This is a genomic window from Type-D symbiont of Plautia stali (assembly GCF_001485335.1).
GTDB classification, from domain to species: Bacteria; Pseudomonadota; Gammaproteobacteria; order Enterobacterales; family Enterobacteriaceae; genus Pantoea; species Pantoea vagans_C.
This window is the reverse complement of the sequence record NZ_BBOC01000008.1, coordinates 57,672-98,237: the sequence shown is the minus strand read 5'-3', so window position 1 is coordinate 98,237 and position 40,566 is coordinate 57,672. Positions and strand designations below refer to the sequence as shown.

39 protein-coding genes and 1 pseudogene (1 of these 40 cut by a window edge) are annotated in these 40,566 nt (G+C 53.1%); 28 read left to right on the top strand and 12 right to left on the bottom strand.

From position 1 onward, the window contains the following. On the bottom strand, positions 1–1,754 hold a 1,754-nt coding region (gene plsB, locus PSSD_RS04570), incomplete at its 3' end, for a glycerol-3-phosphate 1-O-acyltransferase PlsB (protein WP_058969696.1). A 127-nt stretch (positions 1,755–1,881) separates the two neighbouring features. On the opposite strand from plsB, the gene PSSD_RS04565 reads away from it, so the two are divergent. The 4 genes from PSSD_RS04565 to PSSD_RS04550 all read left to right on the top strand — a co-directional run bounded on the left by PSSD_RS04565 (position 1,882) and on the right by PSSD_RS04550 (position 4,793). Next, a complete protein-coding gene (locus tag PSSD_RS04565) occupies positions 1,882–2,250 on the top strand; it encodes a diacylglycerol kinase (RefSeq protein WP_058969695.1) in 369 nt (122 codons plus the stop codon). A 105-nt stretch (positions 2,251–2,355) separates the two neighbouring features. Further along, complete coding sequence (gene lexA, locus PSSD_RS04560; protein ID WP_039331664.1) at positions 2,356–2,970, top strand: transcriptional repressor LexA; 615 nt, start codon at positions 2,356–2,358, stop codon at positions 2,968–2,970. 124 nt (positions 2,971–3,094) lie between these two features. Beyond that, positions 3,095–4,420, top strand: coding sequence for an MATE family efflux transporter DinF (dinF, locus tag PSSD_RS04555; protein ID WP_058969693.1), 1,326 nt, complete (start codon positions 3,095–3,097; stop codon positions 4,418–4,420). A gap of 160 nt (positions 4,421–4,580) precedes the next feature. Next, positions 4,581–4,793 (top strand): CsbD family protein, encoded by a 213-nt coding sequence (locus tag PSSD_RS04550; RefSeq protein WP_058969692.1) that lies wholly within the window; start codon positions 4,581–4,583, stop codon positions 4,791–4,793. Positions 4,794–4,861: 68 nt separating this feature from the next. On the opposite strand, the gene zur is transcribed toward PSSD_RS04550, so the two are convergent. Next, positions 4,862–5,383: a zinc uptake transcriptional repressor Zur gene (gene zur, locus PSSD_RS04545; RefSeq protein ID WP_058969690.1), complete on the bottom strand. Its 522-nt coding sequence runs from the start codon at positions 5,381–5,383 to the stop codon at positions 4,862–4,864. A gap of 453 nt (positions 5,384–5,836) precedes the next feature. On the opposite strand from zur, the gene PSSD_RS04540 reads away from it, so the two are divergent. Further along, positions 5,837–7,087 (top strand): conjugal transfer protein TraF, encoded by a 1,251-nt coding sequence (locus tag PSSD_RS04540; RefSeq protein WP_058969688.1) that lies wholly within the window; start codon positions 5,837–5,839, stop codon positions 7,085–7,087. Positions 7,088–7,207: 120 nt separating this feature from the next. On the opposite strand, the gene PSSD_RS04535 is transcribed toward PSSD_RS04540, so the two are convergent. Beyond that, the gene (locus PSSD_RS04535) at positions 7,208–8,101 is read right to left on the bottom strand and encodes a LysR substrate-binding domain-containing protein (protein WP_058969686.1); all 894 of its coding nucleotides are present in this window, start codon (positions 8,099–8,101) and stop codon (positions 7,208–7,210) included. Positions 8,102–8,283: 182 nt separating this feature from the next. Between PSSD_RS04535 and PSSD_RS04530 the strand changes: the two genes are divergently transcribed. The 6 genes from PSSD_RS04530 (at position 8,284) to pspG (ending at position 13,981) form a co-directional block, all read left to right on the top strand. Continuing rightward, complete coding sequence (locus PSSD_RS04530; RefSeq protein WP_058969685.1) at positions 8,284–9,144, top strand: transketolase; 861 nt, start codon at positions 8,284–8,286, stop codon at positions 9,142–9,144. Then, positions 9,141–10,145: a transketolase family protein gene (locus PSSD_RS04525; RefSeq protein ID WP_058969683.1), complete on the top strand. Its 1,005-nt coding sequence runs from the start codon at positions 9,141–9,143 to the stop codon at positions 10,143–10,145. Before PSSD_RS04530 ends, PSSD_RS04525 begins: the two co-directional genes overlap by 4 nt. Before the next feature lie 20 nt (positions 10,146–10,165). Beyond that, complete coding sequence (locus PSSD_RS04520) at positions 10,166–11,023, top strand: NAD(P)-dependent oxidoreductase (RefSeq protein ID WP_058969681.1); 858 nt, start codon at positions 10,166–10,168, stop codon at positions 11,021–11,023. A 48-nt stretch (positions 11,024–11,071) separates the two neighbouring features. Next, the gene (locus tag PSSD_RS04515; RefSeq protein WP_058969679.1) at positions 11,072–12,397 is read left to right on the top strand and encodes an MFS transporter; all 1,326 of its coding nucleotides are present in this window, start codon (positions 11,072–11,074) and stop codon (positions 12,395–12,397) included. Positions 12,398–12,489: 92 nt separating this feature from the next. Then, positions 12,490–13,485, top strand: coding sequence for a tRNA dihydrouridine(20/20a) synthase DusA (gene dusA / locus PSSD_RS04510; protein ID WP_058969678.1), 996 nt, complete (start codon positions 12,490–12,492; stop codon positions 13,483–13,485). A 229-nt stretch (positions 13,486–13,714) separates the two neighbouring features. After that, positions 13,715–13,981 (top strand): envelope stress response protein PspG, encoded by a 267-nt coding sequence (gene pspG, locus PSSD_RS04505; protein ID WP_072214943.1) that lies wholly within the window; start codon positions 13,715–13,717, stop codon positions 13,979–13,981. 184 nt (positions 13,982–14,165) lie between these two features. On the opposite strand, the gene PSSD_RS04500 is transcribed toward pspG, so the two are convergent. Further along, on the bottom strand, positions 14,166–15,149 hold the full coding sequence (locus tag PSSD_RS04500; RefSeq protein ID WP_039331653.1) for a quinone oxidoreductase: 984 nt from the start codon (positions 15,147–15,149) through the stop codon (positions 14,166–14,168). A gap of 73 nt (positions 15,150–15,222) precedes the next feature. Between PSSD_RS04500 and dnaB the strand changes: the two are divergent. The 5 genes and pseudogenes from dnaB (at position 15,223) to PSSD_RS04475 (ending at position 19,877) form a co-directional block, all read left to right on the top strand. Beyond that, positions 15,223–16,628, top strand: a pseudogene (dnaB, locus tag PSSD_RS04495) (replicative DNA helicase). Positions 16,629–16,756: 128 nt separating this feature from the next. Continuing rightward, the gene (locus PSSD_RS04490; RefSeq protein WP_058969676.1) at positions 16,757–17,248 is read left to right on the top strand and encodes an Lrp/AsnC family transcriptional regulator; all 492 of its coding nucleotides are present in this window, start codon (positions 16,757–16,759) and stop codon (positions 17,246–17,248) included. A gap of 229 nt (positions 17,249–17,477) precedes the next feature. Continuing rightward, the gene (locus PSSD_RS04485; RefSeq protein WP_058969675.1) at positions 17,478–18,092 is read left to right on the top strand and encodes a YitT family protein; all 615 of its coding nucleotides are present in this window, start codon (positions 17,478–17,480) and stop codon (positions 18,090–18,092) included. A gap of 48 nt (positions 18,093–18,140) precedes the next feature. After that, positions 18,141–19,334 carry an amino acid aminotransferase gene (locus PSSD_RS04480; RefSeq protein WP_153011407.1) on the top strand — a complete coding sequence of 398 codons (1,194 nt, stop codon included), beginning with the start codon at positions 18,141–18,143 and terminating at the stop codon, positions 19,332–19,334. Positions 19,335–19,520: 186 nt separating this feature from the next. Continuing rightward, on the top strand, positions 19,521–19,877 hold the full coding sequence (locus PSSD_RS04475; protein ID WP_058969701.1) for an MmcQ/YjbR family DNA-binding protein: 357 nt from the start codon (positions 19,521–19,523) through the stop codon (positions 19,875–19,877). On the opposite strand, the gene PSSD_RS04470 is transcribed toward PSSD_RS04475, so the two are convergent. Together PSSD_RS04470 and uvrA are read right to left on the bottom strand one after the other, a co-directional pair. Continuing rightward, positions 19,878–20,942, bottom strand: a complete 1,065-nt coding sequence (locus tag PSSD_RS04470) for an NAD(P)-dependent alcohol dehydrogenase (protein ID WP_039331647.1) — start codon at positions 20,940–20,942, stop codon at positions 19,878–19,880. Positions 20,943–21,223: 281 nt separating this feature from the next. Beyond that, positions 21,224–24,052, bottom strand: a complete 2,829-nt coding sequence (uvrA, locus tag PSSD_RS04465; RefSeq protein WP_058969671.1) for an excinuclease ABC subunit UvrA — start codon at positions 24,050–24,052, stop codon at positions 21,224–21,226. A 222-nt stretch (positions 24,053–24,274) separates the two neighbouring features. Here uvrA and ssb1 point away from each other — a divergent pair, with 222 nt between their 5' ends. After that, positions 24,275–24,826, top strand: a complete 552-nt coding sequence (gene ssb1, locus PSSD_RS04460) for a single-stranded DNA-binding protein SSB1 (protein WP_039331643.1) — start codon at positions 24,275–24,277, stop codon at positions 24,824–24,826. Between the two features lie 102 nt (positions 24,827–24,928). Here ssb1 and PSSD_RS04455 read toward each other — a convergent pair whose 3' ends face one another. Further along, positions 24,929–25,456: an isochorismatase family protein gene (locus PSSD_RS04455; protein ID WP_058969669.1), complete on the bottom strand. Its 528-nt coding sequence runs from the start codon at positions 25,454–25,456 to the stop codon at positions 24,929–24,931. 126 nt (positions 25,457–25,582) lie between these two features. Here PSSD_RS04455 and PSSD_RS04450 point away from each other — a divergent pair, with 126 nt between their 5' ends. Then, positions 25,583–26,413, top strand: a complete 831-nt coding sequence (locus PSSD_RS04450; RefSeq protein ID WP_058969668.1) for an AraC family transcriptional regulator — start codon at positions 25,583–25,585, stop codon at positions 26,411–26,413. A gap of 72 nt (positions 26,414–26,485) precedes the next feature. After that, on the top strand, positions 26,486–27,439 hold the full coding sequence (locus PSSD_RS04445; RefSeq protein WP_058969666.1) for a DMT family transporter: 954 nt from the start codon (positions 26,486–26,488) through the stop codon (positions 27,437–27,439). Positions 27,440–28,342: 903 nt separating this feature from the next. On the opposite strand, the gene PSSD_RS04440 is transcribed toward PSSD_RS04445, so the two are convergent. Further along, the gene (locus PSSD_RS04440) at positions 28,343–28,738 is read right to left on the bottom strand and encodes a transposase (RefSeq protein ID WP_039331635.1); all 396 of its coding nucleotides are present in this window, start codon (positions 28,736–28,738) and stop codon (positions 28,343–28,345) included. Between the two features lie 527 nt (positions 28,739–29,265). Between PSSD_RS04440 and PSSD_RS04435 the strand changes: the two genes are divergently transcribed. Together PSSD_RS04435 and PSSD_RS04430 are read left to right on the top strand one after the other, a co-directional pair. Continuing rightward, complete coding sequence (locus tag PSSD_RS04435; protein ID WP_058969663.1) at positions 29,266–30,522, top strand: MATE family efflux transporter; 1,257 nt, start codon at positions 29,266–29,268, stop codon at positions 30,520–30,522. A gap of 8 nt (positions 30,523–30,530) precedes the next feature. Continuing rightward, positions 30,531–31,481, top strand: coding sequence for an ATP-grasp fold amidoligase family protein (locus PSSD_RS04430; protein WP_058969662.1), 951 nt, complete (start codon positions 30,531–30,533; stop codon positions 31,479–31,481). Positions 31,482–31,536: 55 nt separating this feature from the next. Here PSSD_RS04430 and PSSD_RS04425 read toward each other — a convergent pair whose 3' ends face one another. Both PSSD_RS04425 and soxS read right to left on the bottom strand, forming a co-directional pair. Further along, entirely contained in the window at positions 31,537–31,818 is a 282-nt protein-coding gene (locus PSSD_RS04425) for a YjcB family protein (protein ID WP_039331620.1), read from the bottom strand. 258 nt (positions 31,819–32,076) lie between these two features. Then, on the bottom strand, positions 32,077–32,505 hold the full coding sequence (soxS, locus tag PSSD_RS04420) for a superoxide response transcriptional regulator SoxS (protein WP_039331615.1): 429 nt from the start codon (positions 32,503–32,505) through the stop codon (positions 32,077–32,079). 100 nt (positions 32,506–32,605) lie between these two features. On the opposite strand from soxS, the gene soxR reads away from it, so the two are divergent. From soxR to PSSD_RS04400, 4 genes are all read left to right on the top strand, one after another. Then, positions 32,606–33,082 carry a redox-sensitive transcriptional activator SoxR gene (soxR, locus tag PSSD_RS04415; RefSeq protein ID WP_039331614.1) on the top strand — a complete coding sequence of 159 codons (477 nt, stop codon included), beginning with the start codon at positions 32,606–32,608 and terminating at the stop codon, positions 33,080–33,082. A gap of 44 nt (positions 33,083–33,126) precedes the next feature. Then, positions 33,127–33,789 carry a glutathione S-transferase family protein gene (locus tag PSSD_RS04410; protein ID WP_058969659.1) on the top strand — a complete coding sequence of 221 codons (663 nt, stop codon included), beginning with the start codon at positions 33,127–33,129 and terminating at the stop codon, positions 33,787–33,789. A 347-nt stretch (positions 33,790–34,136) separates the two neighbouring features. Beyond that, the gene (locus PSSD_RS04405; RefSeq protein ID WP_058969658.1) at positions 34,137–35,486 is read left to right on the top strand and encodes an NCS2 family permease; all 1,350 of its coding nucleotides are present in this window, start codon (positions 34,137–34,139) and stop codon (positions 35,484–35,486) included. A 139-nt stretch (positions 35,487–35,625) separates the two neighbouring features. Beyond that, entirely contained in the window at positions 35,626–37,275 is a 1,650-nt protein-coding gene (locus PSSD_RS04400) for a Na+/H+ antiporter (protein WP_039331609.1), read from the top strand. A 171-nt stretch (positions 37,276–37,446) separates the two neighbouring features. Here PSSD_RS04400 and PSSD_RS04395 read toward each other — a convergent pair whose 3' ends face one another. After that, entirely contained in the window at positions 37,447–38,349 is a 903-nt protein-coding gene (locus tag PSSD_RS04395; RefSeq protein WP_058969656.1) for a LysR family transcriptional regulator, read from the bottom strand. 105 nt (positions 38,350–38,454) lie between these two features. Here PSSD_RS04395 and PSSD_RS04390 point away from each other — a divergent pair, with 105 nt between their 5' ends. The 3 genes from PSSD_RS04390 to PSSD_RS04380 all read left to right on the top strand — a co-directional run bounded on the left by PSSD_RS04390 (position 38,455) and on the right by PSSD_RS04380 (position 40,234). After that, positions 38,455–38,880, top strand: coding sequence for a CidA/LrgA family protein (locus PSSD_RS04390; protein WP_058969654.1), 426 nt, complete (start codon positions 38,455–38,457; stop codon positions 38,878–38,880). Beyond that, on the top strand, positions 38,873–39,568 hold the full coding sequence (locus PSSD_RS04385) for an LrgB family protein (RefSeq protein ID WP_039331603.1): 696 nt from the start codon (positions 38,873–38,875) through the stop codon (positions 39,566–39,568). The genes PSSD_RS04390 and PSSD_RS04385 overlap by 8 nt, the downstream gene beginning before the upstream one ends. 120 nt (positions 39,569–39,688) lie before the next feature. Then, positions 39,689–40,234 (top strand): YfaZ family outer membrane protein, encoded by a 546-nt coding sequence (locus PSSD_RS04380; protein WP_039331602.1) that lies wholly within the window; start codon positions 39,689–39,691, stop codon positions 40,232–40,234. Positions 40,235–40,369: 135 nt separating this feature from the next. Here PSSD_RS04380 and actP read toward each other — a convergent pair whose 3' ends face one another. Beyond that, a protein-coding gene (gene actP, locus PSSD_RS04375) for a cation/acetate symporter ActP (protein ID WP_058969652.1) crosses the window boundary here: on the bottom strand, positions 40,370–40,566 show its 3' portion. The gene runs 1,456 nt beyond the window's last position; only the last 197 of its 1,653 coding nucleotides appear in the window; its start codon lies beyond the right edge, outside the window; it ends in the stop codon at positions 40,370–40,372.

Here is a 40,566-nt window from a genome sequence, read left to right as displayed (position 1 = left end):
TTGTTCATGCCCATGGCATGGTCAAGCAGCGCTTCAGCGCTCATATCCGGGACCGTTGCTTCCGGCGAATACGGCACGTTACGCAGCAGCTGGGTATAGCACTCGAGCTGTTCGATCAACTGTTCGCGGGTGAGCGAGCGCTGACGCGATGCCAGCAGTGCCGTGACACACAGGTTCATGGCATTGGCGGCACCGGCTTCATTGATGCGCACCATTAAACGCGCCGCGATATCATTCACGGTAGGTGTCATCCAGGCTGGACGCAGTGGCTCAATCGGATCGATCGCATCACGCCATTCCGGCACGTTTTTGTTCAGGTAGTTCATCAGCGGCAAAGGTTCGCCGAAGTTGACATAGCCCTGACCAAGATTGCGCAATTTACGCAAACCGCGCACCATCTGCAGGAAGCTCTCTTTTTCCTTAGCCGCACCGCGCAGCTCTTTCGCGTAAGTGCCCACCTCCATCACGTGTTCATAACCGATATAGATCGGCACGAAGGTGATAGGGCGGCTTCCACCGCGCAGCATGGCCTGCAAGGTCATCGACAGCGTGCCGGTTTTAGGATCGAGCAAGCGACCGGTGCGTGAACGTCCACCTTCTACGAAATATTCAACCGAATATCCGCGGCTGAACAGTTCGCCCAGATATTCGCGGAACACCGTGGAGTAGAGCTTGTTGCCTTTGAAGGTACGGCGAATGAAGAAAGCACCGAGACGACGGAAAATCGGACCCGCAGGCCAGAAGTTCAGGTTAATACCGGCAGCAATGTGCGGTGGCACCAGGCCCTGGTGATACAGCACATAAGAGAGCAGCAGGTAGTCCATGTGGCTACGGTGGCAGGGCACATAGACAATCTCATGGCCGTCTTGCGCCAGCTGACGCACACGTTCGCCACCATTGACATTGATGCCCTGATAGAGACGACTCCACAGCCAGCCCATCACACGATCGGTGACGCGAATGGCTTCATAGGAGAAGTCCGCAGCCACTTCTTCCATCATCTCGATGGCGTTCTGCTGAGCTTTTTCATGGGAGATCTTTTTGCTGCGCGCTTCGTCCTCCACTGCTTTTTCAATCGCTTTGGATTGCAGCAGTTTGTTGAACAGATCCTGACGTGCGGGCAGGCGTGGGCCCACCGCTGCCAGACGCTGGCGTGCAAAGTGAATGCGGGCCACGCGCGCCAGTTTCTGTGCAATCGACTTATCGGTACCGTGTTCCGTCGCCATCTGGCGCAGGGAAACGGTCGGCGAGAAGCGCACAAAACTGTCACGGCCGTGCCACAGAATGGCGAAGAACTTCTCTATACCATTCATCATGCGCAGATGTGGCGTGGCTTCACCCTGGATTTCGCGTCCTGGTGCGCGACCAAACATCACCGAAACCGGCAACATTTGAACGTCGAGATCAGGGTTACTGCGGTGCAAATCGAGGTAATCGTGAAACAGCTTCACGGATTCTGGATTGGCCACGAAATAGGGGATAACGCGCGGACCATCGTGAATAAACACGTGGCGCGGCAGTAGAGTACCATCGATCTCTAAGGGGGCCAGGGGATCCGGCAGATCATGTTTCAGACATTGCGCCCGCAGTGTCAGTAAGTCTGCCTTTGAATCATAAGGCAAAACGTACATCACCGGACGTGTCGGATCGATCCCATGTTCGGAGACAGGATCGGTCGGAATGACCTTACCTTTTACCAAAATAGAGAGTGGTAAATTCAATAATTTGTAATAAAGTTTACGCCAACCTGACATAGACAACTTAAAGCCTCTTGTTAGCAAAGCGCGGCAAGCATACCAGAAAGTGCAGCGAAGATCTGTGGTGACACCACCTCAGGCTGCCGAGACATTGACGTCAAAACCAATCAAGGGTTCCACCAGCATGGCAAATAATGTCACCGGTTTTCAAAGAATAGTGAATGCAGCCGGTTATTCCTGGCAGGGGCTACGCGCCGCCTGGCAGAATGAAGCGGCATTCCGTCAGGAAACGATCGCCGCAGTGATCGCCGTTATCGTGGCCTGCTGGCTGGATATCGATGCCATTTCGCGTGTGCTGATGATTGGCTCAGTGGTGCTGGTGATCATTATTGAAATTATGAACAGCGCCATCGAAGCGGTGGTGGATCGCATCGGCGAAGAGCGGCACCCGCTGGCAGGACGCGCAAAAGATATGGGTTCAGCGGCGGTTTTACTGGCTATCTTGCTGGCCCTGTTTGTCTGGATCACACTGCTCTGGTCCCATTTGCGATAGCCATTCCAGAATCACCGCGCTGCGCTAATTCGCCGCTGTTTTGGTTTTCATTTCGCCAATACCTGTATATACTCACAGCGACTGTATAAACAACCAGGGGGCGGGATGAAAGCGTTAACAGCAAGGCAGCAACAGGTCTATGATCTGATTCGCGACCATATTAACCAGACGGGCATGCCGCCAACGCGTGCGGAAATTGCTTCGCAACTGGGATTCCGCTCGCCCAATGCTGCTGAAGAGCATCTGAAAGCGCTGGCGCGTAAAGGCGTAATCGAAATTGTTTCGGGTGCTTCACGCGGTATTCGTCTGCTGATGGAAGAAGAGGTCAGCGAAGGTTTACCGCTGATTGGCCGCGTAGCCGCCGGTGAGCCGCTGCTCGCGCAGGAACACATCGAAGCGCACTATCAGGTTGATGCAAACCTGTTCAAACCCAACGCTGATTTCCTGTTACGCGTAAGCGGAATGTCGATGAAAGATATCGGGATTATGGATGGCGATCTGCTCGCGGTGCATAAGACTCAGGAAGTGCGTAATGGCCAAGTCGTGGTGGCGCGTATTGATGATGAAGTCACCGTAAAACGCTGGAAAAAGCAGGGCGCTATTGTACATCTGCTGCCCGAAAATACCGATTTCCAGCCGATCGTGGTCGATACGCGTGAACAGTCTCTGACCGTTGAAGGTCTGGCTGTGGGCATCGTGCGTAACGGTGAATGGCTCTAATCTCTTTTTGAACTCCCCCGCTGCGGTAGCGCTTATCGCAGTATGAAGTGCTGATTCTTTGCGTCGGACTTTTTTGGTTCAACGTGAGGAATCAGGCTGATCATCGCAACAACGGAACGGGCGGATGCGGCTGTTTTCCTCTTCAGATAAAGCACTCTGGCGGCTGGCGCTGCCGATGATCCTCTCCAATATTACGGTCCCGCTGCTCGGCGTGGTTGATACCGCGGTGATTGGTCATCTCGATAGTCCCATTTATCTGGGCGGCGTGGCTGTCGGTACTACAGCGACCAGCTTCATCTTTATGCTGCTGCTATTCCTGCGCATGAGCACCACTGGACTGACGGCCCAGGCCTTTGGCGCCAATGACAAAACCGCACTGGCGCGCGCGTTGATACAACCTTTATTGATTGCTTTGGTTGCAGGCTTGTCGTGTGCGCTGCTGCGAACGCCTGCGAGCACTCTCGCAGCAACGTTGATGGGCGGTAGCCCAGAAGTGCAGCAGCAGGCGCAAATATTTATCGAAATTCGCTGGCTGAGCGCGCCGGCCACACTGGCCAATCTGGTGATTCTTGGCTGGCTGCTAGGCGTGCAGTATGCCAGGGCGCCCATGGTGCTGCTGATCGTTGGGAACCTGGTCAATATTCTGCTCGATTTACTCTTCGTACTGAAACTGCACTGGGGCGTGGCGGGGGCTGCGGCGGCAACCGCATTGGCAGAATATGTGACGCTGGGAGTCGGTTTATGGATGGTAGCGCGCGTGCTCAGGCTGCGCGGTATCCATTTTACGCTGCTCAAGCAAAGCTGGCGCGGTGATGCTGCGCGCCTGTTCCGGCTCAATCGCGACATTATGCTGCGTTCGCTGATGGTGCAGATTTGCTTTGCCTCTCTCACTCTGTTGGGCGCGCGCATCGGGCCAGACGTGGTGGCAGTCAACGCGGTATTGCTGATGTTCCTCACCTTTACCGCCTACGCGCTGGATGGCTTTGCCTATGCGGTCGAAGCATGCTCAGGGGAGGCTGTCGGGGCAAAAGATCGCAGCCGATTATTACTTATCTGGCATGCAGCCTGCCGTCAGGCGGGGATTGTCGCGTTAATGTTTGCCCTGATATACGCCTTTACCGGTCCATATATCGTGGCGCTGCTCACTTCGCTGGAGACACTGCGTGAAATGGCCGATCGCTATTTAGTCTGGCAGGTGATTCTGCCATTGGTCGGCGTATGGTGCTATCTGCTGGATGGCATGTTTATTGGTGCCACGCGCGGACGCGAAATGCGCAACAGCATGGTGATGGCAGCGGTGGGTTATGGCGTTGCTCTGCTATCACTCCCCTGGTTGGGAAACCATGGCTTATGGCTGGCGGTAACGGTGTTTCTTACGTTGCGAGGCGTAACGCTGTGGTGGGTGTGGCGTCGTCACTGGCAGCGTGACACTTGGTTCAGTGCGGGATAAGCGAAGCGTAACTTACAGATTATTCTGTATTTTTTTGCGCAATCCACGCTGAGTACTATAATTATCTCAAACGGCGCAAATGAGTAGCGCGTTGTGTAGATGTTTCCTTGCTTTTATAGGGGATCATCTTATCTCACTCAGGATGAAGTGGAGGATTATGATGAACAAAGACGAAGCGAGCGGTAACTGGAAGCAATTCAAAGGGAAGATGAAAGAGAAATGGGGCAAGCTGACGGATGACGATATGGCCGTCATTGAAGGTAAACGCGATCAGCTTGTCGGCAAAATTCAGGAACGTTATGGCTATGCGAAAGAGCAAGCCGAAACGGAAGTCAAAGACTGGGAAAGTCACAATAAAGACTACCGTTGGTAAGCAGCCGCTTTAAGGATGATGTTCCTACCCCGCCGATCACCCGTCGGCACGGCACAAGGAAGTGCCAACTACCCTTTTCTTACCTTCTTTTTACTCTCAATTTCATGGTCATGATCGCAGCTGTCATGGTGCTTACACGCGGCGACTTCTGCACAATTTTCACACAACCCATGCGCTTCAATGACGGTATGACGCAGTGAAAAACCTGCCAGATCGGCCAAACCCGCGATGATTTTTTCCACCCCATGAGCATGTTTCTCACTGACAGCCGCACAGCCGTCACACACCAGCATGACTGAGGTATGGGCTGGTTCGTCAAAATGATGGCACACCACGTAGCTGTTGTTAGATTCAACGCGGTGAATAAACCCTTGTTCTAACAGGAAATCCAGTGCACGGTAAATCGTTGGCGGTTTAGCCTGCGGTTCACTGATGCGCAGTTGATCCAACAGGTCATAGGCACTGATCGAACCATTTTGCTCGGCCATCAGACGCAGCACTTCAGCGCGTTGAGTGGTCAGGCGCACGCCGCGATCAAGGCAAAGTGATTCTGCTTGAGTCAGCAGTTGTGCGGGCGTGAGGTTTGACATAAACATTCTCCAGGTTGCAGGCGATGTTATTTTATCACACAAACTTTTACCCTGCTGTGATTGCTTTTTGTTCTTATGTTGTCTAAGAAAACCCACGATAATCAATGAATTAACTTTCCCATTCTGCAATTCTTATCCATTCCAGCAATTTCATACTCTCTATTAGATCAGCCAGATAGCATAAAAACCGTCCTGATTTTGCTTTGCAACTCACCGGGTTAGCGTCTAAGGTTCAAAAGGTCTTAAGTAATTTCTGGTATCAATTTACGTATTGTTCATTTTTCTGCATAACAAAACAGCAGAATGGTGTCTGCGCAGCCAATTCTGTGAATAGCAGTGCTATTTCCTTTTAATTCACAGCAATGATGCGTTAGCCAGGGTTCAGAATAGCGGCTAACTAAACTGTTTCGTTTCTGAGTGATTCAGCGACATTTCAAAGGTGATGGCAGGCTCATGGTGAAGACAATATTCAGGCACAAAAAAGTTGCTTATCTTGTTGGTTTGAATGCGGTATTTCTTTCTTCTTCAGCTCTGGCAGCGGGTACATGGTATGACGCACGCAACGATGCGATGGGGGGGACGGGCGTCGCCTCATCCACCTGGAGTTCGGCGGTGCTGGCCAACCCGGCATTGATGACCAAAGCCAAACCTGAAGATAACGTCAGCATTATTTTCCCTTCGGCGGGTGTTCAGGTTACGGACGCCGATAAATTAATTAACAAAGTCGATGACATCAGCGACAGCGTCGATCGCTACAAAGACGTGATTGATAATCTGACGTTTGCCGATTATCTGCGAGGCTATCCAGAACTCAAGGCTGCCGCCGGGGATATGGCTAATCAGCTGGAAGGTTTAAAGGGTGATAAAGCCCATGGCACTGCGGGTGTAGCCTTTGCGGTTACCGTGCCAAATGAAACGCTGCCCTTTGCATTTATCACCAAAGCCTACGGTACAGCACATGTGCAGGCCAATGTTGCCCAGAGTGATATCACTTATCTGCGCGGTGTCGCAGACGGCACGGTGATTCCTTTGCCAGGCGACCAGGATAAATTAACGTCCAGCGGTAACGGTTTGGCAGCATTAGTCACCGACTACGGCGTTGCGCTGGCCCATGAGTTCAACGTTGCCGGTCATCCGGTTTCAGTAGGCGTTACCCCGAAATTGCAGAAAACCTGGTTGTACAACTACACCGCCAGTATTTATAACTTCGATAAAAGTAACATCAACAACAGTCAGTACCGCAGCTCTGACACTGGCTTCAACATTGATGCCGGTGTCGCAACCGATTTTGGCGACCACTGGACAGTGGGTGTCACCGGTCAGAACCTGATTTCACGTGATATTGATACGAAAACGGTGGAAGGCTATCGCGATACCTACCAAATCCGTCCGTTGGTCACGTCGGGCGTGGCATGGAATTACGGTGCGTTCACGCTGGCTGGTGATGTTGATCTGACTGAAACCAAACGCTTTAAGTCTGAAGAGAGCAGCCAGTATGCGGGCGTGGGTGCTGAATATCGCGTGCTGGAGTGGTTGGCCTTACGTGCGGGTTATCGTGCGGATATGAAATCTAACGACACTAACGTCTTTACCGCTGGTCTGGGTGTGTCACCGTTTAACAACACGGTTCATCTGGATCTCGCCGGTTCGGTGGGTGATGACAATACCTGGGGCGGTATGTTGCAGCTCGGATTTAACTTCTAATCCACTTAATTCACATCTGGGTAACATCTTCACTATTCAGACGTGAACAATCTCACAAAAATCAGGTCGCAATGTGCGGCCTGTTTTTTTTCATCGCCGGGAATATGTGATCGTAATCAATCAGCGCAGTTGGGCCAGATTGAGCTGGGAAAGTAGCCAGTCTTTAAAACTGTCGAGAGCATAATGGCGATGTTGATGACGAGGGAACACCAGATAGTGGCCGATATAGTGGATTTCCTGAGTCGTCTCAATCAGTGGACACACCAAACGACCACTTGCCAGCTCTCGTTCTGCCAGTAACTTCGATTCCAGCACCACGCCAAGCCCATCTACAGCAGCCGCAATCGCCATAAAACTGCGGTCAAAGCGCAGACCGTAATGACGTGGAGGGATCAGGTTATTGGCTTCAAACCATCCTTTCCACTGGTAAAGCTGCACATCGCATTGGATCAAGGGCTGATGATAAAGATCTTCTGGCTTTTGAATCTGCGCGGCAATGGCGGGTGAACAGAGCGGTGTCAGCTCTTCTACCGCGAGCGGGATCTTCTCGTAAGGTGAGGGCCGCGGCTCACCATAAACAATATCCAAATCAAAATCATCCTGCTCAAACCGGGCATATTCTGTGCTGGCTGATAAGCGCAAATCAATATGCGGATGGGCCTGAATAAAGCGACCCAAGCGTGGCAACAGCCATTGATGGGCAAAGCTGGGTGCCGTATGCAGTCGTAAAGGACGCGATTCATCAGCGGTGACCAGCGCAAGTCCACGTTGCATCTCATCAAAGCCTCGCTGGATGTGTTCCAGCAACACGCCGCCCTCTTTTGTCAGGATGATTTCACGCGTACTGCGTTGAAACAGGCGTGTTTCCAGCGTTTCTTCGAGCTTGCGTATCGCATGGCTGATCGCGCTGGGGGATAAATCCAACTCCTTTGCCGCAGCGGTAAAAGCGCCGGTTCGACCAGCCGCCTCAAAGGCGCGTAACAACGAAAGAGGCGCTTTTCTCAGTAATGTCATTGGTGAATCCTATTCAACAGTTGATGCATTTTTTGCTTTTGTCCTGGCTTTATCAGGCTGGTTAATCTGCTGCTAAACGGCAAGTAGGTGAAAATGGCACGTGAATAGGCCGCACCTTTCACCATGACAGATTGATCCATTGCTTGCCAACTTTGTTGCTCTCACCTCATTCAGGAACAGATATGACGACTCTTGCAGAACCTGAAGTCACCGCCACAGAGCGCCTGGCACAGCATGCGTACCGTATCCGTCGCTATGCGTTGCAAATGGGCGAAGTACAGGGCCAGGGCTATATCGGCCAGGCGTTGGGACTGGCCGATATGTTGGCCGTCGCCTGGTGTCATGCGATGAATTACCGTGCCGATGAACCGGAGTGGGAAGGACGCGATCGCTTTTTGCTGTCACACGGTCACTATGCCATTGCGCTTTATGCCGCGTTGATTGAAGCGGGCATCATCCCTGAAGAAGAACTGGAAACCTATGGTGCGGACGACAGTCGTCTGCCGATGTCGGGGATGGCGACCTACACACCCGGCATGGAAATTTCCGGAGGTTCACTCGGACAAGGGCTGACTATCGGCGTTGGCATGGCGCTGGCGCTTCGCCATAAAGGCAACCCTGCATTTGTCTACAACTCCATGTCTGACGGTGAATTGGACGAAGGTGCAACCTGGGAAGCGGCAATGGGGGCAGCACACCATCAACTCAGCAACCTGATTGTGCTGGTAGACATTAACCAGCAGCAGGCGGATGGTCCTTCCGGCAAGGTGATGGGATTTGAACCTCTGGCAGATAAATGGCAGGCATTTGGCTGGCATGTGCAGCGTGTCGATGGCAATGACATTGCGGCGGTAAAAACGGCTTTTGACAATGCACGTGCGCTGAAAGAGCCAAAACCACGCGTCATTTTACTGGATACCCTAATGGGCAAAGGCGTGCCGTTCTTAGAGGCGCGTGAAAAAAATCACTTTATTCGGGTTGATGCGGAAGAGTGGCAGCAAGCCATTGCCATCCTCGATCAGGCGCAGGAGAACGCACAATGAGCAGCGAAACCGTAGAGAAAAAGCCGCGTTTAACCACTTCAGCCATGATTGCGTCGATTGCGGCTGAAGGGCAACCGACGATTGCCGCGCCTTTTGGGCATGCGTTGGTCAAAGCGGCCGCATCCCGACCAGAGATTGTAGGCTTGACTGCGGACCTGTCGAAATACACCGACTTGCACATTTTCGCGCAGGCATATCCGGAGCGCCATTTCCAGATGGGGATGGCGGAGCAACTGTTGATGGGCGCGGCGGGCGGCATGGCAAAAGAAGGCATGACGGCTTTCGCCACAACCTATGCCGTGTTCGCCACTCGCCGTGCTTATGATTTTATTCATCAGGTGATTGCAGAAGAGCAGCTCAACGTGAAGATCTGCGCGGCATTACCCGGTTTAACCACGGGCTATGGCCCAAGCCATCAGGCAACGGAAGACATTGCGTTGATGCGTGGCATTCCAGGTTTGACCATTGTCGACCCTTGCGATGCGCTGGATACCGAACAGGCGGTTGCCGCCATCGCCGACCATCAAGGGCCGGTGTATATGCGCCTGCTGCGCGGCAAAGTGCCGCTGGTGCTGGATGAATACGATTACCAATTTGAATTGGGCAAAGCCAAATTGCTGCGCGAGGGCCGCGATGTCCTGCTGATCGCCAGCGGCATTATGACCATGCGTGCACTGGAAACCGCTAAAGCACTGGCGGCAGACAATGTGGACGTGGCAGTGCTGCATGTGCCGACCATTAAGCCGCTGGACGTTGATACGATTGTCTCCCAGTGCCGCCGTGCTGGACGGCTGGTGGTGGTGGTCGAAAATCACAGCGTAGTGGGTGGGTTAGGTGAGGCCGTTGCAACCACATTAATGCACGCCCAGGTGATGCCTGCATTTCGTCATATCGGCTTGCCGGATCGTTTCCTGGATGCTGGTGCGCTGCCGACATTGCACGATCGCTACGGAATTTCCACTGAATCCATGGTCAGCGCGATCCTCGTCTGGCTGGCATAACGGTGCGTAAGGAGAAAAGTATGAAGGTGATTTTTGTTGGCACCGGGGCGATTGGCGTACCCATGGCTTGCCAGATTCAACGTGCAGGACATGCGGTCATCGGGGTGGATGTTTTCGAAGCGTCGCGTCAACGTGCGCAGGCGCAAGGCATTGAAGCTGTCAGCAGCATCACCGAAGCGCCCGAAGCGGATGTGGTGGTCGTGATGGTTGCTACACCACAACAGCTGCAGGCCTTGGTGGCTGAAGCGTTACCACAGGTCGCCGGGCAGCACTGGGTGATTATGTCCACCGTGGGGCCGCAGGCAGTGCGTGAGGCCGCATCCGCACTGATTTCCGCCGGTGCACAGGTGATTGATGCCCCGGTGACGGGCGGGACGGCTCGCGCCAGCACCGGGGAGTTAGTGATTTTTGCCTCGGGGGCCCCCGCCGCGATTGCGACTGTTGAACCGGTGCTCACCGCCATGGGATCGGTGTCGATCGTCGGGGCTGAGGTGGGAGAAGGTCAGGGGATCAAAGTGATCAATCAGCATCTGTGTTCGGTGCATATCGTGGCGGCAGCGGAAGCATTAAGCCTGGCACAGTCGCTGGGGTTAGAACCGGCGCAAGTACTCAAGCTGGTTGAACGCGGCGCAGCGGGGTCATGGATGTTGTCAGATCGCGGCCCGCGCATGTTGGAAGGTACGGACGTCGCGGTGTCCAGCGCCATCAATATCTTTGTGAAAGATAGCGGGTTAGTGGCAGAGGCGGCGACCGCCTGTCACGCTGAGGTTCCGCTGTTACAGGTCGCTCATGCTCGTTATCTGGCGGCAGCAGATGCCGGATTGGGGCAACGTGATGACAGCAGAGTGATCGAAACCTGGAGTAAACCTGCAAACTAACCACTCCTTCACTGCTGCCCGATAAATACGATAATACCGGGGTAACACATGAACACGACTTCTGTACCTACTAACACCCGTGATAACGCTGCAAAGGTCTCTTTTGCTTCCATGATTGGCTCAGCGGTAGAGAGCTATGATTTCTTCATCTACGGCACGGCGGCTGCGGCCTGGTTCGGCAAAATCTTTTTCCACACGCAAGAGCCGATCGTTGGCATTCTCGCGGCGTTTGCAACTCTGGCGGTTGGCTTCCTGATGCGTCCGTTCGGCGGCTATCTGGCAGGGCATTTTGGCGATCGTTATGGCCGTAAGACCGTACTGTTTTGGTCGCTGTTAGCCATGGGCGGAGCCACCGTATTAATAGGTGCATTGCCGACCTATGAGCAGGCCGGCGTACTGGCGCCGATCTTGTTGATCTTATTACGTATGATCCAGGGGATCGGATTCGGCGCAGAGTGGGGCGGTGCCGTTTTGATGGCGTTCGAACATGCGCCAGCCAAAAAACGCGGTTTTTATGGTGCGGTGCCGCAACTCGGCATTCCGCTGGGTCTGCTGTTGGCGAATGGCTCGTTCTTACTCTCTGCTGCGTTATTTGAAGGTGACTGGGTCTGGCGCATGCCATTCCTGATCTCGTTTGTAATGGTTGCCATCGGCATCTTTATTCGTATGCAGGTGGCGGAATCACCCGAGTTTGAAAAAGCCAAAGCGGACAAACAGATTGTTCAGCAACCGGCGCTGGAAGTGATCCGCCGTGACTGGCGCACCATTGTAAAAATTATGGGGCTGCGTTTGGCGGAGACCGGCGGCTACTACATCACCACCAGTTTTATGCTCTCTTATGTTGTGCTGGCGGAAATCACCGATACCCGCCATGTGTTGTGGGGCACGTTGATTGGCTCGGCGCTCGGTTTAGGCAGTCACCTGTTGTATGGCGCTCTCAGTGACAAGGTTGGTCGTCGTCCTGTCTTCCTCATCGGGGCCATCTTCACCATCCTGTTTGGTATCCCGATGTTTATGCTGATTAATACGGGGGCTGTGATGATGGTGATTGTTGCCGTGGCGATGTCACTGCTGTTTAGCCATGACCCCATCTTTGCGGTGGAATCAAGCTGGTTTTCTGAACAATTCCCGGCCAATGTGCGATCTTCCGGCATTTCACTGGGGTACAACGGTGCTTCGGTCGTGGCGGGATTGTTGCCCTTTATCGCCACGGGTGTTTACGGCATGGTTGGCTGGATTGGTCCTGCGGTGATGTTCTCACTGCTGGGTGTCATCTCGACGTGGGTCGCGTTCCACACCCGTGAAACCGCACCGGTCAAAGTGGGCGAACGATCCCAGTCCGCTTCATCTACCTCCACCGCACCAACGGTGTAATCTGAGTAACGGGCGGCTGTGTCGCCCGTTACTACTGTGGTATCATTGCGCAGATTGTCATCACTTAACTCACTCCGGATTTGCTGCGCTTCATGACCGATACTTTCTCTTCGCAACGTTTTTCCATCGCCCCGATGCTGGACTGGACCGACCGCCACTGTCGTTATTTTCACCGCAAGTTAAGCGGCGATACACTGCTGTACACCGAAATGGTGACCACGGGCGCTATCATTCACGGCAAAGGTGATTATCTCGCTTACAGTGAAGAGGAACATCCGCTCGCGTTGCAGTTAGGTGGCAGCGATCCTGCAGCATTGGCGCAGTGCGCAAAACTCGCGGAGGAACGGGGTTACGATGAGATCAATCTCAACGTCGGTTGCCCTTCCGATCGCGTCCAGAACGGCCGTTTTGGTGCCTGCCTGATGGCTGATGCGGCATTGGTCGCTGATTGCATTAAGGCCATGCGCGATGTGGTGAGCATTCCGGTGACGGTCAAAACGCGCATCGGTATTGATGAGCAAGACAGTTATGAATTCCTGTGTGATTTCGTCGGCACCGTGGCGGATAAGGGAAATTGTGACACCTTTATTATTCATGCCCGCAAAGCCTGGCTTTCGGGTCTGAGCCCGAAAGAGAACCGTGAAATTCCACCGCTCGACTATCCACGCGTTTACCAACTGAAGCGTGATTTCCCCGGGCTGACCATGGCCATCAATGGCGGCATTAAAACCCTGGAAGAAGCAAAAGCGCATTTGCAGCATATGGATGGTGTGATGATGGGCCGCGAAGCCTATCAAAACCCCGGCATTCTGGCGCAGGTGGATCGTGAGCTGTTTGGTCGCGACAGTGCGTTAGTGGATCCGGTTGCCGTGGTGCGTTCGATGTATCCTTATATCGAAGCAGAACTCAGCAAGGGAACCTATCTTGGTCACGTCACTCGTCATATGCTGGGTCTGTTCCAGGGCATTCCGGGCGCACGTCAGTGGCGTCGTCATTTAAGTGAAAATGCGCATAAACCGGGTGCGGATGTTCGTGTGCTGGAAGCGGCACTAGCCTTAGTGGCAGATAAGATCCCTCAGGAAGCGTGATCTCAGGCTACCTGACATCGTAGGGGCGGCCTTCAGGCCGCCTTTGAAGATTATCAGGAATCATTAAGCCGTTAAGATGTGGTTTTTATCACGCCACAACTTAGTGAATCTCATCACTGTATTTAGCTTAACCCTCAATCTTTTCTCTACTTTTCAACACATTACCTAAATTTCTAATTTGGCACGCATCTTGTAATGCACTCTGTGTTACTTACACAGGAGAGCCTTCGTGGAAATTTTATTTGTTATCGGCTTTTTTCTGATGCTGCTATTGACCGGCGTTTCACTGCTGGGTGTCATCGCGGCATTGATCGTCGCCACCGTCGTTATGTTCCTGGGCGGATTGTTTGCACTTGTTATCAAGTTGTTGCCATGGTTGGTGCTGGCAGTGGTCGCCGTCTGGCTTTACCGCGCATTGACTACACCAAGTGGTGAAGCTAAATTGAACAGACTGAAAAGAAAAATCAGTCACTTAGACAGGAATGGCTGGCGCTAAATGCGGGGGCGATCACAGAGTGAATAATTGCTTAGTACGAATCTGCATTTAAACATATTTTTTACTTATGTTTTCTGTCAGGATGCGTAAAGTAATTCAAACGAATTCATCGCCGCTGACCCTACACCAGCGCGAACTATAAAAAGAAAGAAAAAAAGGGCTTCCTTCGGGAAGCCCTTAACTTTTAGGGGATCAGTAAACTTGAGCCCTGTGTGGCGCGGCTTTCCAGCACCTGATGCGCACGTACCGCATCGCTCAAGGCAAACTTCTGCTCTTCTGGCACTTTCAACTGAATGGCGCGGCTGGCAATCAGTGAGAAAAGTTCATTGCTGGCGCTGTCGAGCTCCTGACGGTTAGTGATGTATCCAAACAGCGAAGGGCGCGTGACAAACAGCGATCCCTTCTTGTTCAGAATGCCGAGATCGACACCGGTTACCGGCCCTGACGCATTACCAAAACTCACCATCAAGCCATGACGGCGCAGGCTATCGAGCGACGGTTCCCAGGTATCTTTCCCGACGGAGTCATACACCACGCCCACTTTCTCGCCGTTGGTCAATTCGCTGACGCGTTGGGCAATATTCTCCTCACGGTAGTTAATCGTGGCCCATGCGCCGGCATCTTTGGCAATTTTCGCTTTTTCAGCCGACCCGACGGTGCCAATCAAATGCGCACCCAGCGCTTTCGCCCACTGGCAGGCAATCAAACCCACCCCACCGGCCGCCGCGTGGAACAGAAAGATCTCGTCCGCTTTCACTTTATAGGTCTGGCGCAGCAGATACTGCACGGTTAGCCCCTTGAGAAATGAGGCGGCGCCCTGCTCGAAGCTGATGCTGTCTGGCAAGATCACCAGGCGGTCTTCCGCCACATTATGCAGCTCGCTATAGGCCCCCAGCGTGGCCTGGCAATACACCACCCGGTCGCCGGGCTTAAAACGTGTCACGGCAGAGCCCACGCGTTTGACCACGCCCGCCGCTTCGGTGCCAAGGCCAGAGGGAAACGCGCCCACCGGATAGAGTCCGCTGCGTACATAGGTGTCTATGTAGTTGATGCCAATCGCCTTATTCTCGACCTGAACTTCATGCTCGCTGGGATCGGCTAGCTCAAAATCGACCCATTGCAACACCTCCGGGCCACCGTGTTGGTTGAACTGAATACGCTTTGCCATTCTGACTCCTGTGATTGTTCATCCTGGGACGGTATACTTGCGCGTCCCTTTCACGATCGGTAATGCATTCACTATGGCAGGAAATAAACCCACCAACAAATCCAACGAAACCCGCGATCGGCAGCTGGAAGGCGTGAAAATGCCGCCGCATTCCATTGAAGCGGAGCAGTCGGTGCTCGGTGGGTTGATGCTGGATAACGAGCGCTGGGATAACGTCTCTGAGCGCGTCGTGGCGGAAGATTTCTTCAACCGCTCGCACCGCATGATCTTCTCTGAAATGCAGCGCCTGCTGGAAATGGGCCAGCCGATTGACCTGATCACCTTATCCGAATCGCTGGAAACATTGGGTGAGCTGGAGATGGCGGGCGGCTTTGCCTATCTGGCTGAATTAGCGAAAAATACCCCAAGTGCCGCGAACATCGGTGCCTATGCGGATATCGTACGTGAACGTGCGGTGGTGCGCGAAATGATCTCGGTGGCGAATCAAATTGCCGATGCGGGTTATGATCCTCAAGGCCGCAGCAGCGAAGATCTGCTCGATTTCGCCGAATCCAATGTCTTCAAAATCGCCGAGCAGCGCGCGAATAAAGATGAAGGCCCGCAGAACATTGAGCAGATTCTGGAAGCCACGGTATCGCGTATTGAGGCGCTGGTGTCGACGCCGCACGATGGCGTCACCGGGGTCGATACCGGCTATCAGGACCTGAATAAAAAACCGCCGGTTTGCAGGGCTCGGATCTGATTATCGTTGCCGCGCGTCCATCGATGGGTAAAACCACCTTCGCCATGAACCTGTGCGAAAACGCGGCAATGCTGCAAGATAAGCCGGTATTGATCTTCAGCCTTGAGATGCCCAGCGAACAATTGATGATGCGTATGCTGGCTTCACTGTCACGTGTGGATCAGACCCGTATTCGAACCGGTCAGTTGGAAGATGAAGACTGGGCGCGTATCTCCGCAACCATGGGCATCCTGCTGGAGAAGAAGAACATGTATATCGATGATTCTTCTGGTCTGACGCCAACGGAGGTCCGCTCACGCGCACGCCGTGTGTTCCGGGAAAATGGCGGTCTGAGCTTGATCATGATCGATTACCTGCAATTGATGCGCGTGCCGTCACTGTCGGATAACCGTACGCTGGAGATTGCCGAGATATCGCGTTCGTTGAAAGCCCTGGCGAAAGAGCTCAATGTGCCGGTGGTGGCACTGTCGCAGCTTAACCGCTCTCTGGAGCAGCGAGCGGACAAACGTCCGGTAAACTCAGATCTGCGTGAATCCGGATCGATCGAACAGGATGCCGACTTGATCATGTTCATCTATCGCGACGAGGTTTATCACGAAAACAGCGATCTGAAAGGCATCGCGGAGATCATTCTCGGTAAACAGCGAAACGGGCCGATCGGCACCGTACGATTGACCTTTAACGGTCAGTGGTCCCGCTTTGATAACTACGCTGGACCCTCTTACGACGACGAATAATCCTTCCATACCCGTTGCATGCACGATTTGTGCATGCAATTCACGTCATCAGAAAATAGTGTTGGACAACCCCGGCTTTAATCAGGTTATCTGTACCAAAGCGCCCCTTAATACGCTGTGGAAGCAGAATGACTCAGGTAGACGATTACGACCTTAAGATATTGACACTATTACAATCTAACGGCCGCCTCACCAATCAGGAACTCAGTGATTTAGTCGGTCTTTCGGCGTCCCAATGTTCACGCCGCCGCATCAACCTTGAACAGGCAAACCTTATCCTCGGTTATCACGCGCGGCTCTCGCCGGACGCAGTAGGGCTGGGCATGGTGGGTTTGATTGAAGTGCGTTTGAAAAATCACACACCTGATTATGAAGCGAGTTTTCATCGCATGGTGGAGGAGGAAGCCGCCATTGTTGATGCTTTCAAAACCACCGGTGATGCCGATTATCTGCTGAAAGTTGCCGTCGCCGATTTGGCGTCACTCAGCGCATTGATCAGCCAATTAGTGGCGGGCCATCAGAGCGTGGCGCATGTGAAGACTTCCGTCGTTTTAAACCGATTAAAAGAGAACGGTTTGATGATGATCCCTGAGCACAAAACGCGCCATAAAAGTGCATGATGTGCTAATCTGGTGCAATATTTGGCTGAAACATGCGAAAAACGCGCACCAGAAACAGATTTGTGCATGAATTGATTACTGGCTCGTTAGTTGATGCACAAAAACCTGCAATAAAAGCGCCTTAGTTATCAATTGGATAATCGCTGGCACCACATAGGTGGCGACTAGACGCCGCCTATGTGGTGCGTTTTTTGCATTTGAACCGCATCATTTGCACTGAGATTAATCCATGGATAACGTCGTTCAACCTACCAAAGTTCCTCATTCGCTGATTGAAGATGCGCTGGCCATTGTGCTCGGCACATTAATGGTCTCATTTGGCGTGATTATGCTGAAACAGGCGGGCGCGCTGACTGGCAGCTCTGCAGGCATTGCCTTCTTAATCAGCTATCTGACGCCGCTCTCCTTCGGCAGCGCGTTTTTCCTGATCAACCTGCCGTTTTACTGGCTGGCGGTGCGCCGTATGGGATGGGAATTCACCCTCAAAACCTTCTGCGCCGTTGGACTGGTTTCACTGTTTACTCATTTACACCCGTTATTCATTCATTTTTCTGCGCTAAATCCCTTTTATGCGGCATTGTTCGGTAACGTGGTGATGGGTATTGGGTTTATAGTGTTGTTTCGTCACAAAGCCAGTTTAGGTGGTATCAACATTTTGGCGCTCTGGCTGCAAGACCGCATCGGTCTGCGCGCGGGCAAACTGCAAATGGCGGTGGATACCTGCGTGGTACTCGCATCACTGTTTGTAGTGTCGTTGCCGATGCTGTTGGCTTCTATCGCAGGTGCGGTGATACTTAATCTCATCATCGCAATGAATCACCGTCCTGGCCGTTACATGGTTTGATGACGCCTCTTTACCGACTTTTTATGACCAATCATGGAGATCTGCACCGTGTTTCAAAACGTTGATGCTTATGCTGGCGATCCGATTCTGTCGCTGATGGAAACCTTCAAACAGGATCCGCGTGACAACAAAGTGAATCTGAGCATCGGCCTCTATTACAACGAGGCGGGCATCATTCCTCAGCTACAGGCCGTTGCTGCAGCCGAAGAGCGCCTGCAGGCGCAGCCGCATCAGGCTTCGCTCTATCTGCCGATGGAAGGCCTGGGACCTTACCGTAACGCCATTGCCCCGTTGCTGTTTGGTAAAGAACATCCAATGCTGAAAGCGGGGCGTATTGCTTCGATTCAGACGCTCGGCGGTTCTGGTGCGTTAAAAGTGGGGGCAGATTTCCTTAAGCGCTATTTCCCGCATTCTAACGTGTGGGTGAGTGACCCAACGTGGGAAAACCACGTCGCGATCTTCAACGGTGCCGGTTTCGAGGTGAACACCTATCCGTGGTACGACGCGGACACCAACGGTGTGAAGTTCGATGCTTTCATTGCCAAACTGAAGACACTGCCAAAGCAGTCCATCGTGCTGTTGCATCCATGCTGCCACAACCCAACGGGCGCAGATTTGACCGACGCGCAGTGGGATGAAACCACCGAAGTGTTGAAGGCGCAGGAACTAATTCCATTCCTCGATATTGCTTATCAGGGCTTTGGTGCCGGTATGGAGCAAGATGCTTATGCCATCCGCGCGATTGCCGCTGCGGGTCTGCCTGCACTGGTCAGCAACTCGTTCTCGAAAATCTTCTCGCTGTATGGCGAACGTGTTGGCGGCTTGTCGATTGTGTGCGAAAGCGCAGAAGAGTCTGCACGCGTGCTGGGTCAGTTGAAAGCCACTGTGCGTCGTAACTACTCCAGCCCACCAAACTTCGGTGCTCAGGTGGTTTCCTGCGTGCTGAACGACGAAGCTCTGCTGAACAGCTGGCTGGCAGAAGTGGAAGCGATGCGTCTGCGTATCATCGAAATGCGTCAGGCACTGGTTAACGTGCTGAGCACCAAGCTGCCGGGGAAAAACTTCGATTACCTGCTGAAGCAGCGCGGCATGTTCAGCTACACCGGTCTGAGTGCGCAGCAGGTTGATCGCCTGCGTGATGAGTTCGGCGTCTACCTGATCGCCAGCGGCCGTATGTGCGTTGCCGGCCTTAATAGCCGTAACGTGAATCAGGTCGCTGAAGCCTTTGCTGCCGTGATGTAAAGACACCTCGCAGCAAGATAAAAACCGCCATGCCTTCGGGCTGGCGGTTTTTTTATCGCCCTAATCTGCCGAGCTGACCTTTACCTTTTGGCGACATGCTGCACACTTAAACGGTGTGATGACTTTAAGATTCTGGCAGGCGGAATGCCGCGCAGTTATCTGCCTATCGATGAAAGGGAGTACAGCATGAACACTTCAGATTTACTGACTTTTTGTATGAGCAAACCGGGCGCGGAGCAAACCTATAAAAATGAATGGGATGCCACGCAAATCAAAAGCGAGGGTGTGCTATTTGCCATGGTGCATGATGCAAAAGGGCGTCCGGCGCTGTCGTTAAAAACCTCGCCTGCACTGGCCGATTTGTTGCGAGAGGAGCACAGTGATGTGTTTCCGAGCGAGCACCTCAATAAGACGCACTGGAGTACATTGTGGCTGGATGGTTCATTAAAGGATTCGCAGATATATTATCTGGTCGATGCTTCCTGGCAACAGGCTGACGCCACACGCGCGGCGGGCGTCAGCCATGATGAAGATTCGCGCTAATTAAGCCGCAGACTCTTCACGCAGGGTGTTGATATCAATTACGAAGCGGTATTTCACGTCGCTTTTCAGCATACGTTCGTAGGCTTCGTTAATCTGGTTCATGGCGATCAGCTCGATGTCTGAAGTGATACCGTGCTTACCGCAGAAATCCAGCATCTCCTGAGTTTCAGCGATGCCACCAATCAGCGAACCGGCAATGCTGCGACGTTTGAAGATCAGATTGAACACCTGTGGTGCCGGGTGATCGTGCTCTGGCGCGCCAACCAGTGTCATGTTGCCATCGCGTTTCAGCAGGGCAATAAACGGGTTGAGATCGTGCTGAGCAGCAACGGTGTTGAGGATGAAATCAAAGCTGTTGGTATGCTGTGCCATCTGATCAGCATCTTTTGAAATCACCACTTCATCGGCGCCGAGACGTTTGCCATCCTCAATTTTAGATGGAGAGGTGGTGAACAGCACCACATGTGCGCCCATGGCATGGGCAAGTTTCACACCCATATGACCAAGGCCGCCAAGACCGACGATACCGACTTTCTGACCTGGGCCTACATTCCAGTGGCGCAGCGGAGAATAGGTGGTGATACCGGCGCACAGCAGGGGCGCAACACCGGCCAGGTCGAGGTTTTCCGGTACACGCAGCACGAAACTCTCGTCAACGACCATGCTGGTGGAGTAGCCGCCGTAAGTGATGGCTCGGGTTTCACGGTCTTCACCATTGTAGGTGCCAACAAAACCATTTTCGCAATACTGCTCCAGTCCTTCCTGGCAGCTCGGACAGCTGCGGCAGGAGTCAACCATACAGCCAACACCGACCAAATCGCCCACTTTATATTTGTGGGTGTGCGCGCCAACTGCGGTCACGCGTCCAACAATTTCATGGCCTGGCACTACAGGGAAAATGGTGTTTTTCCATTCATTGCGCGCAGTATGCAGGTCGGAGTGGCAAACGCCACAGTACAACACTTCAATCTGCACATCATGAGCGCGCAGCTCGCGCGGCTTATAGTCGAACGGGGCGAGTTTAGATTTCGCGTCCTGTGCGGCATAGGCATGCGTAATATTCATGGTGTCTCCAATCGGGTGTGTCGTGAGTTTATTGCGGGATCCCGTTCAGTGAGCTGAAGGGATAAAGGCGCGTTGGGTTGCGCTAAAAAGGAACGGTATAAGGATAGTCAGCGGGGGAGAAAGCGTATATGCCTGAAGTTGTCTGATTCTTGCCTGTTTCTGCATTTTGCTGCGGAATCTGGCTGAAAGGAATGTCTGAAACAGCGGTCGCCATTAATGGCGACCCTACGGATAAACAGTATACAAAATGTAGGGTGCGCATTGATGCGCACCTGGTAAAATCACTTCTTTAACATCGGCTTCAGGAAGCGCGCGGTGTGGGATTTCTCACATTCGGCAACCGTTTCAGGTGTGCCCGAAACCAGAATTTCCCCGCCGCCACTGCCGCCTTCAGGACCGAGATCAACAATCCAGTCAGCGGTTTTGATCACATCAAGGTTGTGCTCAATCACCACAATGGTATTGCCCTGATCGCGCAACTGATGCAGCACTTCCAGTAGCTGTTGGATATCGGCGAAGTGCAGACCGGTAGTCGGTTCATCCAGGATGTAAAGTGTCTGCCCGGTGCCGCGCTTCGACAGCTCACGCGCCAGCTTCACGCGCTGGGCTTCACCACCGGAGAGCGTGGTAGCCGACTGACCGAGGCGAATATATGACAGACCTACATCCATCAGCGTTTGCAGCTTACGCGCCAGCGCTGGCACCGCATCGAAGAACTCACGTGCTTCTTCGATGGTCATATCCAGCACTTCGTGAATGCCTTTGCCTTTATATTTAATCTCCAGCGTTTCACGGTTATAGCGTTTGCCCTTGCACTGATCGCAAGGCACGTAAACGTCTGGCAGGAAGTGCATCTCGACTTTGATTACGCCATCGCCCTGACAGGCTTCACAGCGTCCGCCACGCACGTTAAAGCTGAAACGACCCGGATTGTAACCACGTGAACGCGCTTCCGGCACGCCGGCAAACAGTTCACGTACCGGCGTGAAAATGCCGGTGTAGGTGGCCGGGTTAGAGCGCGGTGTACGACCGATTGGGCTCTGATCGATATCGATGACTTTATCGAAGTGCTCCAGACCGGCAATCTCACGATACGGGGCAACTTCAGTGGTAGTGGCACCATTGAGCTGACGCTGAGCAATCGGGAACAAGGTATCGTTGATCAGCGTTGATTTACCCGAGCCCGACACGCCAGTGATACAGGTAAACAGGCCTACCGGAATCGTCAGCGTCACGTCTTTCAGGTTATTGCCACGTGCGCCGGTCAGTTTAAGGACCTTGGCGGGATCACCTTTCACGCGTTGTTGGGGAATCGCGATTTCGCGTTTGCCACTCAAATATTGGCCGGTCAATGAGGCTTCGTTTGCCATAATGGCATTCACATCACCCTCGGCCACCACCTGACCACCGTGGACGCCCGCGCCAGGGCCGATATCAATCACATGGTCTGCCGCGCGGATTGCATCCTCATCATGCTCCACCACAATCACAGTGTTACCCAGATCGCGCAGATGAATCAGCGTCCCGAGCAGACGCTCGTTATCACGCTGATGCAGACCAATCGATGGCTCATCCAGCACGTACATCACGCCCACCAGACCCGCACCGATTTGGCTTGCCAGACGAATACGCTGTGCCTCACCACCGGATAAGGTCTCCGCGGATCGTGACATGGAGAGGTAATTCAGACCGACGTTAACCAGGAAACTCAGGCGATCGCCGATCTCTTTCAAGATTTTCTCAGCGATTTGCGCACGTTGGCCGCTGAGCTTGAGGTTACGGAAGAAGTCGGTTGCGTGACCGATGCTCATCTCTGAGATAGTCGGCAAGTTGGTGTTCTCAACAAACACATGACGCGCTTCACGACGCAGACGTGTGCCTTCACAGCTGGTGCAGGAGCGGTTGCTGATGAATTTCGCCAGCTCTTCACGCACAGCATTGGATTCCGTCTCTTTGTAACGGCGCTCCATGTTGTGCAACACACCTTCAAACGGATGACGACGCACTGAGGTGTCGCCGCGATCGTTGATGTATTTAAATTCGATATTCTCTTTGCCGGAACCGTATAAAATCACCTCGCGCGCTTTGTCGCTCAGGCTGTTAAACGGGGCTTCGACATCAAAATCGAGGTGCTCTGCTAATGAGCGCAGCATCTGGAAGTAATAGAAGTTGCGGCGGTCCCAGCCACGAATCGCGCCTCCCGCCAGTGACAGCTCGCCGTTTTGCACCACACGATCGGGATCGAAATATTGCTGCACACCCAAACCATCACAGGTTGGGCACGCACCGGCCGGGTTGTTGAACGAGAACAGGCGCGGTTCCAGTTCACTCATGCTGTAGCCACAAATCGGGCAGGCAAAGTTAGCGGAGAACAGCATCTCTTCCGCTTTATTGTCGTCCATATCCGCCACAATCGCGGTGCCGCCACTCAGCGCCAGCGTGGTCTCAAAGGATTCCGCCAGACGCGTCGCCAGATCGTCACGCACGCGGAAGCGGTCAATCACGACTTCAATGGTGTGTTTCTTCTGCAGTTCCAGCTTCGGTGGATCAGACAGATCGCAGACCTCACCGTCGATACGGGCACGGATATAACCCTGAGCCGCAAGGTTTTCCAGCGTTTTGGTGTGCTCGCCTTTGCGATCTTTCACCACCGGCGCCAGCAGCATCAAACGGCGGCCCTCTTCCTGCGCCAACACCTGGTCCACCATCTGGCTCACGGTTTGCGCTGCCAGCGTCACATCGTGGTCGGGGCAGCGTGGTTCACCGACACGGGCAAACAACAGACGCAGATAGTCATGGATTTCGGTAATGGTACCGACCGTTGAACGCGGGTTGTGCGAAGTCGATTTCTGTTCAATAGAAATGGCGGGCGAAAGACCTTCAATATGGTCAACGTCCGGTTTCTCCATTAATGAAAGAAACTGACGTGCATAGGCCGAGAGCGATTCAACATAGCGGCGCTGACCTTCGGCATATAGCGTATCAAACGCCAGCGACGACTTCCCGGAACCCGACAGACCGGTGACCACAATCAGCTTATCGCGAGGGATGATCAGGTTGATATTCTTCAAATTATGGGTGCGCGCACCGCGGACTTCGATCTTATCCATTCACCTTTCCCGGATTGAACAACACTCGCCATGCCTTACCAGCACGACCAGCAGAAACGCATCATTATGGCACAAAAAATAAACTGAATAAATATCCAGTGTTTTTGCTATTCTGTGTGCCGAAGAAAAATTGGGAGCCTGCTCTGAAGTGGGCACCGTCATTGTGACGTGATACAATTTTTGGCTTAGACTTTTAGCATCAACTCATCGGGAGACAGCAACATGGCCAGTCGTGGCGTAAACAAAGTGATTCTAGTCGGGAATCTGGGTCAGGATCCGGAAGTGCGCTACATGCCAAATGGTGGCGCGGTAGCCAACATTACGCTGGCCACGTCGGAAAGCTGGCGCGACAAGACCACCGGTGAAAACAAAGAGATTACCGAGTGGCACCGTGTTGTGCTGTTCGGCAAGCTTGCCGAAGTCGCAGGCGAGTACCTGCGTAAAGGTTCTCAGGTTTACATTGAAGGCCAGTTGCGTACCCGTAAATGGCAGGATCAGAGCGGCCAGGAAAAGTACACCACTGAAGTGGTCGTCAACGTTGGCGGCACCATGCAGATGCTGGGTGGACGTCAGCAGGGTGCGAACGCAGGTGGCGCACCAATGGGTGGCCAGGGCGGCGGCAATAACAACGGTTGGGGCCAGCCACAACAACCTCAACAGCAGCCTCAGGGCGGCAACCAGTTCAGCGGCGGCGCACAGCAGCGTCCGCAGCAGCAGAGTGCACCGGCGAACAATGAACCGCCAATGGACTTTGACGACGACATTCCTTTCTGATTGGGCCCTGTGTAAACAGGTAACCTGATGTTGAATTGAAAAGGCCATTCTTCATGAATGGCCTTTTTTATGTTCGCAGGATCTTAATCCGTATATTAAGAACTAGTGCGGTCGCCACTCGCGCAGCAGATCATCGGTATCACGCACCAGCACCGGGTTGCCCGGCAGGATGAGATCGGCCCAGACTTCATTGTGCTGATTGATTTGCTGCTGCGCGGTCACGTAAGTGCGGTCAGCGGTGGTGTGGGCATCGGCGGCAACGGTGATGCGATAGCCCAGGCTCGCGCCCACTTTAATGGTGGTATCGACACAATAATCGGTGGCGCAGCCGCAAATCACGAAGCTCTTAATGTCATGCTGGTCAAGCACAGCGGCAAAGTCGGTTTGCCAGAAACTGTCACAGGCGGTTTTGTTCAAATAGCGCGCATTGTCGGGCTGCTGTAACTCCGGAATAATCTGCCAGCCCTCGGTGTCCACTTCCATGCCTGGCCCAACGTGTTGGATAAAAATGACCTGGTCGGCTGCAGCCGTTAATTGATTGATGCGGACACTGCGCCCTTCACGATCGAAACGCGGCGTTTCCAGCACGCCGTTTTGCATATCCACCACCACAACCACTCGATTTGCCATCACGTCCTCCTTTTTATGCAGGGCTCCAGTATCGCGATCAATCCGTGTACAGGTAAAGCAAAACTGCTTTGCATTTCCCCTCCCAGCCGCGCATGCTTATTGAGCTGTTTTTACCGGAGGTGTGGCGTGAAGGTGGTTCCCGAAATTTTTCCTGATAAGTGCGACCAGGCACAATTTCAGCAATTTGCTGAATTGCCTGGCATTGAACTGTATCAGGCTCACATCTCCCGCTATGCCTTTGAGCCGCACACCCATGAAGCCTTTGGCATTGGCACCATTGAGTCCGGCGCACAACGCTTCCGCTATCGCGGAACGCATTACACGGCACCGCAACACTCGCTGGTGATGATGAATCCGGATGAGTTACACACGGGGGAATCGGCCTGCGAAGAAGGATGGCGTTATCGCATGATTTACATCGATCCGCAGGAGATGGATCGGCTGACCGGCGATCGTGACTGGTGGTTCAGTGAAGCATTGCGCACGGATGTGCGTCTGGCGCAGCCCTTTTCCCAGCGGCTGTCGCAGATGTGGCAGGCAACCAGTGCGCTGGAGCGTGAAAGCCTGTTACTGGAACTGCTTGAGTTGCTGCGTCCACTGGCACATCAAGGCAAAGCCAGGCCCGCAGAAGGTGCGCATCGTTTCGATGTGGTGAAAGCGTATCTGCGAGAAAATCTGGCGGAGCCGGTGCGTCTGGAGGAGCTGGCCACGCTGGCTGCCTTGTCGCCCTGGCACTTCCTGCGCAGTTTTAAACAGCACTTCCATGTCACGCCCCATCAAATGCTGATGGCATTTCGTTTGTTCGAGGCTAAACAGCGACTGGCCAAAGGCGAGAGCGCTGCGTCCGTAGCAGCGACGGTAGGATTGACCGACCAGGCGCATCTCACGCGAGCCTTCGCCCATCGCTACGGCATTACGCCTGGGCGTTTTCAAAAGCAAGTCTTCCCCTCACGCTAACCGCAATCTGCTACAAGCCTTTATTATCGGTTTGCGTCACACTGCTGTCGCATTGTGATAAAGGAAGAGCGTATGTTGGCTGGGATTGTATTTGCTTTAGCGGCTGGACTGATGTGGGGGCTGATTTTCGTTGGCCCTTTGCTGATACCGGACTATCCAGGAACCTTACAATCAGCCGGGCGCTATGTGGCGTTTGGTCTGGTGGTGCTGCCGCTGGCGTGGCTGGACCGTCGTCGTTTGCGCCTGCTGGCGCGCAAAGACTGGCTGGAAGCGCTGAAACTGTCGTTAATCGGCAATTTGCTCTATTACGCATTTCTCGCCAGTGCGATTCAGCGCACCGGCGCACCTATATCGACCATGATCATCGGCACGCTCCCGGTGGTGATCACCGTGACGGCCAATCTCTGTTACGGCCATCTTGAGGGACGACTTTCCTGGCGTAAGCTCTTACCGGCCTTATTGATTATCGCTGCGGGTTTGGCGTGCGTGAATGCTGCAGAACTGCAGATGCAGGGGCCGGACTTTGACTGGTCGCGTTATCTCACCGGTCTGCTGTTGGCCGTATTAGCGGTGGCGTGCTGGACCTGGTATCCGTTGCGTAATGGTGTCTGGCTGCGCGCTCACCCGCAGCATAAGCCTGGTAGCTGGGCGACTGCGCAGGGACTGATCACCTTACCCTTGGCATTGGTGTTCTATTTATTGGTTTGTGGTCAGCTTTACTGGCAGCAACCGGACTTCGCGCTGCCGTTTGGGCCACAGCCAACGCGCTATCTGTTGCTGATGTTAGCGATTGGCCTGATTTGTTCCTGGCTCGGCACACTGTGCTGGAATGCGGCGAGCCAGCGCGTGCCCACCGTGATCATGGGGCCGCTTATCGTATTCGAAACCTTAGCCGGATTACTGTGGACCTTCCTGTGGCGACAAAGTTGGCCGCCGCTGTTGACCAGTATTGGCATTGGTTGCCTGATAGTCGGCGTGATTTACGCGATGCGCATTAAACCGCAGCCGGTGGTCAAACCGATCTGAAACGAATGATTTTCGCTGCTGAAATGATTGCTCAGCAGCGCTTTCTTCAGTGTTTTTAAGAATTTGACCAGTCGGTTTTGTGCGCTGAAATGGCGTTTATCCCCTCTCATATCGTCGTCTTATAACAATTTCCCTCAATTTCACCGCTGTTTGCCCCCTTGTTTGACATAACGAAGCGGTGCGACAAGCACTCGCGCGGCTTCTCTGTCGCCGGTTTTAGCGATGATTTACCCCTTAGAGGTGGGCTAAAAGGCCCTGATGAGGGGCATAAAAGTGTGTATAGGATGCATTTTACTTGCGTTTTGGCACTGAAAATCCCGCTGGAAAGCCACTGTTTGCTCAAGGGATAACATCAGAGTTCAGAAACACCCGCTAGAACCCTGATAAAAATTGATTAAACACAGCGATGAATTATGGGGTGATATTTCACGCGAGTTGCCATTTTTTACTGTAATTGTTTAGGCATGATAACGTTTTCGATCTGGATGAATCCTGGTACTGATGCATGGGATAAGGTATGGCGATAATCGAGAAGATGATCATTGCGTAAGGCAATAGATCCAATTTAAAGAAGAGGTGATGTGCGAGCGGTTACACTCTGTTGTTCATGAATGCTTAACAGAATTATCTGCATTCAGGGCTGAGTATTAATATTGATAAAGTAATATTCGAAGGGCCAATCTCACCGAAATGAGATTGGCCCTCGTCTAAATGGCTTGAATAGCGAGACTTTTGCTGATGTGAATCAATTTTACCGCAAAAAAGGAAGCAATTCCGCGATGATAATCATCAGGAAAAAATGGTGCGAATTGTTATGTTGCGAACGCCGAATTAAATGATCTTCATCTCTTCTGGTAAGAACAAATCTCAGCATTAAGTCAAATAACAACGGTCTTAATGTCGTTAGTGATTATCGGACCCTGAAGGATAGTGGTAAACGCTACGGCTAATATCCAGCAAGCGACAGCTGCGACGGGTACCGATGTCGAAGGTGGTTTGCAGGAAGTTAACGGCCTGACGTTTTTCATTGGTGGTGAAGAAGTTTTTCAGTACGCTTTGCAGCATCTCCTTGTCGGAACTCAACGACTGCAACTCGCGGGAAAGGTTCTGTAGCTTATCCTCCAATTCTTTGATTTTTCTACCTTCTTCGGAAGAAAGTCCGGAGAACTTTTTCTTCCAACTATAGAAGGTAGCCTCTGAGATGCCTAGCTCCTCACAAATCTCCCTGACTTTCACTCCTGTTTCAGAAGCTTTAATGGCATTTGTGATTTGCTCTTCGCTATATCGTGACTTTCTCATAAATGCTCTTACCTTTCTTATCAATTAGTGGATGAGAATAACTGTATTAATATCTGGTACTGCAAAAAGAGTATTAATGCAGTATTAAAGTGCGCGATTAGAATTGCGAGGGTTAAATTAAGTTATTTAGAATAAATATCATCATGGGATAAATCTTATTTTATTCTGAATGCCATTGAACGCCTTCCTGGCTTTGGTTTTTTGATATAGATTCATTCCATCCCAAATGCAGAAAAATACTACAATCATTGGAAATTCGGCATAACCTGTTCGTGAAAATCACAGGGTGTGCCAGTAAACTTTTTCTCTGAATTCAGGTTGAAATCGTTTACATCCGCAGAGATTCGCACCAGGTTTAATCGGAATTATCCTGAATTCATTCAACGAATGCTGACGTGAATCTCATTTTTCGGACCAGTTTGGTTTGAAGTTATTAATTTAAGTCAGGCCCACTGAGCGCTTGTTAATTCATTTCAAGGACGTTGTACCGAAAGGCAGTTGCTGTAAGTAATACTAAGGATCAGTCAATGAAATTGAGCGTAATGTCTAATGCCGCCTGGATGATGTCTGAGAAGCTCGTCTCGGTGTTCGGCGTCATCTTTGTGACCTCCTACGTGGCGAAATCCTTTGGCCCGACCATCTTTGGCCAAATGGCGTTTTCTACTTCGTTGTTTTCGATGGTGCAAACCGTGGCGATTTTTGGCACGGAAACCATCCTCTTTAAACGCATCAGCAAAAGTGCACCGAAAGGCCTGCGCCTGATGACCGTTGCGCGCAATATGCGGTTAGTGTTGCTGCTGCTCACCTCGATCCCCGTGTTGATTTGGGTGTGGTACAACATGCAGGAAAACTTCCTCGCGTTTGCCCTGGCCTCGTTTATTTCATCGGTGTTTGTCACTCAGGATACCTTCAGCGTGTATAACAACGCGCGGCTGGCCTCACGGTTGAATACCGTTGCAAACTCTGTCGGCCTGCTGCTGGGCTTTGCCTTGAGTTTCACCATCGCCTGGCTGCATCTCAATCCGCTGTGGCTGACTCTCTCTATTGTGGCCGTTACGCTGGTGCCCTACGTCATTAAGCGTTTCAACTTCTATCGGGAAAACCAGGACCTGGCACCCCCACAGGAGAAGCGCAATACCTACCTGCGCTATCTGTTGTATGCCGGATTACCGCTGGCTATCTCCAGCATCTTTATTTCTGTGCAGGTTAAAGCGGCGCAGATGTTCCTTGCGGGGATCGCTTCAGCACGCGATCTCGGCTTGTTTGCTGCTGCCAACACGATCTCGGCTTCCTGGATTTTTATTCCAGTCGCCATCATCACTTCCTGTTTCTCGGAGATATTCCGGGAGCGCGGAGCAGCCGCCATCAAGCTCACTGCGCGGCTGAACGGCTATGTCATGGGTGTTTCATTGTTGTTGTTAGCGGTGATCGCGCTGTATGGCGAAAAAATCATCATCGCTTTGTATGGTCACGAGTACACACAGTCAGGAAGTCTCATTACGTTACTGTCGTTAGCAACCTGCTTTTCGGCAATGGGAACCGTAGCGTATCGCTACATGGTGAAAGAGGGCGGGTTCAACTATCTGCTGAAGAAGATTGTCTGCCTGATGGTGATCAGCTTGCCGCTGTCGTGGTGGCTGATTCAGGGCTACGGCATCATGGGCGCCGCCTGGAGCGTCTTCATCTCTGAACTCCTGTCCCTCACCGTAATGAATTACTTCTTCAATAACGGCGTCATTCAGAAGATTCAAGTTTCCTCACTCAACTACAAAACCTACAAATGAGGTCCGATATGCTCAAGTTGAAAGATGAACTCAGAAGAAGTGTGCAGTATTTCATCAAGAAGATGCCCTGGGCTTACCAGGATCGCATCTACTATTTTCACAAGTTCCGCAAACTGCCGAACCTGCGCCAGCCTAAAGTCTTCAATGAAAAAGTGCTGTACCGTAAATTCGTGTTTGGTGACTACCAGATTTACGGGCGTTTATCGGATAAATACTCCGTACGCGAGTACATCGCCGAGAAGGTGGGCAGCGAATACTTGATCCCGCTGGTGTATGAGACCAGCGATCCTCACTCGCTGCATACGCTGCCGAGCTGGAAGAACACGGTCATCAAACCCAATCATGCCTCCAACATGGTAGAGATTCTGTTGGAAGAGCCGGATGCGTTGAAGAAGCAGCAGATTATCAGTGACTGCCATCGTTGGTTGAAAACCGATTTTGCCAATGAGGCGCGTGAAATCCACTATCGCTACATTAAGCCGCGTATTTTGGTGGAGAAGTATATTGGTGATGGTAAAACGGCGCCGATTGATTATAAGTTCCACATGTTCAACAAGCGTGACGGCAACTTTGAGTATGTGTTGCAGGTGATCTACAACCGATGTAACCCCTTACTGTCGATGAACTTTTACGTAAACAACCTCAATGAGGCGTATCACAAAATCCGTGATACCGGCCTGGATGTGTCTCCACAGCTGGCACAGCTTCAGCATGCTTTAGCGTTAAGCAAAACGCTTGCAAGTGACTTCGATTACGTGCGCGTGGACTGGTACATCGATGGTGAACAGATTTACTTTGGTGAGCTGACGTTCACGCCGGGGGCAGGATTGGTCACTGGGCTGGATCGTGGGTTAAACCAGATGATGGGTGATATGTGGATTCAAGATCGCCGCGGTACGCAGAGACCGGGTGTCACGGTTCCGGAAGTGGCTCTTCCCGCCGTTTTGAAGAAAATTTGAGAATCACACAGCAAAATAAAAAACCCCGCTTAGCGGGGTTTTTTATGGGCAGCGATTAAGGCATCGGCCAATCAGCAGGCGTCTGGCTCATCACCTGAATAAAGGCGTTCTTCGAGATTTCCATGAAGTTGTGCAGATTTTCCATGCTCAGGGTAATGCCCAGTAAGCCAGTAACGAACCAGCAGGACATGCCAACACCAATGCCGCCGCACATCAATGCCATCACGTGGTGACTGTTTTGGCGCAATCTAATTTTCATGGTGCTCGCGAAGAACATCATAACGGCGCTAAGCAGCTCCCAACGCATGACGATTAAGCTGGTAGTTAAAGTAGCCATCTGCAACAAACCTCTTCAAATCAGTAATATCCCTGACATTGCTGGACATCACTGGCGGCAAAGAAGGAAGGTCAGGGAAGCCCTTCAGGCCGTCTTACTGCGCGTGGAAACTGTGACTTGGCTCACATTATATCACTCGATTTGAAAGTTTGAACAAAATTTATACCTGGTATGGTAGAAATATTTTTATCGAAGCGGGGGAATGAGTGAAAACAAGGAGATGGGGGAAGGTGCGCCCGCAAAGGGCGCGCAGAGAGGTTAGCGGACCGGGCAGCACTCGCCGGTAGTACGCTGGGCAAAACTGTTCATGCTTTCACTGCAATCAAAACTCAGCAGGCGTGGGCGCTGGATCATCGCCTGGCGGCGCATATTGTGGCGATAAGCGGTTGGCGTTTGCGAAAACTGACGGCGAAACACACGCGAGAAAGTCTGCTGTGAGTCGTAACCGTACTGCATCGCAATATCGAACACCGGACGTTGCGTCTGGCGCAGGGCTTCAGCTGCCAGCGTCAAACGGCGCTCGCGAATATAGCCACCCAGCGTTTGTTTCGTCACGGTACGGAACATACGCTGCAGGTGCCATTTTGAGTAGCCTGATTTTGCTGCGACTTCATCGATCGACAGCGCCTTATCCAGATTCTCATCGATCCAGTGAGTCAGTGAATGAATGATTTCCTGTTGCATCATAGTCTCATCCTTCTGAAGGTTGTTTTACCTGGTTTGAAATTCGAACTTTTGTTGGGGTGCGAGTATAATTCCTCAAGTTAACTTGAGGTAAAGGCCCTAAATGAAAAAAGAACGCAATTACCCAAAGCCCGTTTTAACACCCGGAGAAGTGGCGAAACGCAGCGGCGTGGCGGTATCGGCGCTGCATTTCTATGAAACTAAAGGGTTAATTTTTAGCTCACGCAATGGCGGTAATCAGCGACGCTACAGTCGTGATGTGCTGAGGCGCGTGGCGATTATCAAGATCGCGCAGCGCATTGGCATTCCACTGGCGACAGTGAGTGACAGTTTGATGCACGTGCCGGCGAATAAACGCATGTCAACGCAGGAGTGGGATGCGTTGACGCAGCACTGGCGCGAAGAGCTGGATAAGCGCATTGAGACGCTGACGCGCCTGCGCAACGATCTTGACGGCTGCATTGGCTGTGGCTGTTTGTCGATGCGGGATTGTCCGCTGCGCAACCCCGGAGACCGTCTGGCGCAGCAAGGGTCCGGTGCGGTGTTACTCGATCCCGAACAGGATGAGCCCAAAAGTTGATCCGCTATACTTGCCGAAACACTTTCGTCGGCAAGGAAAAGCGCATGATCACCGTACACCATCTGGAAAATTCCCGTTCGCACCGTGTGTTATGGCTGCTGGAAGAGCTGTCGGTGCCCTATCAAATCAAGCGCTATCAACGTGAAAAGAGCTTGCTGGCACCGGAAGCGTTGAAGAAGGTGCACCCGCTGGGTAAGTCGCCGGTGATCACGGACGGTAATCGCGTGATTGCGGAATCAGGTGCGATTCTGGAGTACCTGCAGCAAAAATATGACAGTGAGCATTTGTTGGTACTGACCGACGAGGATGAGCAGATTCAGGCGCGCTACTGGCTGCATTATGCCGAAGGCTCGTTAATGCCGTTGCTGCTGATGAAACTGGTTTTTGGGCAATTAGGCAAAAAGCCGGTACCGTGGCTGTTACGTCCGGCAGGTGCCGCGCTGAGCAAGGGCATTCAGAAAGCCTGGCTGAATAAACAGCTGCAACTGCATGGTAGCGTCATTGAGCAGCACCTTAGTCAACATCGCTATTTCGCGGGCTCGCGCTTCAGCATCGCGGATGTACAAATGAGCTTCCCACTGCTGGCCCTGCAGACGCGGGGATCACAACAAGAGATGCCCGCTATCACACGTTGGTTGGAGGAGATGCAGCAGCGTGCCGCCTGGCAACGTGCGGTTGAGCAGGGCGGCCCCATCGCATTGACGTAGCCACCCTACAACATAACTGTAGCGGCGCAATTTATTGCGCATTGACCCGCCGCAGCACGGCTCTACCTATGCGCGATAAATCTCGCCGCTACGTTTTCGCGTCGCATTCTCTCATATCACCCGATCAAAACCGGACGCTTTATCCTGCCTTGTCATCGATTAGTAGTTGAAAACCCCATAGCAAACGCCAGATAATCGTTTGCCTTTTTCCGTGTCCCCCTTAACGACCTGGAATACGCGGCCACGTAAACGTTTGCCTCTTTTCTCACTGAGAAGCCTTCACCAGGGTGATGTGCAAACGCGGGCCGTGGGGCTTATTACATCTTAAAAAACGCAGAGGATTGACTATGTCTGGCGAATCACGCCCGGCCAGTGGAAAACTGGACGCTTGGTTTAACATTTCAGCACGTGGCAGCAGCGTGCGCCAGGAAGTACTGGCAGGATTGACCACCTTTTTAGCCATGGTCTACTCCGTCATCGTGGTGCCTGGCATGCTCGGCAAAGCGGGTTTCTCGCCGACGGCTGTGTTTGTTGCCACCTGTCTGGTCGCCAGTTTTGGATCGATCATTATGGGGTTATGGGCCAATCTGCCAATGGCGATTGGTTGCGCTATCTCGCTCACCGCTTTTACTGCGTTCAGCCTGGTGCTGGGGCAGCATATCAGCGTGCCGGTTGCGTTGGGCGCTGTGTTCCTGATGGGCTTGTTGTTCACTTTGATTTCGGTGACGGGCATTCGTGCATGGATTTTACGTAACCTGCCGATGGGCGTTGCGCACGGTACGGGCGTCGGTATCGGCTTGTTCCTGCTGTTGATCGCCGCCGACGGGATTGGTTTAGTGGTGAAAAACCCGGCACCGGGCTTACCGGTTGCGCTTGGCCACTTCACTTCGTTTCCGGTGATCATGGCGTTGATTGGTCTGGCCGCGATCTTTGGTCTGGAAAAACGTCGTGTTCCCGGCGGCATTTTGCTGACTATCATTGCGATTTCCGTGGTGGGTTTGATTTTCGATCCTGCGGTGACCTATCAAGGGCTGTTTGCCATGCCAAGCCTGAAAGATGCCAATGGCCAATCCGCCATGTTTAGCCTTGATATCATGGGAGCGCTGCAACCGGTGGTGCTGCCGAGTGTATTGGCACTGGTGATGACGGCAGTATTCGACGCCACCGGCACTATTCGCGCGGTCGCGGGCCAGGCCAATCTGTTGGACAAAGATGGGCAGATCATTAATGGCGGTCGCGCATTAACGACTGACTCCGTCAGCAGCCTGTTTGCAGGGTTAGTTGGTGCTTCGCCAGCGGCGGTGTACATCGAATCTGCCGCAGGTACTGCTGCCGGGGGCAAAACCGGCCTGACGGCGATTGTGGTTGGCCTGCTGTTCCTGCTGATTCTGTTTATGTCTCCACTGGCCTATCTGGTGCCAGCCTATGCAACGGCACCCGCATTGATGTACGTGGGCCTGTTGATGCTGAGCAACGTGGCAAAAATCGACTTCAATGATTTTGTCGATGCGATGTCGGGTTTGGTGACGGCGGTCTTCATCGTGCTGACCTGCAACATCGTCACCGGCATTATGCTGGGCTTCGGTTCCCTGGTGATTGGTCGCGTGTTTGCCGGTGAGTGGCGCAAACTGAATATGGGCACAGTAGTGATTGCCATTGCGCTGGTGGCATTCTACGCCGGTGGCTGGGCCATCTGACTTTTAAATACGCTTAATTCCAGATAAGTCTCTTTCTGGTCCACGCCGCACGCAGGGTTGCCCCTTCGGGCGGCGTTTTGTTTTACACTTTCCCTCGCAACAACATCGCTTGAATAAATACGATTCGCCTAAGGAAAGCATGGAAATCTTCTTTACCATTCTCATTATGACGCTGGTGGTGTCACTCTCCGGCGTTGCGGCACGCATACTGCCGTTCCAAATCCCGCTGCCACTGGTACAAATTGCTGCAGGTGCACTGCTGGCTGTACCGAGCTTTGGTCTGCACGTGGATTTTGACCCTGAACTGTTCCTCGTGCTGTTCATTCCGCCGTTGCTGTTTGCCGATGGCTGGAAAACGCCGATTAACGAATTTCTTCATCACGGACGCGAAATCATCGGCCTGGCGCTGGTGTTAGTGCTGATTACCGTAGTAGGGATCGGTTACCTGATTTACTGGCTGGTGCCGGGTATCCCGCTGATCCCGGCGTTCGCGCTGGCGGCGGTCCTGTCACCCACCGATGCCGTGGCGCTCTCCGGCATTGTGGGAGAAGGGCGCATCCCGAAAAAAATCATGTCGATTGTGCAGGGCGAAGCCTTGATGAACGACGCATCGGGCCTGGTCTCGCTGAAGTTTGCTGTCGCCGTAGCGATGGGCACCATGGTATTTACCTGGGGCGGGGCCAGCATTGAGTTTCTTAAAGTGGCCGTCGGCGGCCTGATTGCGGGTGTGGCCGTCTGTTGGCTGTATGGCCGTTCGCTGCGCTTACTGAGCCGCTGGAGCGGTGACGATCCGGCCACGCAAACGGTATTGCTGCTGTTACTGCCGTTCGCCTCTTATCTGATCGCTGAACACCTTGGCGTGTCCGGTATCCTGGCTGCAGTGGCGGCGGGTATGACCATCACCCGTTCTGGCATTATCCGTCAGGCACCGTTAGCCATGCGTCTGCGCGCCAACAGCGTATGGCAGATGCTGGAGTTCGTGTTCAACGGCATGGTGTTCCTGATGCTGGGTCTGCAATTGCCTGACATCCTTGAAACCTCGGTGGCGCAGGCGAATGCCGATCCCAATGTAGAACTCTGGATGTTGTTCACCGATGTCGCGCTGGTGTATGTCGCATTGATGTTGGTGCGCTTTGGCTGGTTGTGGATCATGCAGCGCACCAGCTTGCGTTTCCTGAAGAAGAAGCCGCTGGAGTTCTCTAACTACTCGCTGCGTGAGTTGTTGATTGCCTCCTTCGCGGGCGTGCGCGGAGCAATTACGCTGGCCGGTGTGTTGTCGATTCCGCTGTTCCTCAGCAATGGTGAACCTTTCCCGGCACGCTATGAGTTGGTCTTTATCGCCACAGGCGTAATCCTGTTCTCGCTGTTTGTTGGCGTCATTCTGTTGCCGATTCTGCTGCGCGGGATGGAAAGCACCGACAAATCCGGGCACCGTCGTGAAATCCAGTTTGCACGGGCAGCGATGGCGAATGTGGCCATTGAAAGCCTGCACAAAATGGAGCAGAGACTGGAAAACGATACCGAAGAGAATATCGATCCTGAACTGCTAAAAGAGGTCAGTCTGCGGGTGATCGGCAACTTACGCCGCCGGGTGGTGGGTAAGGATGAGGTCGAGCAGGCCCTGTTTGCTGAGAACCTGGAGCGCCGCTTCCGCCTGAACGCGCTGCGCGCTGAGCGCGCCGAGGTCTACCACTTGCGTGCCACGCAGGAGATCTCGAATGAGACGATGCAGAAACTGCTGCGCGATCTCGACCTACTGGAAGCACTGCTGATAGAGAAAGAAGAGTAGCCTCGCGAGTGGCTGCCATTAAGGCGTCATCTCGCGTGTGCGGTGATGGAACTCGGTCGCCATAAATGGCGACCCTACAGTCCTCCGTAGGGTGCGCATTTATGCGCACCAGGCCAAACACCGCGCAATCGTGATGACGCATTTATGCGCACCTGGCCGAGAATCTCGTGGTTATACCGATAACCGCGGCGGATTATCCGGCCAATGCTCGCGGCAGCACTCAATCCACGCCTGCGCACTGCGCGACAGATAACTGCCTTCACGCCAAATCAATCCCAGACTCCACTGCAACTCCGATTCCAGCGGCAGCCAAAGCAGCGACTGCTTATCCAGCCGCTGGCAAATCGGTTCCGGCAGAATCGCCAGCCCCATCTCTGCCTGTACCATCGCGGCAAGGAAATCCCACTGCGCGCTGCGCACCGCAATCTGCGGCGTCAGTCCCTGGCGCTGAAACGCCTTCATCAACTGGCGATTGAGCGAGAACTCTTCGTTGAGGATCAACAGCGGATGAGCCGCCAGTTCCGCCAGACCCAGACTGCTGCGATTCAGCCATTGCGCATTACGCGGCAGCAGCACGCAAAGCGGGTGGCGCATTAATTCCAGTGTCTTCAGCGGTAAATCGGTATCCACTGGCAGCGCCGTGAGTGCAATATCCAGTCCACCATTCAGTACCGCCTGCTGTACGGTTAATCCACCAGACTCCACAATTTTAAGCTGTACGCCGGGATAGCGGCGGCGAAAGGCGGAAATTGAACCGGCGATTTGCATGCCGACCATCGGTGGGATGCCTAAGCGCAGTTCACCGGTTTTCAGCTCATTGATGTCACCGATTTGTGCTTCAAGCTGATGAAACTCCTGCAGAATGGCGATCCCACGCTGATAGACCGCCTGACCACTATCGGTCAGATGCAGCTTCCGCCCGTCACGCAGCAGCAGTGTGCAACCGAGTTCTTCTTCCAACTGGCGCAGCATTTTGCTGATAGTGGGCTGCGTGACATACAGCTTTTCCGCCGCACGGGTGAAGCTTTGCTGGCGTACTACTTCGGTGAAATAGCGCAGGGCACGGACGTCCATAAAGCATTCCTTTTTGGCATAGTTTGAATAATTTTAATTCATTTTATTCACAGTTTTGTGCGGATTTATACTACGTCCAACATTTAAACCCGTGGAGAAAGAGAAATGGCGCTTGCATTGAGTCCGCGCAGAACGGACATCCTGCAACGTGTGTTCGTGCCATTGCAGTTGGTGCTGTATATCGGCCTGTTTATCGCCAGCGACAAACTGGTGAGTTGGCTGCATCTGCCACTGCCCGCCAATGTGGTGGGCATGGTGTTACTGCTGCTGCTGATCATGACACGCATCGTGCCGCTGCGCTGGGTGAAAGCCGGGGCGAACTGGCTATTGGCGGAAATGCTGCTGTTCTTTATTCCTGCGGTGGTGGCGGTGGTGAATTACAGTGATTTGTTGCGTACTGAAGGCTGGCGTATCTGCGTGGTGATTGCAGTCAGTACTCTGCTGGTGCTGGCGGCCACGTCGCTGGTGGTGGATCGCTTATATCGATTTGAACTGGCGCGTGCAGCGCGTAAGCAGGCGCATCATGGCTGATTTCATGATTAGCGTGCTGTGTCTGGTGTTGACGCTGCTGGTCTATTTCCTCAACAAACGGCTCTATCGCCGCAAACAGACCTTATTGCTGATGCCACTGGTGATGACGCCGGTGGTGCTGGTGGCGCTGCTGCTGCTCACGCATGTCAGCTGGAAAGATTACATCGCTGAGAGCCACTGGCTGATCTGGCTGTTGGGCCCCGCCACCCTGGCATTTGCGGTGCCGGTGTATGAGAACCTGGAGATCATTAAGCGCCACTGGCTGTCGTTAAGTGTTGGCGTGCTGACCGCAACGCTGGTGGCGGTGTGCAGTTCGGTGTGGCTGGCGCGTTTGCTGATGCTACCGGAAACCATCCAGCGTAGCCTGGCGGTACGCTCGATAACCACGCCGTTTGCGCTGGCAGCAGCCTTGCCGATTGGTGGCCAACCAGATTTGGTGGCGCTGTTTGTGGTGATCACCGGGGTGTTTGGTATGGCGGTGGGGGATGTGCTGTTTCTGCGCATTGCCATCAAGCAAGGTGTGGCGAAAGGCGCCGGCTTTGGTGCTGCCTCACACGGTGCGGGCACCGCACGCGCTTATCAATTAGGTCAGCAAGAGGGCGTGGTTTCAAGCCTGGTGATGATGCTGTCCGGTGTTGTGACGGTGATTCTGGCTCCGCTGTTGAGCCATCTGCTGTGGGCGGCGTGATGGCTATTTTTTGCGCGTTGTCATTGATTCTTACGTAAAGGAATCCAAATAATGTTGTCTCCAGCTCTCAGGCTGTTACCCTTTGCGCCGACTTATTTGTCCTTCATGGAGTGGAATCATATGTTTAAGCAACTTGTTACTGGAAGCGTATTGGGTCTGGCACTGCTGAGCAGCGGCGCGCAGGCCATCGAGGGCAGTGTTGACGTGGGTGAGCACAGCACCAACCTGAACCTTGGCCTCGGTACAACCTCACCTGGCCTGTTCCTGAAAGGCAACTGGCTGCGCAGCGATCATGATGGCAGCACTTACGGCGCGGGCTTGGGTTACAACATCGATGTGGGCGATTTCCGCATTGCGCCAACCGCCAAAGCGCTGTTTACCCATCCTGAAGATGGTCGTGACGGTTTCACTGTCGCTCTGGGTGCCGGTGCGCAGTACAACTTCAACAGCATGTGGGGCCTGTACGGCGAATACTACTATGCGCCAGAAGCGTTCTCTGATCGTCTGGATAGCTATAAAGAAGCATCCGGCGGCCTGAGCTTCACCCCGATTTCACTGCTGAACCTGCGTGTGGGTTACCAGTACATCGAGCTGAACAACAAAGGCGACCGTAAAGACAACGTGCTGGTCGATGGCCCGTACGTGGGCGCGTCACTGCGTTTCTGATTTGTTGTCACCAGGCGCGCATAAATGCGTCTTCATGATGACTGCGGATTTTGACCAGGTGCGCATAAATGCGCACCCTACGGGGTTTTTTGTAGGGTCGCCATTAATGGCGACCTGGTTAATCACTGCACTTTCTTAATGCGCTTTCCCCTGCGAAATTCCCACTCCCGTCTGTGAACGAATAAACTGTCCGCGGAAGCGTGCACGTTCCTGCGCACCCTGTTCAGAGTGATCGGTAATCGAGAACAGCCAGGTGCCCACAAACGCTGCAATCATGGAGAACAGCGCCGGATACTCATACGGATAAACCGGCTTGGCGTGCCCCAGTACCT

Excerpts from the sequence above, each read along its gene's own strand:
- PSSD_RS04565 (WP_058969695.1), top strand. The coding sequence starts at position 1,882 with ATGGCAAATAATGTCACCGGTTTTCAAAGAATAGTGAATGCAGCCGGT.
- lexA (WP_039331664.1), top strand. The coding sequence starts at position 2,356 with ATGAAAGCGTTAACAGCAAGGCAGCAACAGGTCTATGATCTGATTCGC.
- dinF (WP_058969693.1), top strand. The coding sequence starts at position 3,095 with ATGCGGCTGTTTTCCTCTTCAGATAAAGCACTCTGGCGGCTGGCGCTG.
- PSSD_RS04550 (WP_058969692.1), top strand. The coding sequence starts at position 4,581 with ATGAACAAAGACGAAGCGAGCGGTAACTGGAAGCAATTCAAAGGGAAG.
- zur (WP_058969690.1), bottom strand. The coding sequence starts at position 5,383 with ATGTCAAACCTCACGCCCGCACAACTGCTGACTCAAGCAGAATCACTT.
- PSSD_RS04540 (WP_058969688.1), top strand. The coding sequence starts at position 5,837 with ATGGTGAAGACAATATTCAGGCACAAAAAAGTTGCTTATCTTGTTGGT.
- PSSD_RS04535 (WP_058969686.1), bottom strand. The coding sequence starts at position 8,101 with ATGACATTACTGAGAAAAGCGCCTCTTTCGTTGTTACGCGCCTTTGAG.
- PSSD_RS04530 (WP_058969685.1), top strand. The coding sequence starts at position 8,284 with ATGACGACTCTTGCAGAACCTGAAGTCACCGCCACAGAGCGCCTGGCA.
- PSSD_RS04525 (WP_058969683.1), top strand. The coding sequence starts at position 9,141 with ATGAGCAGCGAAACCGTAGAGAAAAAGCCGCGTTTAACCACTTCAGCC.
- PSSD_RS04520 (WP_058969681.1), top strand. The coding sequence starts at position 10,166 with ATGAAGGTGATTTTTGTTGGCACCGGGGCGATTGGCGTACCCATGGCT.
- PSSD_RS04515 (WP_058969679.1), top strand. The coding sequence starts at position 11,072 with ATGAACACGACTTCTGTACCTACTAACACCCGTGATAACGCTGCAAAG.
- dusA (WP_058969678.1), top strand. The coding sequence starts at position 12,490 with ATGACCGATACTTTCTCTTCGCAACGTTTTTCCATCGCCCCGATGCTG.
- PSSD_RS04500 (WP_039331653.1), bottom strand. The coding sequence starts at position 15,149 with ATGGCAAAGCGTATTCAGTTCAACCAACACGGTGGCCCGGAGGTGTTG.
- PSSD_RS04490 (WP_058969676.1), top strand. The coding sequence starts at position 16,757 with ATGACTCAGGTAGACGATTACGACCTTAAGATATTGACACTATTACAA.
- PSSD_RS04485 (WP_058969675.1), top strand. The coding sequence starts at position 17,478 with ATGGATAACGTCGTTCAACCTACCAAAGTTCCTCATTCGCTGATTGAA.
- PSSD_RS04475 (WP_058969701.1), top strand. The coding sequence starts at position 19,521 with ATGAACACTTCAGATTTACTGACTTTTTGTATGAGCAAACCGGGCGCG.
- PSSD_RS04470 (WP_039331647.1), bottom strand. The coding sequence starts at position 20,942 with ATGAATATTACGCATGCCTATGCCGCACAGGACGCGAAATCTAAACTC.
- uvrA (WP_058969671.1), bottom strand. The coding sequence starts at position 24,052 with ATGGATAAGATCGAAGTCCGCGGTGCGCGCACCCATAATTTGAAGAAT.
- ssb1 (WP_039331643.1), top strand. The coding sequence starts at position 24,275 with ATGGCCAGTCGTGGCGTAAACAAAGTGATTCTAGTCGGGAATCTGGGT.
- PSSD_RS04455 (WP_058969669.1), bottom strand. The coding sequence starts at position 25,456 with ATGGCAAATCGAGTGGTTGTGGTGGTGGATATGCAAAACGGCGTGCTG.
- PSSD_RS04445 (WP_058969666.1), top strand. The coding sequence starts at position 26,486 with ATGTTGGCTGGGATTGTATTTGCTTTAGCGGCTGGACTGATGTGGGGG.
- PSSD_RS04440 (WP_039331635.1), bottom strand. The coding sequence starts at position 28,738 with ATGAGAAAGTCACGATATAGCGAAGAGCAAATCACAAATGCCATTAAA.
- PSSD_RS04435 (WP_058969663.1), top strand. The coding sequence starts at position 29,266 with ATGAAATTGAGCGTAATGTCTAATGCCGCCTGGATGATGTCTGAGAAG.
- PSSD_RS04430 (WP_058969662.1), top strand. The coding sequence starts at position 30,531 with ATGCTCAAGTTGAAAGATGAACTCAGAAGAAGTGTGCAGTATTTCATC.
- PSSD_RS04425 (WP_039331620.1), bottom strand. The coding sequence starts at position 31,818 with ATGGCTACTTTAACTACCAGCTTAATCGTCATGCGTTGGGAGCTGCTT.
- soxS (WP_039331615.1), bottom strand. The coding sequence starts at position 32,505 with ATGATGCAACAGGAAATCATTCATTCACTGACTCACTGGATCGATGAG.
- soxR (WP_039331614.1), top strand. The coding sequence starts at position 32,606 with ATGAAAAAAGAACGCAATTACCCAAAGCCCGTTTTAACACCCGGAGAA.
- PSSD_RS04410 (WP_058969659.1), top strand. The coding sequence starts at position 33,127 with ATGATCACCGTACACCATCTGGAAAATTCCCGTTCGCACCGTGTGTTA.
- PSSD_RS04405 (WP_058969658.1), top strand. The coding sequence starts at position 34,137 with ATGTCTGGCGAATCACGCCCGGCCAGTGGAAAACTGGACGCTTGGTTT.
- PSSD_RS04400 (WP_039331609.1), top strand. The coding sequence starts at position 35,626 with ATGGAAATCTTCTTTACCATTCTCATTATGACGCTGGTGGTGTCACTC.
- PSSD_RS04395 (WP_058969656.1), bottom strand. The coding sequence starts at position 38,349 with ATGGACGTCCGTGCCCTGCGCTATTTCACCGAAGTAGTACGCCAGCAA.
- PSSD_RS04390 (WP_058969654.1), top strand. The coding sequence starts at position 38,455 with ATGGCGCTTGCATTGAGTCCGCGCAGAACGGACATCCTGCAACGTGTG.
- PSSD_RS04385 (WP_039331603.1), top strand. The coding sequence starts at position 38,873 with ATGGCTGATTTCATGATTAGCGTGCTGTGTCTGGTGTTGACGCTGCTG.
- PSSD_RS04380 (WP_039331602.1), top strand. The coding sequence starts at position 39,689 with ATGTTTAAGCAACTTGTTACTGGAAGCGTATTGGGTCTGGCACTGCTG.